The following is a 56,555-nucleotide window of genomic DNA, read 5'->3' as shown; positions in this document are numbered from 1 at the left end:
CGCCCTCGCGACCTCACCGGCCGCCAGCCAGTGCTCGGCGACGAGGCCGGCGTCGGCCTCGCCCTCCAGCGCCGCGGCTATGAGCCCGTTGAGGAGCCGTCGGCGCGCCGGCGCGACGCGCGCGTCGAGCGCCTGCCGCAGGAGGTCGTGGCGGAACTCCCCGTCCCGCAGGAACCCCGACGCCTCGGCCTCGTCGAGGGCCTCGGCCACGGCCGCGGGGGAGAGGCCCGTCACCTCGGCGACGACGGCGGGAGAGAGCGGCGCGTGCGCGAGGGCCATGGCCTCCAGCACGCGGACCGTGGGGGCGCCGAGGAGGTCCAGCCGCCGCGAGATGACGTCGGCGATCCTCGGCGGTACCGTCAGCTCCGAGTAGTCGACGGTCACCTCGTCGACGTCGGTGTGCCAGCCGTGGTCGTCGCGCCGCAGCCGGCCGGACTCGAACAGCGAGCGCAGCGTCTCGAGCAGGAACAGCGGGTTCCCGCCCGTGTGCCGCCACAGGCGCCGGGAGAACGCGAGCGGACCCTCCTCGCGGCCGATGAGGTCGGCGAGCAGCGAGCGCACGGCCTCCTCGTCGATGGGGCCGACGTCGACGAGGGTGAGGAGGCCCGGGCCGCGCAGGGCGGCCAGCGTCCTCTCGAGCTCGGGTCCGGCCTCCCCGTCGCGGTAGGCGCCGTAGGTCCTCAGGCCGCGGCCCGCGAGGTAGACGACCACCTCGAGCGTGGCAGCGTCGGCCCACTGCAGGTCGTCGACGACCAGCACGCCTCCGCCCGCCTCGACGAGCCGCGCGATGGCCTCGGCGACGCGCGACTTGGCGACGTCGCCATCGAGCGGCGTGTGGACGGGGTCGTCAGAGAGCTCGGGGACGAGGCGGGCGAGGTCGTCGCGGTAGGGCCCCAGGCCGGCGGCGAGGTGCGCCGCGCCGCGCACGAGCTGGGCGAGCGGGTGGTAGGGCAGGCGCTCCAGGCCCTCGACGGCCCGCGCCCGCAGGCCGCCGGCGACGGCCTCGTCGAGCAGGGCCGACTTGCCGATCCCGGGCTCGCCCCGCAGCAGCACGACCGGGGTCGACGCGGCGAGCAGCGCGTGCCTGGCGGCGTCGCGCCCGACGAGCCGCGACGGGGAGAGGAGCACCCTCTCCGGCTGCGGCGGCCTGGCCAACGGCAGCTCGAGGGCGTCGCCGCGGCGGACGGCCTCGGCCAGCGCGGCCGTGGCGGGCAGGGGAGAGAGGCCGAGCTCTTCCTGCAGCTCCCGTTCGAAGCGGGCGTAGGCGGCGAGCGCGGCGTCACGGCGGCCGGCCAGGTAGAGCGCTCTCACGTAGGCGGCCAGCACGTCCTCGGCCAAGGGGTCGGCGTCGTGGACCCTGGCCAGCAGGCGGGCCGCCTCCTCGTAGCGGCCGGAGGCGACGAGCTCGGCGGCGCGGCGCACGCCGACGTCGAGGAAGGCCAGACGGAGGCGGTCCCTCTCGCCCTCGAGCCAGGCGTCGAAGCCGCCGACGTCGTGCACTGCGAAGCCGTCGAGCAGCGGTCCCTCGTAGGCGCTCACGGCGGCCGCGGTGTCGCCGTCCCCCAGGGCGCGGCGGAACTCCGCGACGTCTGACGCCACGGGCCAGCGTAGGGCCTCGGGCGCCGCCTCGAGGGGCGGCTCTAGGGGGAGGCGCCTGGCGCGCAGCACGAGCTGGCGCAGGTTGCGCTTGGCCGTCGTCTCGTCCGAGTCTGGCCAGAACAGGAGCGCGAGGCGGTCGCGGCTGACCCAGCCGCCCTCGACGGCCAGGTAGGCGAGCAGGCAGCCCCGGCGGTCGACCGGCAGGCCCCCCTCGGCCCCGAGCGCGGAAGAGCCGAGCAGGCTCAAGCGTGACGTCATGTCACGTCAGTCTAGAGGCACGGCCGGCCGTAACGGCCGCGTAACGCCCGCCGCGCTGAAGTGCGCCATGCGCCCAGGCAGGGTGGTCTCCACCGTCATAGTCCGCGTCGTGGAGTCGGGACGCGGCCAGCGGTCGATAGTCCTCCACGACCTCATCGCCCGGGAGGTGAGGGAGTTCCGCACCTGGGAGGAGGCGGTCGCCCACCTGCGCCGCCGGAGCGAGGCCAGGGGCGTCAGGTGACAGGTGGTCACACATTGACCACAACGTAGTCACGCCGTGACCACATCGGCCCGACGCGGGCTGGAGCTGTGAGAGGGCGAGCCGGCGACTCCCGCTTCGTGCCGCTCGCCCGTCCGCGGCGTGCCGCTCCCTCGCGCCCTGCCCGGGTCGAGCACGTCCGCGCGGCTCGGACCTCCCGGCGTCGTGGCCAGGCAGTGACCACAAGGTGTTCACAGCGCAGACCGCTTGTGACCACAGCTTGTAGCCCGCGCGGGATGCCCTTAGCATCCCGCATGGCACAGAGGAACCCCCTCGACCTGGAGCGAGAGGTCCTGGAGGCCTTCGAGCACGCTATGCGCGTCACCGAGCTGGTCGTCGGCGCGGTCCCCGAGGAGCACTGGCACGCGCCGCCCCCGCAGAAAGGGCGGACGATCGCCGCGATAGTCGCCCACGTCTACGGTCTCAGGCGCACGTTCGCGAAGATGGCCAAGGTGCCCGTGGGCCCCACGCTGCCTACCAAGACCGTGACCAAGGACGAGGCGCTGGCGGCGCTGGCCGAGAACCGCGAGGCCCTGGTCGCGCTCTTCCGGGACGCGGTCGCCGAGAGGCGCGGTCGGGTGCCCGGCATGCCGAAGCGCACGGCGATGATGATGGCCTACCTGATGCAGCACGACGCCCACCATCGCGGACAGATCACGCGGCAGCTGAGCGAGTTCGGCTACCAGCTGCCTGGCGAGGTCACGATGAAGGTGTGGGGCTGGCGCAGGCTGGACCGCTGACCGGCACCCGGCGGCAGCGCGGAGCCGCGCACGGCGGGCGGCGCGCGGCGTCGCGGGACGAGGGGGCGACCGCTAGGGGGCGGCGACGGCCCGCGGTCGCGGTGGACGGCGCGAAGCCACCGCCGCCGCGGGACGAGGGCCGGCGGGGGTCAGAAGTCGCCGTCGGCCACGTGCAGGCAGGTGACGCCGAGCTCGCGCCACATCCTCACGACGCGGTTGCGGTCCTCGAGCACGCACAGCACGTCGGCGTCGCGGTAGTCAGCCTCGTACCAGCGGCGCTTGAGCACGTCGTCGGGGGTGTGGTCGTGGTACCCGCGCATGACCAGCCGGTGGTAGGTCACACCGTGCGCGGCGAGCCACCGCTCGGTGACGGCGCGCGTGTCGTCGCGCCGGCCCGTGGTGATGTGGATCTCGTAGCCGGCCTTGGCGAGGGCGTTCACCACCTCGATCACGGGCCAGATGGGAGCGTCGCCGCCGGCGGCCGCGTAGAACGACTCGTAGTCGGCCGGGTCCTGCTTAACGAAGCGCTCGCGGTGGCTGGTGTCCGAGAGGGTGCCGTCGAGGTCGCAGAGGACGATCTTGGACATGGAGACCGAGTCTAGGACGGCGCCTGTCCCTCGTGGCGGCGGAAAGCCACCGCTCGCACCGGCCGCATGATCAGGGCCTCGAAGGCAGCGCCCATCCGCTCGGGAGGAACGGGCATGCCGGCGCCCAACCACCACTCGATGAGCGCGACGAGCGACCGGACGAGATGGTTCACGGCCGCCTCCGGCGGCAGGAGCGCATCGGGGGCCGGCTCGAACCTACACCCCAGGTTGGCGAACGCGACCTCCCGCGCCCTCGCGACGAGGTCGACGGACCGCTGGCTCGCGACGAGGACGCGGTAGAGGTCGGCGTGCCGGCGCACGTGGTCGAACACGGTCGCGCCGCTGCGCGAGGCGTCCTCGTCGGCCAGCGTCGGCTCGAGCAGGCGCAGCAGGTCGGCCAGAAGGTCCTCGAGGAGGTCGAGCAGCAGCGCGTCCTTCGAGGGGTAGTGCCTGAAGTAGGTGGCGTAGCCCACCGCGGCGCGGTGGGCGAGGTCGCGGATCGTCACGGCCTCGTAGCCCCTCTCGAGCACGAGGGAGACCAGCGCCTCGCGCAGGCGCTGCCTGGTGCGCACCACCCGAGCGTCGACCTTGGCGACCGCTGAGCTCACGAGGACCAGTCTAGCCTCACGTAGTTTATGAAACACCGTGTATCGTAACGGCCATGGACGAGACACTTGCCGGCGACGGCGTCTGCCCCTTCCACGGTGCCGGCCGTCGCAGCCAGCCGCCCGGCGCCAGCCCCAGCCCGGACCCTTACGTCGTGCACCGCGGAGGCGACGAGGTCGAGGTGCGTTCGCTGGCCGCGGCGCGCCAGGTGCTTAGGGCCGGGAGCGTCGCCCGCCAGAACGGCTTCGGGGTCGAGCAGGCGTCGCGTTCGCCGCTCCGCACCAAGCCGCCGGTGCTGTGGCAGGACGGCGAGGAGCACAAGAGGCAGCGCACGGCCATCGCCCGCTTCTTCACGCCCCTGGCCGCGAAGGAGCGTTACCGGCCCCTGATGGAGCGCCTCGCCGACGAGCTCGTCGCCGAGGCGGCCGCCCGTGGGCGGGCGGAGCTCAGTGGGCTGGCCATGCGCATGGCCGTCGGGGTCGCCGCCCAGGTCGTGGGCCTGACCGACAGCCGGCGGCCGGGCATGCACGCGCGCATCGAGGCGTTCATCGCCAACGGCGGTGCGCGCCCGTCGTGGGACCCGCGGCAGCTCGTCCGGTTCGTGAGGCTGCAGCTGGCCGTCACCGACTACTTCATGACCGACGTCAAGCCGGCCATCGACGCGCGCCGCCGCCAGCCCAAGGACGACGTCATCTCCCACCTCATCTCCCAGGGGCGCAGCGACCAGGACGTCCTCATCGAGGCGATCACCTACGGCGCCGCGGGCATGGTCACGACCCGCGAGTTCATCGCCATGGCGGCCTGGCACCTGCTCGACGACGCCGAGCTGAGGCGGCGCTACCTGGCGGCAGACGAGGGGGAGAGGCAGGAGCTGCTGGCCGAGGTGATAAGGCTCGAACCCGTCGTCGGCCGGCTCTTCCGGCGGCTCGAGGGCGAGGTGGCCCTCGCCGAGGGGGAAGCGCTCCCCGCCGGGTCGCGCGTCGTCATCGACGTGCGGTCCGCGAACGCCGACCCCGCCGCCGTCGGCCCGCACCCCCTCTGCCTGGACCCGGACAGGGAGGTAGCGGCCAAGGGCGTCCAGCGCTACGGCCTCTCGTTCGGCGACGGCCACCACCGCTGCCCCGGCAGCTACCTGGCGCTCGAGGAGGCGGACGTCTTCCTCCACAGGCTGCTCTCCCTGCCCGGCCTGCGACTGGTCCGTCCTCCGACCGTGACCTTCAACGACCTGGTGCAGGGCTACGAGCTGCGCGACATGTGGGTGGAGGCCGGTTGAGCCGGGTCGCCCGACCTCCATGTCGCGCGCGGGTTCGCGGCGCGCGTGCGACCGTCGCGCGGGAGAGCTAAGCTCGCTGACCATGGAGCAGGGGCACGCCGAGGTTCACGAGGTCGACTACGTGGCGCCGCTGGGCGAGGGCGCCGGCAAGACGGAGCGCTACCTGGAGCTGCGCCGCTACGTCCTGGCGCTCACCGAGGGCGAGCCCGACTGGCTCGCGAACCTCGCCAACGTGGCGGCGGCGGTCTACGACCACGTGCCACGGGTGAACTGGGCCGGCTTCTACCTGATGAAGGGCGGCGAGCTGGTGCTCGGCCCGTTCCAGGGGCGGCCCGCCTGCGTGCGCATCGCGGTGGGGCGCGGCGTGTGCGGCACGGCCGTCGCCGAGCGACGCACGCAGGTCGTGCCCGACGTCCACGCGTTCCCCGGCCACATCGCCTGCGACGACCGCTCCCGCTCCGAGATCGTCGTGCCCATCGTCGTGGGCGGCGAGGTCGTGGGCGTGCTCGACATCGACTCGCCCGACGTCGGCACCTTCGACATCGAGGACCGGCGCGCGCTGGAGACGATAGTCGCCGACATCGTGCCGCGCGTCGACTGGGCGGCGGCGACCAGGTCGTAGGGCCGCCGCAGCCGACGGCCCGTAGCGCAGGCGCGGCCGCACGAGCGGCCGCGCCTCACGCTTGAAGGGCCTAAGTAGCCCTACGCCGCCTCCACGACGGGCGCCTCGAACTGCGAGCGGTAGAGCTTGGCGTAGGCGCCGCCCGCTGCGAGCAGCTCGTCGTGGGAGCCGCGCTCGACGATGCGGCCGTGCTCCATGACGAGGATCACGTCGGCGCCGGTGATCGTCGAGAGCCGGTGGGCGATCACGAAGCTGGTGCGGTCGCCGCGCAGCGCCTGCATCGCCTGCTGGACGAGGTACTCGGTGCGCGTGTCCACCGAGCTCGTGGCCTCGTCGAGGATCATGATCGGCGGGTCGGCCAGGAGCGCCCTGGCGATCGTTATGAGCTGCTTCTCGCCCACGCTGATCGCGCCGCCCTCGTCGTCGACGACGGTCTCGTAGCCGTCCGGTAGGCTGTGCACGAACCTGTCGACGTACGCCGCCTTGGCCGCGCTGAGGACCTCCTCGCGGCTGGCCCCGGGGCGGCCGTAGGCGATGTTGTCGTAGATCGTGCCCTTGAAGAGCCACGTGTCCTGCAGGACCATCCCGACGTTGCGCCTCAGCTCGGCCCGGGGCATCTTGGCGATGTCCTTGCCGTCGATGAGGATGCGGCCCGAGTCCAGCTCGTAGAACCGCATGATCAGGTTCACCAGCGTCGTCTTGCCCGCGCCCGTGTGCCCGACGATCGCGACGGTCTGGCCCGGCTCCACGACGAGGTTCAGGTCCTCGATCAGCGGGCGGTCGGGCTCGTAGCGGAACGAGACGTCCTCGAACACGACGCGCCCGCGCACGCGGTCGAGGCTCAGCTCCGCCACGTCGGGCTGCTGCTCCTCGGCGTCGAGGAGCTCGAACACCCGCTCGGCCGAGGCCACGCCGGACTGCAGCAGGTTCGCCATGCTGGCGAGCTGCGTGACCGGCTGCGAGAACTGACGCGAGTACTGGATGAACGCCTGGACGTCCCCGAGGCTGATCGTGCCGGAGGCCACGCGCAGGCCGCCCACGACGGCGATGACCGCGTAGCTGAGGTTCCCGATGAACATGCTGATGGGCATGATCAGGCCCGAGTAGAACTGCGCCTTGAAGCTGGACTGATAGAGCTCGTCGTTGTGGCGCTCGAACGCCTCCACGACCTCCCGCTGCCTGCCGAACACCTTGACGACGGCGTGCCCCGTGAAGGCCTCCTCGACGTGGCCGTTGAGGGCCCCGGTGCTCCGCCACTGCGCGATGAACTGCGTGCGGGAGCGGCCCATCACCAGGCCGGCGAGGACCATCGTCGCCGGGATGCTGGCCAGCGCCACCAGCGACAGCACCGGCGAGATCGAGAACATCATCACCAGCACGAACAGCACGGTGAGCAGCGAGCTCACGGCCTGGCTGAGGGTCTGCTGGAGGGTCTGCCCGACGTTGTCGATGTCGTTGGTGACGCGCGAGAGCAGCTCGCCGCGCGGCTGCGAGTCGAAGTAGGAGAGGGGCAGCCGGTGCAGCTTGGCCTCGACCTCGCTCCTGAGCCTGTACATGGTGCGCTGCACGGCCTCGTTGAGGGCAACGCCCTGCACGAACGAGAGCAGCGCCGAGAGGGCGTAGATCCCGAGGGCGATCAGCAGCACCCGCCCCACGGACGCGAAGTCGACGCCCTGGCCGGGCACGAAGTCCATGCTGGCGAGCATGTCGGCGACCCTCTCGCCGGCGGTCAGGCGGGCGCCGGCGACGGCCTGCTCCTTCGTGATGCCGGCGGGCATCTGCGCGCCGATCACGCCGGAGAAGATCAGGTCGGTCGCGCGCCCCAGGACCCGCGGCCCGGCCGCCGAGAGGCCGACCGCCGCGACGCCCATGACGAGGGCCAGGATCACCAGCAGCCTGTGGGGGCGGAGCTGGCCGATGAGCCGCCGCGCCGAGGGGCCGAAGGCCTCGGCCTTGCCGCCGACCATGACGCCGCCGCCGAACGGACCGCCGACGCGGGCGCGCTCGGTCTGCTTGAGCGTCTTCCTGCCCGCCGGTCCGGCCCCGCCCGGGGCGGCGGGCGCGCCGTCGGGGGCGCCGGCCGGAGCGCCGCCGGGCTGGGCGCTATGCTGCGCGCCGCCGGCGACCTCGCCGTTGCGTGAGGCGCCGCCGGGCGCCGCGCCGTCCCTGCCGGGTCCGCGCCGCGCCATCAGGCCGCCTCCGCCTGACGCTGGGACATGACGATCTCCCTGTAGGTGGGCGAGGTGCGCAGGAGCTCCTCGTGGCGGCCGAGCCCCACGACCCTGCCGTCCTCGAGGACGAGGATCTGGTCGGCGTTCTCCACGGTGCTCACGCGCTGGGCGACGATCACGCTGATCGCGTCGGTTAGGTGCGGCCTCAGGGCCGCGCGCAGCCGGGCGTCGGTGGTGACGTCGAGGGCCGAGAACGCGTCGTCGAAGACGTAGACGTACGGACGCTTGATGAGGGCGCGGGCGATGGCCAGGCGCTGGCGTTGGCCGCCCGAGACGTTCGTGCCGCCCTGGGCGATCGGCGCCTCGAGGCCCTCGGGCATCTCGGCGACGAACTCGCGCGCCTGAGCGATCTCGAGCGCGCGCCACATCTCCTCCTCGGTGGCGTCGGGCCGGCCGTAGCGCAGGTTCGACGCGATCGTGCCGGAGAACAGGTAGGCCTTCTGCGGCACGAGGCCGATGCGCGCCCACAGCGCCTCGGGGTCGTAGTCGCGCACGTCTACGCCGTCGAGCTTGACGCTGCCCGCCGTCACGTCGAAGAGGCGGGGGATGAGCCCCACCAGCGTCGACTTGCCGGCCCCCGTCGAGCCGATCACGGCCAGGGTCTGGCCGGGCCTCACGGCGAAGCTCACGCCGGAGAGCACCGGGTGGTCGGCGCCGGGGTAGGCGAACGAAACGTCCTCGAAGACGAGCCCGCGCTCCCTGCCGGCGGGCGCCTCGGTCACGCCGTCCGCGGGCGGCTCCACCGTCGGCTCGGTGTCGAGGACCTCGACGATGCGGTCGGCCGCGACGGCGGCGCGCGGCACGAGCATGAACACGAAGGTCGACATCATGACGGCGATGAGGATCTGCATCAGGTAGCTGAGGAACGCCGTCAGCGAGCCGATCTCCATCGCGCCGTCGGCGACGCGGATGCCGCCGAACCACAGCACCGCCACCGACGAGAGGTTGAGGACGAGCAGGACGACGGGGAAGAGCGCGGCCATGTAGCGGCCGACGCCGATGGCGACGTCCGTGAGCTCGCGGTTCGCCGTCCCGAAGCGGTCGCTCTCGACCTCCTCGCGCACGAACGCGCGCACGACGCGGATGCCCGAGATCTGCGCGCGCATGACCTCGTTGACCCTGTCGATGCGCCTCTGCATCGACCTGAAGCCGGGCACCATGCGCGTCACGATCAGGCCCACCGCGGCGCCGAGCAGCGGCACGGCCACCAGCACGAGCCACGAGAGGCCGACGTCCTCCCGGAGGGCCATGATCACGCCGCCGATCATCATCATCGGCGCCGAGAGGAGCATCGTGAACGACATCATCAGCGACATCTGGACCTGCTGGACGTCGTTGGTGTTCCTCGTGATGAGGGAGGGCGCGCCGAAGTAGCCGACCTCGCGGGCCGAGAAGTCGGCGACGCGCGAGAACACGGCGGAGCGCACGTCGCGCCCGAAGCTCATCGCGGTCCTGGCGCCCAGGAACGTGGCGAGGACCGTGGCGGCGACGTTGAGCAGGGACACGCCCAGCATCACCGCGCCCTGGCGCAGGATGTAGGCTGTGTCGCCGAGCACGACCCCGCGGTCGATGATGTCGGCGTTGATGCTGGGCAGCAGCAGCGCGGCTAGCGTGGCGATCAGCTGCAGGCCGGCCACGACGGCGATCGTCCCGCGGTAGGCCCTGGCGTACCTCGAGATCAGCGTCAGCAGGGCGCGGATGGGCATGGGTCCTCCCTCCTCGGAGGCAAGGAGGGGAGTATACTCCCGCCTCGCCGCGATGCCATAGGAAGCCGTTCCGGCCCTGCGGGCGGGTGGGGGCGGCCCCCGATCTGGTGCCTCGGGTGGACGTCGTGATGCGACATGTCGCAGGATGGTAAGCGCCCATTCATAGATTGTCAATATCGACTTTATAACCACTCGGGTCTCATGCCTTCGGACCATTCAGGCTGCGGAGGGCGCCTGGTGAGGCACGCCGCCCCCGGGTGCGCGGCGGCCGGCCGTGGTCCGTGCGGCGAGGGCGCCCGGCGAGGCCGCGGGCGACGGCGCCCGGCTAAGAAGCCGGGGACGACGGCGCCGCCGCGCCGTGCTCCGGGCGGTGATAGCATCCGCCATGTCCCACGAGGTGCTCGGCCTGCTGCAGGTCGCCTTGAGGGCCGACGACCTGGACGTCGCCGAGGCGTTCTACCGCCGGCTGCTCGGCGCCGAGCCGGCCGGGCGCTTCGAGCCTCCCGGGCTGCTCTTCTTCGTCGTGGGCGGCGTGCGGCTGCTGCTCGAGAGGGGCGCGCCCGCGAGCACGGTCTACCTGCGCGTGGGCGACGCGTCATCCGCGCTGGAGCGCGCCAGGGCTGCCGGAGCCGAGGTCGTCAGCGAGCCGCACACGATCTTCAGCCACGCCGACGACTCGCTGGGGCCCACCGGCCACGACGAGGTGCACGCCTTCGTGAGGGACCCAGGCGGCAACCTCGTCGGCCTCGTGGCGCTGGTGGCGCGGCACGGCTGAGACGCGCGGGCCCGGCCTACCGGCAGGCGCGAAGCGCGCGGGCCCTCGCGATCGCTAGGAGCGCAAGGCCCCGGTCCCCTCGATCGCTAGGAGCGAAGCGCGCGAGGCTCGTCAATCGCCAGGAGCGAAGCGCGCCAGCAGCCTCCGGAACGTGTTCACGTTCCGCGCGGTGGCCGGCACCCCGAGGCGACGCTCCACCAGGGCGTTGGACAGCTTCGAGGCGTGCGACGAGTCCGCGTAGGCCATGTAGGCGGCGCCCGCGACGACGTGGACGGCGTCGGGCGAGTAGTCGCCGGCGGCCAGCGCCTCCAGGCCCTCTTGGTCCGGCTCGTCGTCCCACAGCGACACGTGGACGACCTGCCAGCCGGCCGGCGTGAAGGGGTCGTCCCGCAGCAGCGCGGCGAGCTGGGCCGGCGTGCGGAACACGGCGTCGGTGCGCACCCCGAACCCCGCGGCCACCGCCTCGACCAGCGCCGTCCGCAACGAGGGCGCCGCGTCCGGCGGCGCCTGGACCGCGAGGTTGCCGCTGGCGAGCAGGTAGGCGGTGGGCGGGAACCCCCGCTCCGCCAGCAGCTCCACGAGGGCGGCCATGGGCACCTTGTTCGCGCCGCCGACGTTGACGGCCCTGAGGAAGGCGAAGATGACGTCGCCGCCGGCCGGCGCGGCGCCGGAGCGGCCCCGGCGCCCGCTCATCCGCCCAGCGCGCCGAGGTAGAAGTCGGCGTGCGGCATGCCGGTGCGGGCGACGGCCTCGCGCAGTAGCTCCACGTCGTATGGCACGCGCCTGAGGTGGAGGTTGGGCTCGCCGTCGACGACCTGCAGCAGGGCGTACTCCGCGACGGCGATGCGCTCGCCTCCGTCCGCCGGCCTGTCGTACGCCATGCCGACGCTGCCGGGGTTCGCGACGACCGAGCGACGGTGCTTCCTCACGAACTGGTGGTGCACGTGGGCGCCGAGGTAGAGCTTCGCCTCCGTGCCGGCGAAGTAGCCGTCGAGCACCTCCGCCGGGGTCTCGGGTGTCACGGGGTGGTCGTAGCTCTTGGGCGACCCGTGGTAGGCGAGGACGCGGCAGGCGTTCAGCTCGAGCTCGCGCGTGGGCGGGAACGCGCGCACCCACGACCTGTCCTCGTCCGACAGCCGGCCGGCGCACCACGCCTCGATCTCCAGGATGGTCGGCGTCAGCTCGTCGGGGCTCGCCACGTCGGCGACGGTCCTCGTCTTCAGCAGGTAGTCGTCGGTGTTGCCCATGACGGTGAGGGGCTCGAGCGAGCGCAGGCGCGCGATCGTCGCGGACGGCTCGGGGCCGAAGTTCGCCACGTCGCCGAGGCACAGGACCTCCTCGACGTCGAACCGCAGCATGTCCGCGATCACGGCCTCGAGCGCGGCGAGGTTGCCGTGCACGTCGGCGATGACCGCGATCACCGGTGGTCGATGAGCAGGGGCAACGGGTCTATCGCGTTCCATGCGCAGAGGTCGTCCTCTTCCCCGACGTATACCCCGAAGTGCAGGTGCGTGGGCGTGCCGGCCGCGTTGCCGTCGTTGCCCACGTAGCCGAGGGGCTGGCCGGCCTCCACGAGCTGCCCCTCCCTCAGCTCCTCGTGGACCGCCTCGAGGTGCGTGTAGTAGTAGCGTACGCCGCCGTCGCCGATCACGGTGACGGAGAGGCCGCCCAGGGTCTGGTCGGTGATGCGGTAGACCCAGCCGGGGGCCGCCGCGATCACGGGGGTCCAGCGCGGCGCGAAGATGTCTATGCCCTCGTGGCGGCGGTCCCAGCGCGGCGCCCCGAACGTCTCCGCGATCTGCGCGACGCTCACTCCCTCGACCGGCGTGATCAGCGTCGCGGCCGGCGTGTCGCCGACGCGGGCGAGGTAGGCGGGGAAGTAAGCGCGGTAGCGCGCTCGCGTCTCGAAGCGCAGGCGCTCGGCCTCCGTGAGCGGCTCCCGCGGACCGCTGTCATCGTCGCGGTCGCGCGCGGGGCAGACGTAGTCGCGCAGCTCCGGGCGCCGGTCCGGGTACTCGGGGTCGGGGAAGGCCTGCGCCCAGGCGCAGGCGACGAGGGCGGCGATCGCCGCGACCGCTACGCGTGGGGCGCGCATGTCACGAAGTTAGCGGCGGCCGACGCGGGACGGATGAGCGTGGGGCCGCGCCGGCGTGGGGCGCCGCGCGCGGAAGGGCGAGGCGGAACGGGTGACGCGGCGGCGGGTCAGTCCGCGGCCTCGCGCTGCCTGGCGCGGTGGACCCTGGCCTTGGCCCTGTTGCCGCACGTCTTCATGCTGCACCAGGCGCCGGAGCGGTTCTTCGAGGCGTCGTAGAAGACCCACCGGCACTCGTCGGCGGCGCACACCTTCAGCCGCTCCCAGGTGCCGTCGAGCATCGCCGCGTGCGCCACGGCCAGCAGCTCGCCGAGGGCCGACCATAGGTCGTCGCCGGCCGGCGTCAGCTCGAAGGCGCCGTCGGGCCGCGCCACGACGCGCAGGCGGGCGCGGCGACCCACGTCGTCTAGCACGGCGAGGGCGTCGCGGTCGCGCTCGCTGCCCTCGGTGAGCACCGTCCGCAGCGCCTCGCGGAAGCGCTTGGCGTCGCGCAGGTCGTCCTCCCCCAAGCGCTCGACCTTCCCGCGGCTCCCGTGGGTCCTCAGCCACCGCTCCAGGCCCTCGGGGTCCGCGAACTCGTCGGTCCCGGACTCGTGATCGACCGTGTTGACGAACGCCTGGACGAACCTCAGCTCGCCGGGCGCCGGCTTGCTCTCGTGCGGCAGCAGCTCGGCGGCGCGCATGCCCTCACCCCCTCACGACAACCATCATAGCATCTTGACCGGTTACCGAAACCAGTGTAAGCTCTTGGGAGGTTACGAGGGCCCGCTACAGGGCCCGTCCGCCCCGGAGGGAGGCCGACATGCACGACACGCTCGCTTACTTCGAGTTGGCCATGCGGGACCGTCAGCGGGAGCTCCTCGCGGAGGCGCGGCGCATCGGTCAGGCGCGCTCGGCGCGGAGCGACCTACGCCTGGTCCACGACGGCACGCCCGCCCGCGACCGCACCGTGCTCACCACCGTGGGGCGCCCCGGCGTGACGCTGGCGCTGGCGCCGCGCCGCCCCAAGGAGATCGTCGCCGACTGCGCCGAGATGGTCGCCGACTGCGTGGAGCGCGTGGCCGCCTGGCGGCGCGCGGCGGCGAGCGTCGGCCGCTCGCTGGTCACGGTCGGCCGGCGCCTCGAGCAGGTGGGGAGGTCCGCCTAGCCGGACCTCCCCGGACCCCGGCGGGACCGCGCGGGCCAGGCAGGGCCGCGGCGCGGCACCCGTCGGCCGCCCGACGCCGCGCGACCCGGCGCCCGCTCTAGGGCGCCGTCGTCGTAGCGGGCGTGGGCGACGCCAGCGGTCCCTCGCCCGCGAAGGCCAGCAGCCGCGCGGCCATCTGACGCGCCGCCTCCTCCAGCTCCGGCGGACCCTCGATGCGCACGCGGAAGCGCAGCGCGAGGAGCTGGCGCAGCACCCACTGCAGCCCGTACCTGTCGGTGCGCACCGTGAGCCTGACGCCCTCCTCCGCCGGCTCGAGGAGCATCGTCGCCAGCGACATGTGGCGGCTGGCCGTCTGGATGTCGGTGTACAACAGCGCGCGGCAGACGATGTCGCCGAAGACGGGCGCCATCGCGATGGCGGCGCCCACGTAGCGGAACGCGTCGAAGCCCTCCGGACGCGCGAAACGCTCCGGCGTGGGCCTTATCCACCTGATCCTGTCCACGCGGAACGTGCGCATGTCCTGCCGCAGGTGGCAGTAGGCGACCACGTACCAGGGACCGAGCTTCGCCAGACCGTAGGGGTCGATCTTCCGCTCGGTGATCTCGTCGCCCGACCTGTAGCCGATCTCCACGCGCCCTCCGCGATGGGTCGCCTCGGCGAGGGCGATGACGTGCTGGCTGGGCGCCGGCACGGCCCTGTCGGCGTCGGCCAGGCCGGGCGACAGGGCCTCCTGCAGCGCCCGCACCCGCTCCCTCGTGCTCGGCGACATCACCGTCTCGAGCCGCTGCAGCGCCCGCTCGGCGGCGCGCCCCAGCGTCTCGTCGGCGCCAGCCACCGCGGCCTTGAGCCCGACGACCAGCGCGAGCAGCTCGTCGTCGGTGAAGCGCACGGCGGGCAGGAGCGCGCCCGAGGGGAGGCTGACCCCGCCGCCGCGTCCCTGGTGGGTCTCGACCGGGAGGTCGAGCTCCATGAGCCGGGCGATGTCGCGCCTCACCGTCCGCTCGGAGACTCCGAGCTGGGAGGCCAGCTCCGCGGCGGTCTTCACGCCGCGTCCCTGGAGCGCCTCCACGAGGTCGAACAGCCGCTTCGGCAGGGCGTTGCTCATGACAGCGACGTTAGCGCAGAACCGTCCAACTCTTGTCCTGTTTCGCGCCTAGCCTCTAGCCGAGTCGCGGTCCCGGTGGCGGGCCGAGCGTCCGCGACAGGAAGGACGAGCGAGATGGACGGAAGGCCCTTCACCTACCTCGAGAGGATGGCCCACGACAGGCAGCGGCAGCTCATCGCCGAGGCGGAGAAGCTGGCGCTGGCCAAGAGCGCCCGACGCCGCGCCCGCCGCGGCTGGCGGTCCTTCGCGGCCGCCTTGGGCCATGCGCTCGTCGGCCTCGGCAGCCGGCTCGAGTCGTTGGGCGGCGCCAGCCGAGCGGGACGGGTCCCGGCCCCCACCTGAAGGGAACGCGCGTGAGGGGGGACACGCGCCACCCGGGACCTCGCCCAGGGGCAGGGCCACGCGGACCGACTCTCGACCGCGCCACGGCCACGACCACGCCACGTCGCGACCTAGCCCCTCTGTCCGCAGCCTCCGCCAGGCCCGACCGCGGCGAGGCCCGGTACCTAGGTCCACACCCCCGACGAGCCGCGCCTGTGGCTCCCCACCAGGTGCGTGTCGACGATGCCCACCGCCTCCATGAGGGCGAACATCGTCGTCGGCCCCACGAAGGCGAAGCCGCGGCGCTTCAGCTCGCGGGCGAGCGCCGCCGACTCGGGAGACGACGACGGGATCTCCGCCAGGGTGCGCGGCGCGGGCGTGACGGCGGGCTTGAACGACCAGACCAGGTCGACGAGCCCGCCGTCCGCCCTGAGGGCGACCGTGGCCCTGGCGTTGACGATCGTGGCCTCGACCTTGCTCCTGTTGCGCACGATGCCGGGGTCGTCGAGCAGGCGCGCGACGTCCTCGGGCCCGTAGGCGGCCACGCGGTCGGGGTCGAAGCCGTCGAACGCCTCCCGGAACGCCGGCCGCTTGCGCAGGATCGTCGCCCACGACAGGCCCGACTGGAACACCTCGAGGCTCAGGCGCTCGAAGAGCCCGCGCTCGTCGCGGACCGGCATGCCCCACTCGGTGTCGTAGTACTCGCGCAGGAGCGGGTCGCGGGCGGCCCAGCGGGGGCGAGCGAGGCCGTCCTCGCCGACGACGAGGTCGGGGAGGGGCGCGGGCCGGCTCACGCCTCTGCCGGCGCCGTCTCGAACGTGCGGCGCAGCGGGAGCACCGGGATGAACGTAGTGAGCGCCAGGGCCGCCAGCGCGATGCCCAGAACGTAGGTGTAGACGTTCGTTATCGCCTCGGCGAAGGTCGCCCTGATGCCCGCCGTCACGCCCGCCAGCACGTCGCCGGCGCGTTCGGCGAGCTCGGCGTCGAGCCGGTCGGCCAGCGCCTGCCTCTCGGTGGCGGTGGACGCGTCCACCTGCGCCGCCAGGCTCTCGGCCTCGTCCGCGCTCAGCCCGCCGGCGGTGAGCAGGCCCGCGACCGCCGTCCCGTCGCCGTCCTCCACCGCCTGCCTGAGCCGGGCGCGGGCCGACGCCAGCGCCGCCTCCACCTGCGCCGTCACGTTCCCGGCGGCGCTCACGCCCTCGCCGCTCGTAGCCACCTCCGGCACTACGCCGAAGCCACCGAGGTGCTCGGCGAAGCCCGCCGCCAGGCTCGTCGCCAGGACCGTGCCGAGCACGGCGGTGCCGACGGCGCCGCCGATCTGGCGGAAGAACTGCGTGGCGCTGGTGGCCTGGCCCATGCGCCTCACGTCCACGGCGTTCTGCACGGCCAGGGTGTAGAGCGGCCCTGACGGGCCGATGCCGAGCCCGACGATGACCATGTAGAGGGTCACGCGCCCGATCGTCACGTCGGGCGTCATGCGCGAGAGCAGGAACACCCCGCACACCAGGATCGTCGTGCCCACCAGCATGATCGCGCGGTAGCGGCCGATGCGCGAGACGACCTGGCCGCTTATCAGCGAGCCGAAGACGACCCCCAGCGAGAGCGGTATGAGGGCCAGACCGGAGCGGGTGGCGGAGACGCCCAGGACGTTCACGAGGAACAGCGGCAGGAACGCGGCCATGCTGAGGAACGCCGCGCCGTGGAACAAGACCGCCGAGACCGAGGAGCGGAACACGCGGTTGCGGAACAGTCCCAGGTCGAGGATGGGGTTGTCGCTGCCCAGCGAGCGCCACACGAACAGGGCCAGCAGGGTCACGCCGCCGCCCAGCATGCCGAGCGTCACGGGGGAGCCCCAAGGGTAGTCGCTGCGGTCGAGCTGGAGGGCCGTGACCACGGGCACCAGGCCGCCCACCAGGAGGGCGACAGCGAGCACGTCGAGGCGCCTGCGCTCACCGCGCGGCGGGAGCGGCGGCATGCGCGTGGCGATGAACCAGACGGCCAGCGCCCCGAAAGGCAGGTTCACGTAGAAGACCCAGCGCCAGCCGGCGACGCCGGGGATGAAGCCCGTGGCGTGGTCGGTGAGGAACCCGCCCAGCAGGGGCCCCAACACGCTGGCGATGCCGAACACGGCGCTGACGACGCCCTGGTACCGGCCGCGCTCGGCGGGCGGGAAGAGGTCGGCGATGACGATGAAAGCCATGCTGAACAGCCCCGCCGCGCCCAGGCCCTGCAGCGCGCGGAACACGATGAGCTGGTTCATCCCGTCGCCGAGCAGGGGCAGGCGGCCGAACTCGCCGGCGATCCCGCACAGGAACGAGCCCGTGAGGAACACGCCCACCGCCATGAGCGTGATGACCTTGCGGCTGTACATGTCGGCGAGCTTGCCGTAGATGGGCACGAGGACCGTGGAGGCCACGAGGTAGGCGGTGAAGACCCAGGCGTAGCGCTCGAGTCCACCCAGGTCCTCGACGACGCGGGGCAGGGCCGTCGCGACGATCGTCTGGTCGATGGCGCCGAGGAACAGCGCCAGGAGGATGCCGGCGAAGGTGTAGATGCGGTCTCTGCGGCTCAACGTCATCGAAGGTGGGCTCCCCAGCCGCCCGGGGCGGCGCTAGCGGAGCCTACACCCAAGGCGCGCGCGGCGCGGGACGTGCGCCCTACAGGGTCCTCAGCGGGGGCTGCTAGCGTGGTCGTGGGGGCGGCGGTCCCCCGGGGAGGTGCAAGGTGGCTGACGCCGTAGCGACGACATGCCCCGCGTGCGGCGGGCTCGTCGACATCGACGACCTCGCCGTCGGCGCCACGCTCGAGTGCCCGGACTGCTACGCGCTCCTCGAGGTCGTGTCCGTGGACCCGCTCGTGCTGGCCCAGACCGGCGACCCCGACGTCGTGCCCTTCCCCGACGAGGACGACTACGGCGAGTCCTGAGCGGACCGCCCGGGCGAGAGCACGCCGTCGTATCGTCTCTGACGCCGCGCGCCGCGCGGCGCCGGGGAGGAACCGCCCTGATGAAGGTCCACGAGGTCCGCACGTACCGCTCGGCCGAGCGCCTGCCGCGCGAGGAGCAGCTGGCGTGGAAGCTCGCCGCCGTCGCCACCGACCCCGTGCCCGTCGAGCCCGAGGTGGCCGAGATGATCGGCAACAGGGTGATCGACAACGCCGCCGTGGCCGTCGCCAGCCTCGCCCGCAGGCCGGTGAGGGCCGCGCGGGCCCAGGCCGTCGCGCACCCGCGCGAGCCCGGCGCGGCGGTGTTCGGCCTGCCCAGCTCCCGACGCTTCTCGGCGGAGTGGGCCGCCTGGGCGAACGGCGTGGCGGTGCGCGAGCTCGACTTCCACGACACGTTCCTCGCCGCCGACTACTCGCACCCCGGCGACAACATCCCGCCCGTCCTCGCCGTCGCGCAGGCCAAGGGCCTGGACGGCCGGGCGCTGGTGCGGGGCGTCGCGGCGGCCTACGAGCTGCACGTCGCGCTCGTGAAGGGCATCTGCCTCCACGAGCACAAGATCGACCACATCGCCCACCTGGGGCCGGCCGCCGCCGGGGGCATCGGCGCGCTCCTCGGCCTGCCCACCGAGACCGTCTACCAGGCGATCCAGCAGGCGCTGCACGTCACCACGACCACCCGCCAGTCGCGCAAGGGCGAGATCTCGAGCTGGAAGGCCTTCGCCCCGGCGTTCGCCGGCAAGATGGCCATCGAGTCCGTGGACCGCGCGATGCGCGGTGAGGGCGCCCCGTCGCCGATCTACGAGGGCGAGGACGGCGTGATCGCCTGGCTGCTCTCGGGCCCCGAGGCGCGCTACCGCGTGCCGCTGCCGGAGCCGGGCGAGCCCAAGCGCGCGATCCTCGAGACCTACACGAAGGAGCACTCGGCCGAGTACCAGAGCCAGGCGCTCATCGACCTGGCCCGGCGCATGGGAGCGCGCATCAGCGACTTCGACGCCGTCGAGTCGGTGGTCATCCACACCAGCCACCACACGCACTACGTCATTGGCACCGGCTCGAACGACCCGCAGAAGTTCGACCCCGAGGCCAGCCGCGAGACCCTCGACCACTCGATCATGTACATCTTCGCGGTCGCGCTCCAGGACCGCGCCTGGCACCACGAGAGGAGCTACGCGCCCGAGCGCGCGCGGCGACCCGACACGGTGCGCCTGTGGCGGAAGGTCAGCACGGTCGAGGACCCCGAGTGGACGCGGCGCTACCACTCCCACGACCCGCGGGAGAAGGCGTTCGGCGGGCGCGTGGTCATCACGCTGCGCGACGGCTCGGTCATCGAGGACGAGATCGCCGTGGCCGACGCCCACCCCCTGGGCGCCAGGCCGTTCGGGCGGGCAGAGTACGTGGAGAAGTTCCGGACGCTGGCCGATGGTATCGTCGAGAAGAGCGAGCAGGACAGGTTCCTCGCGCTCACGGAGCGCATAGGCGAGCTCGCGCCCGCCGAGGTCGGCGAGCTCAACGTCGTCGTAGACGCCGACAAGCTCGGGCCCGAGGCGCCCCGGGGCATCTTCTGAGCGCGGGGAGCTCCCGGAGCTAGGCGGGCCGCCCTCCGCGGCCCGGTGGGAGGTAGCAGATGGCGCACGACGCCACGCCTGCGGCGCAGGCGAAGCCCAAGAAGTCGGTCGCCCTATCCGGCGTCCCCGCCGGCGACACGGCCCTCTCCTCCGTGGGGGCCAGCGGCGACGAGCTGCGCTACCGCGGCTACGACGTCCGCGAGCTGGCGCGCGAGTGCGAGTTCGAGGAGGTGGCGCACCTCCTGGTCCACGGCGATCTGCCCGACAGGGCGCAGCTCACCGCCTACAAGGAGAAGCTGCGGCGCCTGCGCGCCCTGCCGGCCGCCGTGCGGACGGTGCTGGAGGCGATCCCCGCCGCGGCCCACCCCATGGACGTGCTGCGCAGCGGGGTCTCGGCGCTGGGCGCCACGCTGCCCGAGGGCCCGGCGCACGACGACGCCGGCGCCAGGGACATCGCCGACCGCCTCATCGCCTCGCTGGGCTCGATGCTCCTGTACTGGCACGCCTGGTCCCACCGGGGCGAGCTCATCGACGTGGAGACGGACGACGACACGGTCGGCGGCCACTTCCTCAGGCTCCTGCACGGCCGCGAGCCGAAGGCGAGCTGGGTGCGGGCGATGCACCTCTCGCTGGTCCTCTACGCCGAGCACGAGTTCAACGCCTCCACCTTCACGTGCCGCATCGTCGCCGGCACCGGGTCCGACGTCTACTCGGCCGTGTGCGGCGGCATCGGCGCGCTGCGCGGTCCGAAGCACGGCGGCGCGAACGAGGCGGCCTACGAGATCCAGCGGCGCTACGCCACGCCGGACGAGGCCGAGGCCGACATCCGCGCGCGCCTGGAGCGACGCGAGGTGATCATCGGCTTCGGCCACCCCGTCTACCGGGTCGTCGACCCCCGCAGCGACGTGATCAAGGAGGCGGCCAGGCAGCTCGCCGAGGAGGCCGGCGACACCCGCACGTTCGAGGTCGCCGAGCGCATCGAGGCCACGATGATGGACGCCAAGCGCATGTTCCCCAACCTGGACTGGTACTCGGCGGTCGCCTACTCGGTGATGGGGATCCCCACGGCGATGTTCACGCCGTTGTTCGTGATCGCGCGCACGGCCGGCTGGGTCGCGCACGTCATCGAGCAGCGCCAGAGCGGCACGATCATCAGGCCGTCGGCGAACTACGTGGGGCCGGAGGACCGGTGGGTCGTGCCCCTGGACAGCCGGTGAGCCGCCAGGTCGCGGCCGGCGGGGAACGATGCCGTACCTGGTAGGCGCCGACCAACCGGCCGAGCGGCCCGGCGCCCGCTTCCGCGCGCTGCTGGCGCGGCCCGGGATCCTGCGGCTGCCCGGCGCGCACAACGGCATCGCCGCGCTGCAGGCCAAGCGCGCCGGCTTCGAGGCGCTCTACCTCTCCGGCGGCGCGATGAGCGCCTCGATGGGCCTGCCCGACCTCGGCATCATCACCGTAGACGACGTCGCCTTCTTCGTCAGGCAGGTCGCGCGCGCGGGCCTGCCCGTGCTCGTGGACGGCGACACCGGCTACGGCGAGGCCCTCAACGTCATGAACATGGTCAGGGTCTTCGAGGCCGCCGGCGCCGCCGCGGTGCACATCGAGGACCAGGTGCTGCCCAAGAAGTGCGGGCACCTCAACGACAAGCGGCTCGTGAGCCCAGAGGACATGGCCCTGAAGGTCGCCGCCGCGCGCAAGGCCAGCACCGACATCGTCGTAGTGGCCCGCACCGACGCCGCGGCCAGCGAGGGCCTCGCGGGCGCGATCGCCCGCGCCGAGCGCTACCTGGAGGCCGGCGCCGAGGTGATCTTCCCCGAGGCGCTCACCTCGCGCGAGACGTTCCGCGAGTTCGCCCGCGCCCTGCCGGGCGTGCCGCTGCTGGCCAACATGACCGAGTTCGGCCGCACGCCGATGATCACCGCCGACGAGTTCGAGGACCTCGGCTTCAAGATCGTGATCTGGCCGGTGTCTTCGCTACGCGTGGCGAACAAGGCCCAGGCCGAGCTCTACGAGGTGCTGGCGCGCGAGGGCACCGCCGAGAGCCTACTGCCGCGCATGCAGACGCGGGCCGAGCTCTACGAGGTCATCGACCTGCACGCCTACGAGGAGCTCGACGACGCCATCGTCAAGACCGTGCTGCCGTGAGCGCGGGCAGCGCCGGTCCCTGGCCGCTACGGGCGCGTGGCCCGCGGCGGGGCGGCGGTCGCCGGGGCGGGCCTCACCGGGCCGCCAGCCGCTCCGCTTGGGCCCTCGTCACCACGCCCAGGACGGGACGCCGGTCACGGTGAGCGTCACCTCGTCGCTCGGCCGCAGGGTCGGGCCGCCCAGGTCGTGCACGTCGGCCAGCCACGGCTCCTCCAGGCCGGGCAACGCCACCGTGTAGCGTCGGTACGCCCCGAAGTAGGCGACGCCCGTGACGCGCCCGCGCAGCGAGAGCGCGCCGCCCCCGCCGGGCAGCGCGGCCTCGCCCCCGCCGCTCGTCGCGGCCAGGGCGACCCGTTCCGGCCTCACGACCGCGACGCCAGCGGTGCCCGGCGCCGGCTCGCGTTCGTCGGGCAGCGCCAGGACGACCTCGCCGCCCTGCCAGCGCGCCCGCACGCGGCCCGCTCCGGCCGGCCCCTGCGACGTGACGGGCAGGAGGTTGGCCTGACCCACGAAGCGGGCGACGAAGCGGTTCGCCGGCAGCGCGTAGACGTCCTCCGGCGCGCCGACCTGCTGGACCCTCCCGGCCTCCATGACGACGACGCGGTCGGACAGCGACAGGGCCTCCTCCTGGTCGTGCGTCACGTAGATCGCCGTGACGCCCAGGCGCCGCTGCAGCTCCTTGAGCTCCGAGCGGAGGCGCACGCGGAGCTGGGCGTCGAGGTTCGAGAGGGGCTCGTCGAGGAGGAGCACCTGCGGCTCCAACGCCATCACGCGCCCGAGGGCGACGCGCTGCTGCTGGCCGCCCGAGAGCTGGTCGGGGTACCGGTCGGCCAGGGGCGTGAGGTCGAGGGCCTCGAGCACGCGGGTGACGCGCGCGAGGCGCTCGGCGCGGGGCAGGCGGCGCATGCGCAGGCCGTACTCCACGTTGCGCCGCACGGTCATGTGGGGGAACAGCGCGTAGTCCTGGAACACCAGGCCGACGCCGCGCTTGTCGGGCGGCAGCGGCGTGACGTCGCGTTCGCCCACGAGCACGCTGCCGGCGTCGGGCTCGACGAAGCCCGCGACCATGCGCAGCACGGTCGTCTTGCCGCAGCCCGAAGGGCCGAGGAGGGTCGTGAAGCTGCCCGGCTCGACCTCGAGGTCGAGGCCGTCCACCACCGTGACGCCCCCGAAGCGCTTGGTCAGCCCGCGCAGGGACACGCGGCCCGCGGCGCTGGGCGGCGCGCCGCTGCGCCCGCCCGCCACCGCGGTCGTTGCGCCCCCTACGGTCATGACCGCACCGGGCCCGCAGCCGCCTCGAGCGGGCGCAGGCGGCCCCCCGTGAGCGCGTAGGCGAGGCCCAGGGCGGCCAGCGTGACGACGAGCAGGGCCGTCGCCAGCGCGCAGGCGCGTCCCCACTTGCCCTGGGCGGCGAGGTTGAGGATGTCCACGGAGGCCAGCGGCGTGTCGAAGGACACGAGGAAGATCACCGTGCTGAGCGTGCCCACGGCCTGCACGAAGGTGTAGGCGAAGGCGGCCGCGACCGCTGGCCAGGTCAGCGGGACGGTCACGGTGAGGAACGCCCTGGCGCGGCTGGCGCCGAGGTTCGCCGCGCTCTCGTCGAGGCTGGCGCGGAGCTGCTGCAGCGCAGCGGCGCAGATGCGGTAGCCCACCGGCAGGTACGACGCGGCCATCGCGATGGCGATGAGCGCCGCGGTGCCGGTGAGCTGCAGCGGGGGGCGGTTGAACACCAGCACGTACGCCACGCCCATCAGCGTGCCGGGCACCGCCGCCGGCAGCAGGGTAGCGAGGTCGAGCCCGCGCCTGAGAGGCACGCGCGTGCGCAGCACCAGGTAGGCGGTCACGGACGACACGGCCGCGCACAGCAGGGCCGCCGTCGCCGCCAGCCTCACCGAGTTCACCAGCGGGCGCGAGCGCGTGAGCACGTACTGGTAGTGCTCGGCGGTGAACGCGTGGTCCACGCCCCACAGGCGCGTCAGCGAGCCGGCCACGACCACGCCCTGGGAGGCGGCGACGAACAGCGCCACGAGCGCGCAGAGGGCGAACAGCGCCCACCTCAGCGCCGCGGGCGGGAGCGGCGTCGGCAGGCCCGAGCCGCGGCCGCCGACCGTCGTGAAGCGTCCGGCGGTGGCGTGCTGCACCCGCTGCTGGGCGACGAAGAGGAGGACGGCGGGGACGAGCAAGACCAGGCCGAGGGCCGCGCTGGTGCCCACGCTGGCCCAGCCGGTGAGCTCGGTGTAGACCTCGGTGGCGAGGACGCGGAAGCGCCCGCCGACGAGCATCGGGTTGCCGAAGTCGCCGAGCACGCCGATCGCGATGAAGAGGCCGGCGGCCAGCAGGCCGGGCGTGGCCAGCGGCAGCGTCACGGTCGAGATCACGCGCCAGCGGCTCGCGCCGAGGCCCCGCGCCGCCTGCTCGAGGGCGGCGTCGTGGGCCAGGAACACGCCGCGCAGCACGAGGTAGGCGACGGGGAAGAACGACAGCGTCTGCGCCAGCCACACGCCGTGCCAGCCGTAGACCGACGTCTCGAGGCCCAGCAGGTGGTAGGTGATGAGCCCGCGGCGGCCGACCAGCAGTATGAAGGCCAGGCCGGACACGAACGAGGGCGTCACCAGCAGCACCAGCGGCGCGACCTCGAAGAGGCGACGCAGCGGCACCCTGGCCCGCGTGACGGCGTAGGCGTAGAGGGTGCCGAGGACCAGCGACGACGTCGTCGAGAGCCCGACGAGCAGCAGGGTGTTGAGACCGGCGTCGCGCCAGCGCGGGGTCGAGGCCACCCGCGCCCAGTCCGCGAGCCCCGGCGCGAACGCCACGGCGACCAGCGGCGCCACGACGAAGCCGAGGAGGAACAGCGCCACGGCCGCGTGGCCGAGCGCCAGTACCGGGTCCTGCCAGGCGCGCCCGAGCCAGCGCTTCGGTCCGCCGCGCCGCAGGTCAGCGGCGCTCGCCGCCGCCGCCTCTGTCAATCCACGACCTGCTGCCAGCGGAGCAGCACCTCGTCGCGCTGCTCCCCGGCCAGCTCGGCGTCGTAGTCGATCATGTCGAAGCTGTTGCGCGGCGGCGCGCCCTCGGCCGCCTCGGCGTCGGGGTTGAGGGGCGTGGTGAACGACTGCGCGGCGAACGCCGTCTGCGCCTCGGCCGAGAGCACGAAGTCGACGAACCGCCTCGCGCCCTCGGGGTTGGGGCTGTTGGCGATGACCGCGAGGGCCCCCACCTCGCCGACCGTGTCGGGCGGCACGATGGCCGTGATCGGGAAGCCGTCGGCGCGGTAGCGCGCCAGGGCGTGGACGTACGCCACCCCGATCGCGTACTCGCCGGCGCCGACGAGCTGCGGCGGCGCGCCGCCGGAGGGCGGGAACTGGCCGACGAGGGGCGCGAGCTCCTCGAGGTAGGCCCAGCCCTCGTCCCAGCCGAGGCGCTGGAGCTGGTTCTGCACGAAGAGGTAGGCGGTGGAGGAGGCCGTCGGGTCGGTGAGCACGATCTCGCCGTCGTACTCGGGGTCGAGCAGGTCGTCCCAAGTCGCCGGCAGGGGCTTGTCGCCGAACAGCTCGCGGTAGCGCTCCTCGTTGACGCCTATCCCCAGGGCCGTCAGGTAGAAGCCCGTCCAGTAGCCCTCGGGGTCGGCCTCCTGCGGCGCGAGGCCCTCGGCCAGCGGCGAGCGGTAGGCCGCCAGCGCGCCGGCCTCGGCCAGCGCGATGTACTGGCTGCTCGGCCCGCCGAGCAGGATGTCGGCCTGCGGGTTGGCGGTCTCGGCCAGCACCCGGCTGACCAGCTCGCCCGTGGAGGCGCGCAGGTACTCGACGCGGATGCCCGTCTCGGCCTCGAACATCTCGGCCAGCAGCCTGGCGTCGTCCTCGTTCACGACGGCGTAGACGCGCACCACGTCCTGCGCCGCGGCCCAGCCGAGCGTCGCGGCGAGGGCTGCGAGCGCAGCGCGCGCGGACATGGCCAACCAGCGACGAAGGTGATGCCTCACGTGCACCTCCAGGCGCGCGGGCGCCCCCGCGCGGGCGGGGTGCGAGCCCCGCACGCGCAGAGTCTACGGCTACCGCCGCCGGACGCGTCGGCGCGTCAGGTCCGGGTCGTCACTTGCCGGCGAAGCTGACGTCGGGCACGGCGATGCTCGGCACGACGACCGCCCCGCCGCCCATCAGCGGCCTCGTCTCGCTGTCGTCCCCGACCTCCTCGACGCGCCTCAGGAGCTCGAAGAGGTTGAACGACACCGCGAAGTCGTCCACCGGGAAGGTCTCGCCGCCGACGGTCTCGAGGCCCATGGCCTGCACGCTGACGTCGCCGGTGATGGGGTTCGCGCCGGCGTGGACGCCCATGAGGTCGGTGACGAGGACGCCGTCGCCCGGCGCGATGCCGGCCCCCGGCTCGAGGATCAGGTTCGTCGGGGCGACGCCCAGGGTGCCCGAGTAGCTCCGGTGCGCGTGCCCCGTCGTCTCCTGCCCCGTGCGGGCGGCCGTGTCCGTGTTGTGGAGGAACGATCGCAGCACCCCGCGCTCCACGAGCACCGTGCGGCGCGAGCGCGTGCCCTCGCTGTCGAACGGCCGGCTGGCCAGGCCGCCGGGCAGCGTGGGGTCGTCGACGATCGTCAGGAGGTCGGCTGCGATCCTCTGGCCGAGCTTGCCGGCCAGCGCGCTCTTGCCCTCGGCCAGCGTCTTGCCCGACAGGGCGTAGACGAGCAGCCTCAGCAGCGTGCCCACGACGCGCGGCTCGAAGACGGCGCGCCGCCGGCCCGTGGTCAGCGGGCGCGCGCCGAGGAGGCGACCGAGGCCCTCGATCGCGCGCAGCGCCGTGCGGCCGGGGTCGAGCTGGTGGAAGTCGTTGGCGGCCTCCTGCTCGAAGCCCTGCTTGACGCTGGCGCCCTCGCGCATCACGACGCTGGAGACCATCATCGCGCCGCCGTCGCGGTACGAGCCGTCGACGCCCCTGGTGGAGCCGATCACGGTCTCGCCCTGCGACTCGGCGTAGAGCGCGTACTGCACGGCCTGGACGCGCTCGTCCCGGCGCAGGCTCGCCTCGAGGCTCAGGGCCATGTCGCGCTTCTCCGCCACCGAGCCGGAGAGGCCCTCGTCGAGGAGGTCGTGCCGGCCCAGCGCCTCGCCCGCGGGGAGCGCCGCGCCGCTCCCCTTCTGCAGCGAGGCGTTCTCGATGGCCTCGGAGAGCGCCCAGGCGAGCGACTCCTCGGCGAGGTCCTCGGTGGACGCGTAGCCGACGCGTCCGCCGGTGACGACGCGCAGCCCCACGCCGCCGCGGGTCGACACCGTCGTCTCGCCGGCCTTGCCGTCCTGGGCGTTGATCCTCAGCTCGCGTTGGAGGCTGCCGAGCACCTCGAGGTCGACGACCAGGCGACGAGCCTCGTCTAGCAGCCAGCGCTTGGCCTCGTCGAACGTCATGCCTCGCCTCCCACGACGATCTCGCTCACGAGGATGTGCGGCTGGCCCACCTCGGTGGGGATGGAGCCGGACTTCGACCCGCACATGCCGGGCTCGTTGGCCTGGTCGTCCGACACCGCGACGACCTTCTTGATCGTGTCGGGACCCTTACCCAGCAGCATCGCGCCTCGCACCGGCTCGGCGACCTGGCCGTCGCGGATCAGGTAGCCCTCCCTGACGGCGAAGTTGTACTCGCCGGAGCCGGGGCGGACCTGCCCGCCGCCCATGACCTTCGCGTAGAGGCCGAACTCGATGCCCTCGAACAGCCTCTCCTTGGGCGTGTCGCCGTTGACGACGAACGTGTTGCGCATGCGCGAGGTGGGGGCGAACGTGTAGTCCTGCCTGCGCCCCGAGCCCGTAGGGCGGTAGCCGGTGACGAGGCCGCCCCAGCGGTCGACCATGTAGCTCCTCAGCACGCCCTTCTCGATGAGCACCGTGCGCTCGGTGGGCGAGCCCTCGTCGTCGATGCGCGTGGAGCCCCAGGCGTGCGGGATCGTGCCGTCGTCGACGTAGGTGACGACGGGGCTGGCCACCTGCTCCCCCAGCAGGCCGGCGAGCACGGAGGCGTTGCGAGCCACCGACGTGGTCTCGAGCAGGTGCCCCAGCGCCTCGTGGAAGATCACGCCGCCGAAGGCGTTGCCCACGACCACGGGCATCGTGCCGGCCGGCGCCTTGCGCGCGCGCAGGTTCGTCAGCGCCATCTCGGCCGCCCGCCGGCCCACGGCGGCGGGGTCGTACATCTCGAGGAGCTCGAGGCCCACGGAGAGCCCGGGCCCGTGGTGGCCGGTCTGGGTCTCCACGCCGTCGGAGGCGATGGCCTGCACGATCAGGCGGGTGCGGGTCCGCTGGTCCTCGGCCAGCACCCCGTCGGTGTTCGCGACGAGGACGTCCTGCTCGACCTCGGCCAGCGTGCCCTCTACCTGCCTGATCGCGGGGTCGATGCGCGCGCCGGCGTCGGCCTCGCGCAGACGCTCGAGGCGCCAGAGCTTGTCGTGGGCGCTCGGCGGCACCCGCGGGCCGGGCAGGTCGGTGCCGCGGCTCGCGCGCCGCAGGTCGAGGCCGCCACGCCCGCCGGCGTCCGGACGACCGACGCCGTCCCCCTTCACGGCGACGAGGCTGTCGAGCACCTCGGTGAGGCCGGCGTCGGAGAGGTCGTTCGTGTAGCCGTAGAGGACGTCGTGGCCGAAGAAGAGGCGCACGCCGGCGCCGCGCTGCACGACGCTGGTGGCCTCCTCGACGTCGCCGTTGACGACCCGCAGCACGCGCCGCCTGGTCCTCTCGGCGTAGACCTCGGCGAAGTCCGCTCCGGCCGCCCTCCCCTTGGCGAGGAGCGCGCTGAGCGTGTTCGTGTCGAGCATGGCCGATGCTAACCCGCTCGTTTCATCGGCGGGAAGCGATGGAGATAGCCAGGGCGGGCGTGCCGCTAGGTGGGTGAGGCGGGCGCCGGGGCCGCCGCGACGGGCGCTGTCTCCGCGACCGAGCGCAGGAGCGCCGGCCAGGCCGCGGTGAGCGTCGCGGCGCGCGCGACGAGCTGGACCGCCAGGGCCAGCCACAGGCCGTGGTTGCCGAGGAGCGCCCCGAGGGCGAAGGAGCAGGCGGCGTACACGGCCGTGGAGGCGATCATCGAGTTCCTCAGCGACCGCGTGCGCACGGCGCCGAAGTAGACGCCGTCCCACAGGAACGCCCACACGGCCACCAGGGGCAGCGCGACCTGCCAGCCCCAGTAGGAGCGGGCCAGCTCGACCAGCGGGGCGTTCGTGGTCATGAGCGGCAGGTAGGCGCCGGGCACGGCGGCGACGAGCGCCGCCACGGCGGCGCCCCACAGCACCGCCATGCGGGCGCCGCGCGACACGACGTGCCGCAGCGCCGCCGGGTCGCGCGCGCCCACGGCGCGTCCGGCGTAGACCTCCACGCCGAGCGACACGCCGTCGATGAGCGTGGCGACGAGCAGGTACGACTGCAGCAGGAGCTGGTTCGCGGCGAGGACCTCGGTGCCCAGGCGGGCGCCGCGCTCGTTGAGGAGCGCCAGGCTGAGGCTGAGGACCACGGTGCGCACGACGAGGTCGGTGTTCGCCGAGAGGAGCCTGCGCCAGGCCGCGGCGTCGAACACGCGCGGCCAACCGGCGCGCCAGCGAGACAGGGGCACGCGCCGCAGCACGACGGCGACGACGAGCGCGACGGTGGCCGCCTCCGCGGCGACGGTGGCCAGCGCGGCGCCGGCCACGCCCTGGCCGCGCACCAGCACCAGGTAGGCGCTCAGGGAGGCGTTCAGAGCCGTCATGAACGCCTGCGACGCCAGCATCGTCCGCGGGCGCCCCGTGCCCATCAGCCAGGCCTGCAGAGCGTAGAGGGAGAGCGTCAGCGGCGCCCCGAGCATCCGCAGCCTGAAGTAGTCGCCGGCGTGCGCGGCCACGTCGGGCTCGGGACCCACGAGCGCCAGGCCCAGCGCCAGGAGCGGCTCGCGCAGGAGCAGCAGGACCGCCCCGCCGACCAGCGCGGCCGTGAGCGGCCGCAGGCCCTCCACGACCACCCCCTCCTCGTCGCCGCGCCCCGCGGCCTGCGACACCAGGCCCGTCGTCGTGAAGCGCAGGAAGCTGAACGACCAGGCGATCGTCGTGAAGATCGTGCCGGCCACGCCCACCGCGGCGATGACGGCGGCGTCGCCGAGCCTGCCGAGCACGGCGACATCGATGAGCCCCATCAGGGGCACCATCATCCCGGCGAGCATCGCCGGCAGGGAGAAGCGCACGAGGCGGAGCGTGGTGGGGTATAGGGCGCTCGGCGTCAAGCGCGCGCATCGTACGCGGCGAGGACGCCGGCGGGCCACGGCGGCCTGCCCGCGGGACCGGGGCGTCGCCCCCCTCAGGTCGGGGCCCGGGCGGCGCGGTCGCCCCCTGGCCGAGGCTAATCGTGAGCTAAGGCCCCGCTGCTACCTTCGCGCCAAGGCACGGGAGGTGCGAGATGTCGGTCGTCAAGGTCATAGAGGTGCTGGCGCAGTCCGAGAAGAGCTTCGAGGACGCGGTACAGGTGGCCCTCAGCGAGGCGTCGCGGACGGTCCGCAACATCAAGACGATCTACATCGAGGGGATGCAGGCGATCGTCGAGGGCGACCGCATCGCCGCCTACCGCGTCGACACGAAGATCTCCTTCGCCGTCGAGAGCGGGTCGGGGGACTCGGGCGGCTCGCTCGAGCCAGCGGGCTGAGCCGCGAGACCTCGGCGCTCGCCGCTCGTCGCCCGGCGCGCGCCCCCTTCGGGCCCGGTGCGGAGCCCGTCGCTCAGCCGAGCCTGAGGCTCATCCACAGCTCGTCGTGCGGCACGCCGTCGACGACGAGGGCCTCGGGCTCGACGCCGTACGCCTCGAAGCCGAGCGCCTCGTAGAGCCGCCGCGCCGCCGCGTTGCCGGCGTTCACCGCCAGGCGCAGCCGGCGCAGGCCGGGGGTGCGCCCAGCCAGGGCGACGAGCTCGCCCATGAGCGCCCTGGCCACGCCCGCGCCGCGCGCCGACGGCGTGACGTAGACCCCGAACACGAACGCCTTGTGCCGCTCCTTGAGGTTCGGCTCCCGCCTCATGCCCGCGGTGCCGACCAGCCTGTCGCCGAGGAACGCGCCGAGGACCGTGACGTCGGGTCCGGCCGCCAGGCGCTCGCGCGTGCGCTCCACGCCCTGCGCCCGCTCCTCCTCGGCGCTCATGCCGAACGCCGTGGGCTCCAGCTCGAGCGCCTCGAGCCGCAGGTCGCGGTACGCCTCGGCGTCGTCGGGCGTGAGCGGGCGAACGGACAGGCCGGCCGCGGGTCCCCCCGGGCGCCGCCCGTCGCCTCGCGCCTCCCCGGCGCCGCCCTCGCCGCTCGCAGACCCGCCTTGGTGCCTCACGCCGCCGCCCTCCGCCACGTCCCCTCCCTGTCGCGCCGCGAGGTTACACCCTGTGGCATGCTGGGCGTCACCGGAGGAGGTGGGACCAGGCATGGACGTGCTGGCGATCTTCAAGGACTCGCCCAACGCCCGCGGGTACGCCGCCGGCGACGTGATCTTCAACGCCGGCGACGCGGCGAGCGAGATGTACGTGCTGCTCGATGGCACCGTCGACATCATGCTGGACGGCAGGACCATCGAGGAGCTGGGCCCCGGCAGCGTCTTCGGCGAGATGGCCATCGTCGACAGCGCGCCCCGCAGCGCCGACGCCGTGGCCCGCACCGACGCCCGGGTCGAGCCCATCGACGAGGAGTGGTTCAAGCACCTCATCCGGCGCTCCCCCACCTTCGGCCTACACGTGATGTCCGTGATGGCGCAGCGCCTGCGCCGCTACATGCGCCCGCCGAACTGACGCGCCACGCCTTTAACCTTCCAGTTACGCGCGTCGCATGTTGCGGGCCGATACTCCCCTCATGGGTCGGGGCGGTGTCGTGCTCGTGGTCTGCGTCATCCTGCTGTTGGGCGCCCTGGTCATGGGTCCCTGGCAGCGGGGGAGGAGAGAGCGCGCGGGGTCCATGGAGGCCGCGAACGTCGTGGCCGGTACACGGGAGCGGGGAGGCGGACCGGTGCCGGCCGGCGGTCGGCCGGCGGGAGCCGGCGACGCGTCGTCGCCGGGCTCGCCCGCGCCCGTGGCCGGTGAGGCCCAGAGCGTGGAGCTGGGCGCCGCGCACGTCGTCATGCCCCTGCCGCAGGGCTACGGCCTGGTCGACGGCGAGGACGGCCCCCCTGACGACGCCGCGTCAGACGCCTGCCCCCAGGTCTTCGACTACTGCCTCTACGCCTCCGCCGTCAACGGGGCGGAGGCGGCGGGCCTCGGCGTGAGGCTGCGGGACGACCTGGAGAGCGAGGCGGACTGCGTGCTCGAGCCGCCGTCCGGGTTCGAGGACAACCTCCCCAGCGTCAGCGGCTCGCGCGACCACGCGGCGGCCCTGTTCGGCACCGTGGCGCGGCCGTCGGGCGACGCGGTCGAGACGCTGAGCCTGCGCCGGCTCGCGTTCCGCGGGGACTGCTTCGAGTTCGTCTCCCGCGTCGTCACCACCGGCGGCGAGCGGGCCGACGCCGCGCGCCGGGAGCTCGACGCCCTCGTCGACCGCGTGTCGCTGCCCGACGGGAGGTCGGCCCTGTGGTCCGGGCGGAGGTGAGCCACTCATCCCAAGGACTGATGTCCGGCCTCACGCCCCGGCCCTAGCCTGTGCTCGACACGGTCGGCCGCGGGCCGGCCAGGGAGGAGCGACATGAGCGACCAGTCCGATCCCATGGGCGCCGACGACCGCCGGAAGCACTACACCGAGGAGTTCCGCGTGTCCGGCGAGCGCGTCCTGGCCAAGGTCAAGGAGCTCGTCCACGAGGGCAACGTCCGCCGCATCACGATCAAGAACGACGAGGGCCGCACCCTCATCGAGATCCCGCTGACGCTCGGCGTCATCGGCACGGTGCTGCTGCCGGTGTGGGCCGCGATCGGCGCGATCGCCGCCCTGGCGGCGAACCTGACGATCGCCGTCGACAGGGTCGACACGGGCCCGGACGCCGGCGGCGCGGAGGTCGGCACCGCCACGACCGGCGGCACGGGGCCGACCGACGAGTCGGCCTGAGGGCACCGACGGGCACGAGCCGGCCCTGAGGCCGCGGCCAGGACGCTCCGGCCGGCGGGTCGGTCTCGCGGCGGCCCGCGCCGGGGCCTAGGCCTCGGCGGCGGAGACGCGGGCGGCCGCCTCGGCCGCCCGCCTCACGTCGGCGACGAGGTCGGCGCGGTCCTCCACGCCCACGGAGATGCGCACCAGCCCGGGCGCGATCCCCGCGCGCGCGAGCTCGTCGGCGGGTACCACCTGGTGGGTGGACGCCGCCGGCACGCAGGCCAGCGAGCAGACGTCGCCGAGCGAGACCGCGTGGTCGATCACCCGCAGCGCCCCGAGGAAGGCCTCGGCCGCGGGCAGGCCGCCGCGCAGCTCGACCGACACCATCCCGCCGAAGTCGCGCATCTGCGCCGCGGCGACGTCGTGGCCCGGGTGGCTGGGCAGTCCCGGGTAGTGCACGCGCGCCACGCCGGGCGCGTCCCGCAGCGCCTCGGCGACGGCCCTGGCGTTGCGGCAGTGCGCCTCCATGCGCAGGTGCAGGGTGCGCATGCCGCGCAGCACGAGGAACGCCGCGTGCGGGTCGAGGGCGGCGCCGAAGTGGCGCAGTCCCTCCAGCCTGACGGGCTCGAGGAGCTCGGCCGACCCGGCGACGAAGCCGCCCAGCACGTCGCCGTGGCCCGAGAGGTACTTGGTGGCCGAGTGCGCCACGAGGTCGATGCCCAGCTCCAGCGGCCGCGTGAGGTAGGGCGTGGAGAAGGTGTTGTCGACCATGCTCAGGAGGCCGTGCCGGCGCGCCACGTCGGCCACGCGGCGCAGGTCGTGGACGGCCAGGGTGGGGTTGGTGGGCGTCTCGGCGTAGACCAGGCGCGTGCGCGGCGTGACCGCCGCCTCCAGCTCGTCCTCGCCGACGGACCTGGCGACGATGCCGAAGCGCGCCAGCAGGTCGTGCAGGAGCGCGTGGGTGCCGCCGTAGAGCGGTCCGAGGTAGAGCACCTCGTCGCCCTGCCTGAGCAGGGACACGAAGGTGGCGGCGATCGCCCCCATGCCGGAGGCGAACGCCACCGCGGCCTCCGCCCCCTCCAGCGCGGCCAGCTTCTCCTCGGCCGCCGTGACCGTGGGGTTGCCGAGCCGGCTGTAGATCTCGCCCTGCTCCTCTCCCGCGAAGAGGCGGGCGCCGCGGGCCACGCTCCCGAGCAGGAACGTGGTCGTCTGGTAGACGGGCGTGCCGTGGGCCCCCGTGGCGGGGTCGGAGCGGTTGCCGGCCTTCACGGCGAGGGTGGCGAAGGCGCTGCCCCCGCCCGGCGTCCCCGCGCCCCGCGCCGGGTCCGTGGCGTCGTTGCGAGACGGCATGCGTCACCATGACACCGACGCGCCCCCGTGATGTGTAAGAGAGGCCCCGCGTGGCTACAAAGGGGGCGCGAGGGGCGGCCCACGCGGGCGGCCTCGCGGCGGGGGCGCGTCGGGCGGTCGCGGCGCGCCCCGGCGGCGCACGGCGCGGTTTGGGGTCGGGCTAGTGGCAGCTCTCTCCTGTGCCCCCGTCGCCGACGACGTGCCCGCCATGGGCTCCGTGGTCGCGGTGCGCGTGGGCGCCGTCGGCGACCGGGGCCCCGCGCGTGTCGAGGCGGCAGAAGCACGAGGTCGCGACCTCGACGTCGGCGCGCGCCCGCGCCAGCGCCAGCCGCTGGCGGAACGGCGCGGCCTCGTCGCCGCGGCCCAGCCGCTCCAGGCACTCGACGAGGCCGGCGAGGGCCCAGACGTTGTCGGGGTGCTGGTGGGCGCGCGGCAGGCGGCCCGAGAGGCCGAGGTCGTCGCGGTACGCCTCCAGGGCCTCCTCGACGCGCCCCTGCTCGAGCAGCAGCGCGCCCAGCGCGTGGCGCACCGGCTGCATCCAGCCCCAGGGCTCGTCGTAGGTGAGGCCGTCCGACAGCTCGGCGGCGCGGCGCAGCTTGGCGAACGCCGCGTCGTGGTCCCCCCTGCGGTAGGTCAGCTCGCCGTCGAGCATCGCCTCGGCCACGCCCAGGATGGCCCGGCAGGTGTTGTTGAACACCGTGCGGCTCTCCGGCACGCGCTCCACGGCCTCCCGGAACGCGCGCTGCTCGGCCTCGGCCGCCTCCACATCGCCCAGCGAGGCGTAGGCGATGCCGCGCCCGTAGCGGGTCATCGCCGTCGTCACGCAGTAGAGCTCCGGGTCTGCGGGCAGCGGCAGCGCGAGGAGGTCCTGCCAGCGGCCGAACCGCACCAGCGCGTGGACGCCCATGCCGAGGAAGCCCTCGGTCCAGTCGGCCATCGGCGGCGTCTCGATCCTCAGCACGCTCTCCGGCAGAGCCTCCCTGAGCTGCCTCGCGCCCTCGAGGGCCGGGCGGAGCTGGCCGAGGAACATCGCCGAGTAGATCTTGAAGTGGATGTCGTGGCAGCGGTAGAGCGTGTAGAAGCCCTTCTCGCCGGTCGCCGCGAAGTACCTGTCGTCGGCCTCTATCGCCCGCTCGTTGGCCACGAGCGAAGCGTGGTAGTGGCCGCACAGGACGTCGATGTGCGAGGCCATGTGGCGCAGGTGGCCGGCGTCGGGCACGAGGTCGCGCAGCGCGTCGGCGGCGCGCAGCGCCCGCTCCGGCGTGGGCGACATCTCCATCGTGTGCAGGTAGGCGTGGAGCTGGCCCGGGTGGGGCGCCTCGCCCGCCGACTCCCGCGCGGCGATGGCCCGCTCGAGCACGGCCTGCGCCTCCAGGGTGTCGGCGCCCTCCCGCGGCGTGCCGGTGGGCAGGTCCCAGAGCTGCCACGGGGTCCTGTTGATGAGGGCCTCGGCGAAGAGCGCCGCCACGTCGGGGTCGTCGGGGAAGCGGGCGTAGACCTGGCGCATCGCGGCCGCGTAGCCGTCGTTCCAGGCCTGGAAGGGCGTGCCCTCCGGCGCCTCGCGCGCCGGGTAGCGCGCCGGCAGCGCCCCGATGAGCGCCCTCTCCGCCGGCCAGGCGTCCTCGCCCGCGCGGTCGACCGCCGCCTGCGCGGCGTGGGCGGCGTCGTACGCCAGGCCGAGCGCCGCGGCGCGCTCGCCCTCGAGGAACGCCTCCCAAGGCTTGTTGTAGTTGCAGCCGGCGGCGTAGGCGATGCCCCAGTGGGCCATGGCGCAGTCCGGGTCGGCGCGGGCGGCGCGCTCGAAGCAGCGGATCGCCTCGTCGTGGTTGAACCCGTAGCACCAGGCCAGGCCGCGGTCGAACCACAGCTGCGCCTCCGGCGAGACGGTGCGCACGGGACGCGAGTAACCCCCCATGTCGAAGACGTATCGGTCGCTGGCGCGTTCCAGGACCTGCTCCATGGACGACCTCCGCACAGGATGTGGGGAGCCATGCTACACGAGCCGCAGGGGCAGCGGCTGAGCGACCTCGGGCCGGCCCGTGGCGCGCGGACGTCCCTCGCCCGCCGCGCGGCCGACGGAGCCGCGCCCGCACCGGCGCCCGGGCGTCGGCGGCCGGCCGGGGCGCGGGCGCCGCTCCGCCTGGCGCCCCGTCCTCGCCCACGGGCTGTGGCTAGCGCGGCGCGACGGGCATAGAATGGCGGAACCCTCAAGCGGTTGCGGCTTCCTGATGGGCAAGCCACAGGGACACCCACACCTGGAGACGGAGCGAGAGGCATGATCGAAGCTCAGGCAGAGGTCCTACTCAACTACGTGGGAGGCAAGTGGACCCCGTCGCAGGCGGGCGCCAAGGCCCCCGTGCGGAACCCGGCCACGGCCGAGACGATCGCGCTGGTGCCCCTCAGCCCGGCCGAGGAGGTGGACGCCGCCGTGAAGGCGGCTGTGAAGGCCTTCCCCGAGTGGCGCGAGACGCCCGTCGTCGACCGCATCAAGCCGCTGTTCAAGCTGCGCGACCTGCTCACCGCGAACCTCGACGAGCTGGCCAAGACGATCACGAACGAGGCGGGGAAGACCTACGCCGAGTCGTACGCCGAGATGCAGCGCGGCATCGAGAACGTCGAGGTCGCCTGCGGGGCGCCGATCCTCCTGCAGGGCCACAACAACGAGGACATCGCCAGGGGCATCGACGAGCACATGCTCAGGCAGCCCCTAGGCGTGGTCGCCGCCATCACCCCGTTCAACTTCCCCGGCATGATCCCGCTCTGGTTCATGCCCTACGCGGTCGCCGCGGGCAACTGCTTCGTGCTCAAGCCGAGCGAGAAGGTCCCCGTCACCACGCAGCTCCTGTTCCGCCTGTTCGAGGAGGCCGGGTTCCCGCCCGGGGTGCTCGGGCTCGTCAACGGCGGCAAGGAGACGGTCGACGCGATCCTCGACCACCCCGACGTCAAGGCGATCTCGTTCGTCGGCTCCACGCCGGTGGCCAAGTACATCTACGCGCGGGCCGCGGCGAGCGGCAAGCGCGCCCAGTGCCAGGGCGGGGCGAAGAACCCGGCCATCGTGCTGCCCGACGCCGACATGGAGATGTCGACGCGCATCCTCGCCGACTCGGCGTTCGGCTGCGCCGGCCAGCGGTGCCTCGCCACCTCGGCCGTCATCACCGTGGGAGAGGCGAGGGGCGAGTTCACCGAGCGCATCTCGCAGGCGGCGGCCTCGCGCAAGGTGGGCTACGGGCTCATGGAGGGCGTCGAGATGGGCCCCGTCATCAGCGCCGAGTCGCGCGACCGCATCAGGTCGCTCATCGACCAGGGGCTGAAGGAGGGCGCCCGCGCCGTCGTGGACGGACGCGAGAAGGAGGTCGACGGCTTCAGGGACGGCTACTTCGTGCACCCCACGGTGCTCGACGAGGTGGACCCCCGCAGCACGATCGCCGCGACCGAGGTCTTCGGGCCCGTCCTCGCCCTGATGCACGCCCGCGACCTCGACGAGGCCATCCAGATCGTCAACGACAGGCGCTTCGGCAACCAGGCCAGCATCTTCACGTCGTCCGGCGCCGCGGCGCGGCACTTCCGACACAACGCCGTCGCCGGCAACATCGGCGTGAACCTGGGCGTCGCGGCCCCCATGGCGTTCTTCCCCTTCAGCGGCTGGGGCGAGAGCTTCTTCGGCGACCTCCACGCCCAGGCGCACCACGGGTTCGAGTTCTACACGCAGACGAAGGTCGTCATCGAGCGCTGGCCCAAGCAGTGGAGCCGGACCTTCTGAGCATGGACCGCTCCCCGCTCCCGCTGGAGCAGCTACAGGCGGCGTTCACCGAGACGTACCCGCGCTTCACCGACAACGAGGCGTACGTCGAGGCGAGCCGCTGCCTCTACTGCTTCGACGCCCCGTGCATCAAGGCGTGCCCGACCGACATCGACGTCCCGACGTTCATCAGGAAGATCGCCACGGGGAACGTCCTGGGGGCGGCGAGGACGATCCTCGAGTCGAACCTCATGGGCCACACCTGCGGGCGCGTCTGCCCCGTCGACGAGCTCTGCGTGGGGGCGTGCGTGCTCGGCGCCGAGCACAGGCCCATCGCCATCGGCAGGCTGCAGCGCTACGCCACCGACCACCTGTTCGAGGCCGGCGCGATGCCGTTCCAGCCCGCGCCGCCCACGGGCCGGCGCGTGGCCGTCGTGGGGTCCGGTCCCGCCGGCCTCACCTGCGCCGGCGAGCTCGCGAAGCTCGGCGTCGAGGCGCACGTGTTCGAGAAGGAGGAGCTCCCGGGCGGCCTCTCGACCTACGGCATCGTCGTCATGCGCGAGCCCGTGGCGGTGTCGCTCGAGGAGGTCGAGTTCGTCAAGCGGCTGGGCGTGCAGGTGCACACCGGAGTGGAGGTCGGGAAGGACGTCGACCCGCAGCGGCTCCTGGCCGAGTACGACGCCGTCGTCATCGCGGCCGGGACAGGCAGGGTCCCGCGGCTGGGCGTGCCGGGCGAGGACCTGCGGGGCGTCGTGGACGCCCTCGACTTCATCGCCGCCACGAAGATGGCCGAGAAGGACGGGCTGGAGCGCCTCTACGAGGTGCCCGTCGGCCGCGAGGTCATCGTCGTCGGGGCGGGGAACACCGCCGTCGACGCCGCCACGATCGCGCGCCGGCTCGGCGCCGAGCGCGTGACGATGGTCTACCGCCGGGGACGCGAGGAGATGCCCGCCTACGACCACGAGGTCGCGTTCGTCCGCAACGAGGGCGTGGACATCAGGCTCCTCACGCAGCCCGTCGAGGTCCTGGGCGAGGGCGGCAGGGTGGTCGGCGTCAGGTGCGTGCGCATGGCGCTGGGCGAGCCCGACGAGGGCGGGAGGCGCCGGCCGGAGCCAGTGCCGGGCAGCGATTTCGTGCTGCCGGCCGACCAGGTGATCCTCGCGATCGGCCAGGAGAAGCACCTCGCCCTGCTGGAGGCGTTCGGCGTGGAGGTGGAGCGCGGCTACGTGAAGACCGACGCCGAGAAGCGCACCAGCAACCCCAAGGTCTTCGCCGCCGGCGACTGCGCGCGCCTCCACGGGCACGCGCTCACCGTGACGGCGGCGCAGGACGGCAAGCTGGCCGCCCTGGCCATCGCGCGCCAGCTGGGCGTAGAGGTGCCCGCCCCGGCGCGCGGGGTGCCCACGGGCCGGCCGATACTCACGCAGCCTCCCGCGCCGGCGGCCGTAGGAGGCGCCAGTGGCTGACCTGACCACCGTCTTCGCGGGCGTGAGGTCGCCCAACCCCTTCTGGCTCGCCTCCGCGCCGCCCACGAACACCGCGTACCAGATCAACAAGGCGTTCGAGTACGGCTGGGGCGGCGCCGTCTGGAAGACGATAGGCGACCCCGTCCTCAACGTCTGCAACCGGTACGGGGCCTTCGAGATGGGCGGGCAGAAGCTCCTGGCGATCAACAACGTCGAGCTGATCTCGGACAGGCCGCTCGCGGTCAACCTCAGGGAGATCGCCGAGGTCAAGAGGCTCTGGCCCGACCGCGCCGTCGTGGTCTCGGCGATGGTCTCCTCGACCCCCGAGGCGTGGCGCGACATCGTCATGAGGATCGAGGACACGGGCGCCGACGCCATCGAGCTGAACTACGGCTGCCCGCACGGCATGTCGGAGCGCGGCATGGGTGCCGCCGTGGGCCAGGTGCCCGAGTACTGCTCGCTGATCACGAGCTGGGTGACCGACGCCGCCAGCATCCCGGTGATCGTGAAGCTCACGCCCAACGTCACCGACATCACCAAGCCGGCACGGGCCGCCGTCGCCGGACGCGCGAACGGCCTGTCGCTCATCAACACGATCAACTCGATCGTCGGCGTGGACCTCGACACGTTCGAGCTGCGGCCGAACATCGGCGGCAAGGGCGGGCACGGCGGCTACGCCGGCCCGGCCGTGAAGCCCATCGCCCTGCACATGCTCTCGCAGGTCGCGATCGACGAGGAGGTGCGGGCGTCCGGCGTCCCCATCTCCGGCATGGGCGGCGTGCAGACCTGGCGCGACGCCGCCGAGTTCCTCCTGCTGGGAGCCACGACCGTGCAGGTGTGCACGGCCGTCATGCACTACGGCTTCAGGATCGTCGAGGAGCTCGTCGACGGCCTCTCGAACTGGCTCGACTCCAGGGGCGTAGCGAGCGTCTCCGAGGTGGTCGGCGCGGCCACGCACCGCGTCTCCGACTTCGGCGACCTCGACCTCTCGTACAAGACGGTCGCCCGCATCGACGAGGACAAGTGCATCCAGTGCAACCTCTGCTACGTCGCCTGCGACGAGGGCGCGCACCAGTGCATCGACCTCACGGTCGACGGCGTGCGCATCGACCCGGCGGCGCTCGCGGGCGACAGGGCGAGCCTCAAGGCCGGCGTCGGCCCGGACGGGCAGCGTCCGCAGCCGCGGGTGCGCGAGGAGGACTGCGTGGGCTGCGACCTGTGCAGCCTGGTGTGCCCCGTCGAGGGCTGCATCACCATGGTCGAGGTGCCGCCCGAGCGTCCCAGCGTGACGTGGAACGACCTGGTGCGCACGCGCCCGGCCGTCACCACCGACTGGGAGGCGATGAACGCCTACCGCGCCGAGGTCGGCATAGACATCCACTGATGGGGCGCCGCGAGAGGCGGGGGCCCGGGAGAGGGTGTTAGGGAGCTCATGAGCCTACTGATCAAGAACGGGGAGGTCGTGACGGCCGGCGGTCGCCAGCGGGCCGACGTCTACTGCGAGGGCGACACGATCGCGGCGATAGGGCGCGACCTGAGCGCGCCGGCCGGCGCCGAGGTGATAGACGCCACGGGCCAGTACGTCTTCCCCGGCTTCATCGACCCGCACGTCCACATCTACCTGCCGTTCATGGGCACGGCCACGAAGGACACGCACGCCACCGGCTCGCAGGCCGCGCTGGTGGGCGGCACGACCACCTACATCGAGATGCTCGCCCCCAACCGGCACGAGGACCTCCGCGAGGGCTACGCCCACTGGCGGCGCCTGGCCGAGGGCAACTCGGCCTGCGACTACACCTTCCACATCGGCGTCACGCGCTTCGACGACGAGACGGAGGGCGTGCTGCGCGACATCGTGGCCGACGGCATGACCTCGTTCAAGGTGTTCCTCGCCTACGCCGGTTTCTTCGGCGTGACCGACGAGGAGCTCTACGCCACGCTGCGGCTGGCCAAGGAGCTCGGCGTGGTCGTCACGGCGCACTGCGAGAACTCGGGCGTGATCGCCGCGATGCAGGAGACGCTGCTGGCGCAGGGGAAGACCGGGCCGGAGTGGCACGAGCCGAGCCGGCCCGACCTGGTGGAGGAGGCCGGCACGGCGAAGTTCGCGACGTTCCTCGAGGTCACCGGTGCGAAGGGCTACGTCGTGCACCTCTCGAACGAGAAGGCGCTGCGCGCGGCCGTGGAGGCCAAGCTGCGCGGCGTCGACCTCAGCGTCGAGGTCGTGATCCCGCACCTGATGCTCGACAAGAGCTACGCCGAGAGGCCGGACTTCGAGGGGGCGAAGTACGTGATGAGCCCGCCGCTGCGCACCAAGGACGACCAGCGGGCGCTGTGGCGCGGCCTGGCGCGCGGGCTCGTCGACACCGTCGGCACCGACCACGCCCCCTTCGACGTCGAGCAGAAGGCGCTGGGCAGGGACGCGTTCACGAAGATCCCCAACGGCATGCCCGCGATCGAGGACCGCGTGAACCTCCTCTACACCTACGGCGTCAGCCGCGGCGAGCTCTCGCTGGAGCGGTTCGTGGAGGTCGCCTCGACGAACGCCGCCAGGCTCTTCGGCCTCTACCCGCGGAAGGGCACGATCGCCGTCGGCGCCGACGCCGACCTCGTCGTCTACGACCCCTCGTACCGCGGGGTGATCAGCGCGCAGACGCACAAGATGAACGTCGACTACAGCGCGTTCGAGGGCATGGAGATCGACGGGCGGCCCAGCGTCGTGACGGTGCGCGGGGAGGTGGCGGTGCGCGACGGCGAGTTCGTCGGCGACCCCGGCCGCGGCAGGCTCCTCAGGCGCAAGCCGCTCCGTGGCTGAGCGCGTCGCCGCGGGGGGCAGGGACGAGCGCCCGACCGTCATAGCGGTCAGGGGCGTGAGCAAGGTCTTCGGCGTCGGCAAGGGCGAGGCCGTCGCGCTGCAGGACGCCGACCTCGAGGTGCGCCACGGCGACTTCGTCTCGCTGATCGGCCCGTCTGGCTGCGGCAAGACGACGCTGATGCGCCTCATCGCCGACCTCACCGAGCCCACGTCGGGCACGATCGACGTGGCCGGCAAGACGCCCAGGCAGGCGCGGGAGGACCGCGAGTACGGCTACGTATTCCAGGCGCCGGTCCTCTACGAGTGGCGCACGGTGCTGGCGAACGTGACGCTGCCCCTCGAGATCATGGGCTTCGAGAGGGCCGAGCGCCGCGAGCGGGCGCGCGAGCTGCTGAGGATGGTGGGCCTCGAGCGCTTCGAGCGCTCCTACCCGTGGCAGCTCTCTGGCGGCATGCAGCAGCGCGTCTCGATCGCCCGCGCGCTGGCCTTCGACCCCAAGCTGCTCCTCATGGACGAGCCGTTCGGCGCCCTCGACGAGATCACGCGCGAGGCCATGAACCTCGAGCTCCTGCGCCTGTGGCAGGAGACGAGGAAGACGGTCCTGTTCGTCACCCACTCGATCGCCGAGGCCGTGTTCCTCTCCACGCGCATCGTCGTCATGACGGCGCGTCCGGGGCGGATCAGGGAGGTCATCGAGGTCGACCTGCCCTACCCGCGCACGCCGGAGACGCGCGAGACGCCGCGGTTCTTCGAGCTCACGACGCAGGTGCGCGAGGCCCTGCGCGGCGTGGAGCACGGCGCGGGCAGCGGACCCAAGCCGCCGCTGGCGCAGAAGACGGTGGGCTTCTGACGATGCCGTCCCTGGCGTCGTGGCTGAGGCGCGCCGGGCCCGTCGTCGGGGTCGTGGCCGTCCTGCTGGCGCTCATGTACCCCGCGGCGCTGCTCCTCGGCCTGCCGCTGGCGCGCGGGCGCATGGCCAACGTCTCGAACTGGGTGCGCGCGACGGTGGCGGCGTTGCCGGTGGCCGACGCCCGCGCCGCGGGGGCGCGCCTGCCGTTCGGCGGCGCGCCGGAGGTCGATGAGCGCCTCGCCGCGCTCGAGCCGGGCACCGCCGTGCTGGTGAGGGACGGCGACGTCCTCGCCGCCGGCGTGACGCTGGAGGGCGGCGCGGCGGTGCTGACGTCGCCGCTGGACGGACCGGCCGTCCGCCTGGGCCCGCGGCTGGAGCCTGTCGGGTCCGCGGGCTCGCCCGGGCTCGAGGGTCGCGTCCACGCGCTGCCGGGTGGCGCCTCGGCGGGCGCCCCGCTCTACCTCGACGGCGCCCTGCTCCGCCGCGGCTCCGCGCCGGCCGTCGAGCGCGCCGACGGCGTCCGCCGCGACTTCACGGTGCCCGGCGCCGGCAGGCTGGTCGGCGAGGGTCCCGCCGTGGCGATCGTGGCCGGCGCGCCCCTCGTCGAGGGCGCGGGCTTCGCGCTGGAGGGCGACTCGCTGGTCTTCGACGCCCCGCCGTCCTTCAACGCGCCCGTGAGCGTCGTCACCGGCGACTACGAGTACCTCGACGCCGCGGCGGGCACGCTGGTGCTGCGGGAGCCGGCGCCGGCGGGCGCCGAGCTGCGCGCGGCCGCGTCGTACGTGGCCGTGGCGGAGGGTCTCGTGGGCGCCGTCGACGGCGAGAACCGCACGTTCCGGCTGCAGTCGGCGCCGGTCGTCGAGTCCGACCAGGCCAGGGCCATCTACCTCGGCGACAGGCTGCTCTCCGGCGACGCCGAGCGCCCGCAGGAGCGGGTCGACGGGTCGAGGACCACGTTCACGTTCCCCTCGGAGCGGGGCATCGTCACGCTGGAGGGGCGCGAGCTGGCGGAGGGCGTCGACTACGAGCGGGACGGCGCCGCCGTGACCTTCGGCTCGCCGCCGCCGCGCAACGCGGCGCTGCGTCAGTTCCCCGACTACCGCGTCAGCGACCCCGCCACCGGCACGGTCACGCTGGCCGCGGCGCCGCGGCCCGGCGAGGTGCCGTGGGCGGCCTCGTACACCTACTACGCGCGCCCGGCCTGCGGCGAGACCGCCTTCGAGTGCTTCCTCGGCCTGCCGCAGCATCCGGTGCCGTTCCCGCACTGGATCGCCGAGAGGCTCGTCCCGTTCTTCACCGCCTACCCGCTCTCCGACCCGCGCAACGTCGTGCGCGCCACCCTCTACACGGCGGCCGGCACGCTGGTGTCGCTGGCGGTGGGCACGGTCATCGGCGTGCTCCTGGCCGTGGCGTTCGTGCGCGTCAGGCCGTTCGAGCAGGCGCTGCTGCCCTGGGTGATCGCCTCGCAGACGATCCCCGTGATCGCCCTCGTGCCCGTGCTCGTCGCCGTGCTGGGCAACCTCGGCGTGACCGTGCAGACGAGCCTGGTGCCGGCGGCGATCGTCGGCGCCTACATCGCCTTCTTCCCGATCACGGTCGGCACGGTCACCGGCCTGCGCTCGGTCGACCCGCTGGCCCTCGACCTCATGAAGGCGTACGCGGCCACGCCGCTGCAGGCGTTCGTCAAGCTGCGCTTCCCCGCGGCGGTGCCCTACCTGTTCACGAGCCTGAAGCTGGGCGCCGCGGCGGCGCTGGTGGGCGCGCTGGTCGCCGAGGTCGAGTCGAACAACCGCCTGGGCTTGGGCTACGCGATCATCGGCCAGGTGCAGGCCGGCGACGTGGCCGACGTCTGGATCCTGCTCGGCATCTCCGCGCTGCTCGGCATAGGCCTCGTGTCGCTCGTCGGGCTGGTGCAGCGCCTCGTGGCGCCGTGGCAGAGGACGGGCCTCGCGGCCGCCGCGGGGGATGGCTGATGGCGGCACGCGGAGCGCTCGCCGGCGGCGCGGCGGGCAGCCTCGGGGGCGCCGCCGGCCGGGCGCTGGGGCTCGTCGCGCTCACGGCCCTGGGCGTGGCGGCGGCGTTCGCGCCCGTGGCGCTGCAGCGCGCGCGGACGGGCCCCGCGGGGCCCCTCTACTGGTCGGCGCTGCTCGGCGGCCTGCTCCTGGCGGTGCTGGCCAGCGCGCGCCTCAGCCTCATGAGCGCCGACGAGGCCGAGGACCGCGCCGGCGCCGCGCTGATCTCCCGCCTCCAGCGCGTACTGCCCGTCGCCACCGTGCCGTTCGTGCTGCTCCTCACGTGGGAGGGCCTGGTCCTGGGCTTCAGGGTGCCGCCCGGCATCTTCCCGTCCGTGGTCAGCATCGGCCAGGCCCTGGTGAGCGCGTGGCCGGTGCTCGTCGCGGACGCCTACCTGACGTTCGTGCGCGAGGTGCTGCTCGGCTTCGGGCTCGGCCTGCTGCTCGGCTTCGTCGCCGGCGCGCTCATCGCTTTCAGCGCCTTCCTCCGCCGCGGCTTCCTGCCGCTGGCGACGGCCTTCGGCGCCGTGCCGATCGTCGGCCTGGCGCCGGTGCTCGGCCGCGCGCTGGGCGTCGACTGGGAGTCGAAGGCCGCCGTGGGCGTGATCGTCACGTTCTTCCCGGTCGTGCTCAACACGGTGCAGGGGCTCACGTCGGTGGAGCCGCTCAAGCTCGAGCTGCTGCGCTCCTACGCCGCGCGGCCGCTGCAGGGCTTCCTCACCCTGCGCCTGCCGCACGCGCTGCCCTACGTGTTCACGTCGCTGAAGGTCGCCATCGTGCTCGCGGTGGTCAGCGTGATCGTCGCCGAGTTCCTCATCCCCGGACCGCCCAACGGGCTGGGCCAGCGCATCAGCCTCTCGGCCCACCGCGGCCAGTTCGACGTCGTCTTCGCCGCGATCCTCGTCTCGAGCGTGCTGTCGATGGTCCTCTACTGGACCGTCCAGCTCCTCGAGCGCTGGCTGCTGGCGTGGCACCCGTCGGCGCGGGGCGGGTGAGGGCGCGGGCCGGCGAGGGGCGTCCGCGGCGGGCTGGCGGGCGGCCGCGGCGGGGCGTTCGTGGGGCCGACGCGGCGTTCGGGGGGCGGCGGCCTTCACCCACGGCACGGCGCCGGCGCAGGCGTGCCAGAATGGCGGCCTAGGTCGACAACGAGGAGGTAGCAGATGCTGCGTCGGTTCGGTACGGCACTGACGGTGTTGACGCTCCTAGCGGGCGGCGGCGCGTTCGCCCAGGAGCTCATCCCCATCAACTTCCAGTCCAAGTGGTTCCCGCAGGCGCAGTTCGCGGGCTACTTCGTGGCGCAGGACAAGGGCTTCTACGCCGAGGAGGGCCTCGACGTCACGATCCTCGACGGCGGCAACGTCAACCCGACGGTGCAGGTGGGCTCCGGCAACGCCGACTTCGGCACCGACTGGGTCGCCAACATGCTGGCCCAGCGCGAGCAGGGCCTCGACGTCGTCACGATCGCGCAGGTCTTCCAGGACTCCGGCTACCGCCTCGTGGCGCTCGCCGACTCCGGCATCGAGGAGATCGCCGACCTGGCCGGCCGCAACGTGGGCGTGTGGGGCTTCGGCAACGAGTTCGCGGCCGAGGCCGTGTTCGCCGCCGCCGGCTTCACCTCGAACCTCGACCCCACGGTCCAGGGCCCCGACATCAACGCGGTCGTCTACGCCTTCGACCCCTCGCTCGTGTTCCCGCACGAGGTCGACGTGGCCAGCGCGATGACCTACAACGAGCTCGACCAGATCGTGGGCCTGGGCTACCCGCTGGACCAGCTCGTGGTCCTCGATCCCGCCGACATCGGCGCCGACCTGCTCGAGGACAACATCTTCACCACGCCCGAGCTGCTGGCCACCGAGGACTTCAAGGGCTCCGGCCTGTCGGGCCGCGAGGTCGCCGAGCGCTTCGTGCGCGCCTCGATCCGCGGCTGGGAGTACGCGGTCGAGAACCAGGAGGAGGCGGTGCAGATCGTCCTCAAGTACTGCGGCGACACCTGCGCCGGCTCCGGCTCGACCCAGAGCCCGCTCATCCACCAGACCTGGCAGATGGCGGAGACGGCCAAGCTCGTGAAGCCGACGCCGGACACCGTCGTCGGGTCGCTGAACCGGGAGGCGTTCGAGCGTTCGGTCGACCTGCTCGTCGAGGTCGGCCTCCTGAGCGAGCCCGTCTCGTTCGAGGACGCCGTCGACCCGTCGATCCTCGAGGCGATCGGGGGTCAGTAGCTCCCGCGCCGGGCGTCGCCCACGTCGCAACGCTCACATCGTTCTCTCACGTTTGGAGTACGATCGTCTTGCGAGCCACCTGCTTCGTCCCCTTCGCCATCGCCTCCCAGGCCATGGGCTCGGCGGCGGGCAGGCCTCTTCGGCGCCCGCCCTGGCGCTCGGCACACGGCCGAGCGGGAGAGGTTGGGGCATGGAAACCTGGCTACCGATAGTCATCCAGATCGTCGCAGGAGCGTTGGGCGGCAACCTGGTGGGTCGCCGCGGCGAGGGCGCGCCCATGGGCGCCACCGGGAACACGCTGGCCGGCGCCGTGGGCGGCCTGGGCCTCGCCCAGCTCCTGCAGCTCCTGGGCCTCGGCGCGGGCGGCAGCGCGCTCGACCTCGTGTCGCTGCTGACGTCGGTGCTCGGCGGCGCCGTGGGCGGCGGTGTGCTCGCCGCGATCGCCGGCGCGGTGATGGGCGGCACGCGCAAGGCCACCTGACCGTAGCCCCGTGAGGCATGGGCGCCCGGGGCCGCAAGGCCCCGGGCGCTTCCTTGCCCGCACCAGGCGAGCGCCCGGACGACGAGCCGCTCGAGAGCCCTCAACGGCCCTCATCGGTCTACCGGAGGAACGGCTTCTACGTGGACCTGTGGACGGGCGTGCCTCCGCAGAGCGGCACCTACACGATCACGGCGACCGTGGACGGGGAAGAGTACGAGGCCACGGCGGTGCTGGAGGACGACGGGTTCGCGCTCCCGGCCTCTAGCGACCACGAGGTGGTGGCGGTGACGAGCACGAGCCTCACCGCGGAGCGGACGCCGTCGCCGGCCGCGGTCACGGGGCTCACCCGGCTCCGCCGCGTCGGCTTCCGCGCCACGCCGCTCGAGGACACCTCGCCCATCGAGCACATGACGTGGCTCGAGCAGCTCGAGCTGAGCGTCACGAAGGTCACGGACGTGGGCTTCCTCAGGGGCTTCACCGACCTGGAGACGCTCCGGCTCGACGTCAGCTACGACGGGCTCGACCTCGACGACCCGGACGTGATGGCGGACATACGGGCCTTGCTGGACAGCGGTGTGCACGTGCGTTACGAGCCGCAGCGGCGGTGAGCCCTCCGCGGCGACGATCGCCGCCCCCTCAACCAGGGACCGGGCTGTCGAGTGCCATGAGCTCCTCCACGCGCGGCCTGGCGGCCTCCGCCGCCGCGGCGTCGAGGAACGAGAGGCGCAGGCGCCGGGCCAGCACGTCGTCGGCGGTGCAGGCCAGCTCGCAGTCGCGGGCGTAGACGACCTCGGCGGCGACGTACGGGTGCCCCGGCACCAGCCGCTCGCCCAGGCCGCCCCGCGCCAGGCGGGCCACGGCCTCGGCCCTGTCGCCGTAGGCGCGGTTCAGGTGCAGGGCGACGTCACCGGGCAGCCCGTAGAGCGAGCGCAGGCGCGCGTGCCCGTCGGGCGAGAACCGCGCCGCCCCGACGAGCGGCAGGTCGCGCGTGGCGCAGCCCCGCCGCGGACGCAGGCCGCCCACCGCTACCGCCGCGTCGACGGCGTCCTCGGCCATGCTCCTGTAGGTCGTCCACTTGCCGCCCGTGACCGTCACGAGGCCCGACGGTGACGTGACGATCACGTGGTCGCGCGACAGGCGGGCGGTGGCGGCGGACTCGCTGTCCTCGACCAGGGGCCGCAGGCCGCTCCAGGACGCGAGGACGTCGCGCCGGTCCACGGGCAGCTCGCAGTGCTGGCGCACGTGCCTCAGCACGTACTCCACGTCCTCCTCGCGCGGCCGCGGGTCGTCCTCGAGCGGTGCGGGGTTGTCGGTCGTGCCCGCCAGCGTGCGGCCCTGCCAGGGCAGGACGAAGAGCACCCGGCCGTCCTCCGTCTTGGGTACCAGCAGTCCGGTGTCCGGCGGGGTGAACCGGCCGGGCAGGACGACGTGGACGCCCGAGCTCACCCTGAGCAGCGGGGGAGAGGCCGGGTCGTCGAGGCGCCTGACGGCGTCGGCGTACGGCCCGGCGGCGTTCACGACGACTCGCGTCGCGAAGGCGTGGCGCGCGCCGGTGAGCCTGTCCTCCACCTCGCCGCCGACGAGGCGCCCGCCCGACCTCTCGAACGCCGTGACCTCGGCGTGGTTGAGGACCAGGGCGCCGTGCTCCGCGGCCGTGAGCGCCAGCGCGACGTTCGTGCGCGCGTCGTCGAACTGGCCGTCGTGGTACTCGACCGCTCCCCGCAGGCCGTCCCGCCTGAGCATGGGGTAGCGGCGCAGGGCGTCGTCGCGCCCGAGGCGGCGGCTGGGGCGCAGGTTCGCCCGCCCGGCCAGCATGTCGTAGAGCTTCAGGCCCGTGTAGTAGTAGGGGAGGTCGAGCGGCGAGTACGCCGGGGTGAGCAGGGCCAGCGGCCGAGCGAGGTGCCTGGCGTTGCGCAGCAGCACGGCCCGCTCGCGCAGCGCCTCGCGCACGAGGTGGAACTGCGACCTGTCTGCCTGCTTGACGGCCCGCTCGAGGTAGCGGACGCCGCCGTGCACCAGCTTCGTGCTGCGGCTGCTCGTCCCGGACGCCAGGTCGCCGCGCTCCAGCAGCGCCACCCGCAGGCCGCGCGCGGCCGCGTCGAGCGCCACCCCGGCGCCGGTGGCGCCGCCCCCCACGACCACCACGTCGAAGCGTGCGGCGCCGAGCTGCTCGAACCTCTGGGGACGTGACGGGTCCACGGCGGGGTCGCGCCATGCTAGCAGAGGCCGGGGGAAGGCTCGCCGGGCCCCCACCCTCGCCGGCGCGGGAGCGTCCCGGGTCCGCCGCGCGCGCCCGCGTGCCGATGAGGGGGCGCGCGGAGGCGCCGCGTGCTCCCGACGTGGCGCCTCGTGCCCGCCACGACCCACGCCGGGCGGTTCCTGCTCTAGCTTGGCTCCAAGGCCACGGGAGGTGCTGCATGATCACGATGATGATGGTCGTCGGGGGAGCGGCGCTCCTCCTCGGTATCGCGCGCACGGTCGTGTTCATCAACGTCACTTCCGGCCGTGCCGAGACGGCCAGCTCGCGCCGCATGGAGGGGATGCTCCTCAACATGGTGCTGATGGTCTTCGGCCTGCTCGTCTTCGGCCTCGGCCTGCTCTGGTCCATCGCCGGCGTGAGCTCGTGAGGTCGCGGGCCCGAGCGGCGGCGCGGCCCGGCTCCCCGGACGCCGCTCGCGCGCCCGCCGCTCGCGGCCTCGACGGTCCTCCCGGCAGGTCGCCCCCGCTCGCGGGAGGGGCGGCCGGACCTTGTAACCTCGTCTCATAGGCGCCGCAGCCGCGCCGTGCGGCGGCGGCGCGAGAGGGAGGGGAATGTACCTACTCTTCATCGTCCTGCTGCTGGTCACCCTGCTGGTGCAGAACTACCTGCGCAGCACGTACGCCAAGTGGGGTCGCGTGCCCGCCGCCTCGGGCATCACCGGGGCCCAGACGGCCCGCGCGATACTCGACGCCAACGGCCTGCACGACGTCCGCGTCGTGGAGGTCCCCGGGCAGCTCACCGACCACTACGACCCGAGCAAGAAGGTCGTCTCGCTGTCGGCGGCCAACTTCCGCGGCGCCAGCGTCGCGGCCCACGCCGTGGCGGCCCACGAGGTGGGCCACGCCCTCCAGCACGCCAGCCGCTACGCGCCGCTCCAGGTGCGCACCGCGCTCGTGCCAGTCGCCACGCTGGGCGCGAACTTCGCGCCGTGGCTGGTCATCCTCGGCGCGGTCCTCGGGCTGTTCGGGCTCGTGCAGATCGGCGTGATCCTCTTCGGGGCGGCCGTGCTCTTCCAGCTCGTCACCCTGCCGGTCGAGTACAACGCCAGCAGCCGGGCCGCGCAGCAGCTCGCCACGCTGGGCATCGCCACGGGCCGGGAGGTGGACGGCACGCGTCAGGTGCTCAACGCCGCCGCGCTCACCTACGTAGCCGCCGCCGCCGGCTCGATCATGTACCTGCTCTACTACCTGTCGCTCTTCATGGGCAGCCGCGACTGAGCTGGAGGGGCCGCCGGCGCAGGGCCCCGGCGGGGCCGGCGACCGCAGGCGCCCGGGTCGCCGTCGCCCCTCAGGCGTCCGCCAGCGCGGCGCGCGCGGCGTCCACCAGCTCGGCGGGGGTGGTCGCGCGCGCCTTGGCCTCCACGGACGCGCGGGTGTAGCCGTCGAGGCGCCCCTCGAGCATGCGGCCCAGCCTGAGCTGGCGCTCCCGCACGACGGGCGCCACCGGCACCTTCAGCCGCCGGCGCCACTCGTCGGCGCCGGCGAGGAGCCGGTAGGCCTGCTCGTGCCTGCCGAGGAGCGCCAGGTAGCTGGCGGCGCCCTCGACGTAGAGCACCTCGATCACCGGCGCCCCCTGGCGCGCCGCCAGCTCGAGGCCGCGGGCCAGCCGCTCGCGCGCCCGCGGCAGGTCGCGCCGCATGAGCGAGACGCGCGCCAGGTCGTAGAGCACGAACGACGCGCCGCGGTCCTCACCCTGGCGCTCGCGCACCGCCAGCGCGCGCAGCCCCTCGGCCTCGGCGGTCTCGAGCTGCCCGCGCTCGATGGCGACGAGGCAGCGCCGGTGCCAGACGTTCGCGCGTCCGCCGGCCAGGTCAAGCTCCTCGTACAGCTCCATGACCTCGTCCGCCAGGCGCTCGGCCCCGTCGAGGTCGCCGCGGTGCCAGGCGCTGACGCTGAGGTTGTCGAGCGCGTAGGCGTAGCCGAGGGTGTCGGAGACCGCGGCCGAGAGGTCGCGGCTGCGGCGGTAGTGGGCCTCGGCCTCCTCGTGCCGGCCGAGGTCGAGCGCGACGTTCCCCAGGCTCAGGTAGGTGTTGGCCACGGCCTCGGCGTTGCCTAGCCTCTCGGCGAGGGCGATGCTCTCGCCCATCAGGCGCCGCGCGGACTCGTAGTCGGCCGCGTTCTGCGCCAGCGCTCCCAGGCTCCTCAGGGCCGTGATCGCGCTGACGTCGTCGCCCAGCTCGCGGGCGACCGCGAGCGCCGCCTCGAGCTGCGGCCGGGCGCCCTTGAGGTCGCCCTGGCGCCAGGCGAGCACGCCGTCGGCGAGCATCGCGGCGGCGCGCAGGGCCTTGGGGGCGCCCTCGCCGGCCTCGAGGGCGCGCTTGAGCCAGCGCCGGCCCTCGCTGAGCGCGCCGACGCGGTGCCAGTACGGCCTCAGGTCGGCGGCGAGGCGCAGCGCCTCCTCGGTCGCGCCCGTGCGCAGCAGCCACGTCAGCGCGGACCTGAGGTTGCCGTCGGAGGCCCGCATGCGCCGCAGCCAGTGCTGCTGCTCCGGTCCGCGCAGGGCCTCGCCGCCGAGCCCGGCGTAGACGACGAAGAACCGCGCGTGGCGCCGCCGCAGCTCCGCGGCCTCCGGGTCGACCTCCAGGACCTCCGAGGCGAACTCGCGCAGCGTCTCTAGCAACACGTACGCCTCCTCGTCGGGGTCGGCGCGCATGAGCAGGCTCGCGTCCACGAGGGCGGCGATGCCGTCGAGCACCTCGCCGCCCCCGCCCAGCACGCTCTCGATGGCGTCGAGGTAGGTGACGCCGTCGAAGACCGCGAGGCGCGCGAAGAGGCGCCTGTCGCGCTCGCTGAGCTGGTCGTAGCTCCACGAGATCGTCGCGCGCAGGGTCTGCTGCCGCTCGGGCGCGTCGCGCGGCCCGCCGGTGAGCACCGGCAGGCGCCGCGTCATCCGCTCGAGGAGCGCCGCCGGCGGCACCGTGCGCACGCGCGCGGCGGCGAGCTCGATCGACAGGGGCAGGCCGTCTACGCGCCGGCAGATCTCCACGACGGCCTCGACGTTGTCCTCGTCGAGCACGAAGCCGGGGCTGACGTCGTCGGCCCTGTCGACGAACAGGCGCACGGCGTCGTAGCCCATGGCCTCCTCTGGCGTGAGCGGCGTGCCCCGCGCCGGCAGCTCCATGGGCGGCACCGAGAACGCGACCTCGCCCCGCGCCCGCAGCATGTGCCGCGACGTGACGACGAGCTTCACGCCGCGCGCCGCCGCCAGCAGGCGCGACACGAACGGCACCCCGGCGAGCAGGCCCTCGAAGTTGTCGAGGATCAGCAGCATCGCGCGGTTCCGCAGCAGCTCGAACAGCCTCTCCTCGGGCCCGCCCGTCTCGGTCTCGCGCTGGCCGAGGGCGGCGAGCACCTCGGAGGGCAGGAGCTCCGGGTCGCGTACGGCGTCGAGTGACACGAACGCGACGCCGTCCGGGAACGACTCGGCCACGACGGCCCCCACCTCGAGCGCCAGCCGGCTCTTGCCGATGCCGCCGGGCCCGTGGACCGTGACGAGGCGCACCGCCTCGTCGCGGATGACGGCGGCCAGCTCCTCGAGCAGGGCGGCACGGCCGACGAACGAGGTGGGCGCGCGCGGCATCGGCGGCAGCGCCGGCCGGCCGACGCGCTGGTCGTGCTCGGCCAGCGCCGGCCACGCCGCGCCCGTCACCCGTCGCCGGCGCGCCAGGCCGGAGCCGCGCCCCGGCTGGGGCGCCGCGGGCTCGGGACCGGAGGACCGGGCGGGCGCCGGCTGCTCGGGCCGCGCCGCCGGGGGCGTCCGGGCCCCGTGGAAGCGCTCGGTCACCAGCACGGCGAGGTCGTTGGCGAGCAGCTCGGTGAGCTCCTCGGGCGTCTGGTACTGCCGGTACGAGGCCCTGCCCTCCGACCTGATGAGGTCAAGCAGGTCCTCGAGCTTGGGCTCGCGGGCGGGCGCGGGCTGCTTGACGTAGAGGAGCGCCGGCATGCCGCTCGAGAGCAGGTACTCCTCCTCCAGGCCGGACAGCGGCGACCCGGGCGCGACCCAGCCGTAGGACTCGCCGTAGATGCCCACGAATACGTCGCTCTGGCGCAGGTAGGAGCGGTAGACCTCGGCCGGCGGGTGCGGCCTGGCGCCCTCCTCGAACATCACGGGCGTGAGCTTGAGCCGCTCGATCGCGGCTCGCGCGGCGCGGCGCTCGGCGGCTAGCTCGTTCAGCGTCGAGGAGACGAAGACGCGGATGCGCCTGTCGGGCGTGACGATGGGCGGCAGGGCGGCGCCCGTCGTCGGCACCGCCGGCGACGCCGCGACGCCGCCGGCCGCCGGAGCGGCGCCTGCCGGCACCAAGCCGAGACGAAGGGCCCTCTTCTCCCGCCGCTCGGCGAGGAAGCGCGCGATGTTGGTGAGGTTGGCGAGGATCGTCACGAGCACGCCAACCGCGGTGAGCAACGCTATCGCCTCGGTCATACGCCGGGACCCGGGTGCCTCGTGACGACGCTGCGGGGGTGGGTCGTGGACAGAGTCTACGACCGCGGGGCCGCGGGCGCGAGGGCGGTTACGCGCGTGCTCTGGCTCTGTCGCTCAGGCGGCGTCTTCCAGGGCCGCCTCCATGATCTGGGCGGCCCTGTCGACCTCCTCGGCGGTCACGATCAGCGGCGGCGCGATGCGGATGACGTTGCCGCGCAGGCCGCCCTTGCCCAGCAGCAGGCCGCGCCGGCGCGCGGCGGACACGAACGCGCTGGCCCGCGCCGGGTCTGGGCGCTTCCCCGGCCCGGGCTCCACCATCTCCAGGGCCTGCATGAGCCCCATGCCGCGCACGTCGCCGACGAAGTCGAACCGCTCCCCGAGCCTGTCGAGGTGCGCGCGCAGGCGGGCGCCCTGGCGCTCGGCGTTGCCGGCCAGGTCGTGTCGCTCGATGTACTCGACGGTCGCCAGCGCCGTGGCCATGGCCACGGGGTTGCCGCCGTAGGTCGAGAGCGTGAGGTGGTCGATCGACGACGCGATCTCGGGCGTCGTGATCGTCACGCCCACCGGGTAGCCGTTCGCGACGCCCTTGGCGAACGTCATGATGTCGGGCTTCACGCCCCAGTGCTCGATCGCGCACAGGTGCCTGCCGGTGCGGCCCCAGCCGGTCTGGACCTCGTCGATGATCAGCAGGCCGCCGGCCTCCTTGACGATCGGCTGCACGCGCTCGAAGTACTCCCGGGGCGCGACGACGAACCCGCCGACGCCCTGGATGGGCTCGGCGATGAAAGCGGCGATGCGCCCCTCGGTGGAGGAGGCGATGACCTCCTCGAGGTCGGCGACGCACAGGTCGAGGTACGCCTCCTCGGTCATGCCCTCGGGGCGCCGGTACATGTTCGGGTTGCGCACGTGCTTGACGTAACCGTCGTAGACGTGCCCGCCCTTCCACGGCGCCTGGCCGGTGAGGCTCATCGCCGTCTGCGTGCGGCCGCTGTAGCCGTGGCGCAGCGCGATGACGTCGGTGTGGCCCGTGTAGGTGCGGGCCGTCTGGATCGCGGTCTCGTTCGCCTCGGTGCCCGAGCAGGTGAAGAACGAGACCGAGAGGTCGCCGGGCGTGACGTCGCGCATCTTCTCGGCGAAGGCGACCGTCACCTCGTTGATGAACAGGGTCGACGTGTGCTGGACCTTGCGGAGCTGGCGCACCGTCGCCTCGGTGACCTCGTCGTTGCAGTGGCCCACCGACACGGTGAGGATGCCGCCGAAGAAGTCGAGGTACTCGTTGCCCTCGACGTCCCAGACGTACATGCCCTTGGCGCGGTCGACGGCGAGCGGCTCGTCGCCGTAGAGCTGCAACCTGTTCATCACCGGGTAGAGGACCCGCTCCTGCCTCGCCCTCAGCTCCCTCGTCCTCTCGCCTGCGCCCCGGAGGCGCTCGGCTGCCGCTGCACGCTGACTCACGCCCTGCCCCTTTCACGACGGCGTCGCGGCGGCGCGCCCCGCGCCGGTGGGTCCGCCCGCCTACGCATACGCCAAGAACCTATCAGATGCCCAGGTAGGCCCGCTTGATGAGCGGGTGGCCGAGCAGCTCGCTCGAGGGGCCCTCGAGCACCAGGCGCCCGTTCTCGAGCACGTAGGTGCGGTCGGAGATCTTGAGGACCTGCCGCACGTTCTGCTCGACGAGGAGGATGGGGAGTCCCGTGGCGGAGACCCGCCTTATCACGCCCATGACCTCGCGCACCAGGAGCGGGGCGAGGCCGAGGCTGGGCTCGTCCATGATCAGCACGCGCGGGTGCAGCATCAGCGCCCGGCCGATGGCGACCATCTGCTGCTGGCCGCCGGAGAGCGCCCCGGCCGGGACCCGGCGCTTGTCGTAGAGGTCGGGGAAGAGCTCGTAGACGGCCGCGAACCCCTCCTTGCGCCTGGCGCGCGCCGGCCTCAGGTAGGCGCCGAGGCCCAGGTTCTCCTCGACCGTCATGTCGGGGAAGAGC

At 73.5% G+C, this 56,555-nt stretch carries 52 protein-coding genes (1 of these 52 running past the window's edge); 27 read left to right on the top strand and 25 right to left on the bottom strand.

From position 1 onward, the window contains the following. A protein-coding gene (locus VF202_11210; protein ID HEX7040677.1) for a BTAD domain-containing putative transcriptional regulator crosses the window boundary here: on the bottom strand, window positions 1-1,857 show its 5' portion. It extends 1,143 nt beyond the left edge of the window; 1,857 of the gene's 3,000 nt are visible here — the first part of the coding sequence; it begins with the start codon at window positions 1,855-1,857; its stop codon lies beyond the left edge, outside the window. Between the two features lie 67 nt (window positions 1,858-1,924). Between VF202_11210 and VF202_11205 the strand changes: the two genes are divergently transcribed. Both VF202_11205 and VF202_11200 read left to right on the top strand, forming a co-directional pair. Next, window positions 1,925-2,098 carry a hypothetical protein gene (locus tag VF202_11205; protein ID HEX7040676.1) on the top strand — a complete coding sequence of 58 codons (174 nt, stop codon included), beginning with the start codon at window positions 1,925-1,927 and terminating at the stop codon, window positions 2,096-2,098. A 272-nt stretch (window positions 2,099-2,370) separates the two neighbouring features. Continuing rightward, complete coding sequence (locus VF202_11200) at window positions 2,371-2,856, top strand: DinB family protein (protein HEX7040675.1); 486 nt, start codon at window positions 2,371-2,373, stop codon at window positions 2,854-2,856. A gap of 149 nt (window positions 2,857-3,005) precedes the next feature. Here VF202_11200 and VF202_11195 read toward each other — a convergent pair whose 3' ends face one another. Continuing rightward, complete coding sequence (locus tag VF202_11195) at window positions 3,006-3,443, bottom strand: HAD family acid phosphatase (protein HEX7040674.1); 438 nt, start codon at window positions 3,441-3,443, stop codon at window positions 3,006-3,008. Window positions 3,444-3,454: 11 nt separating this feature from the next. Continuing rightward, window positions 3,455-4,051 carry a TetR/AcrR family transcriptional regulator gene (locus VF202_11190; GenBank protein ID HEX7040673.1) on the bottom strand — a complete coding sequence of 199 codons (597 nt, stop codon included), beginning with the start codon at window positions 4,049-4,051 and terminating at the stop codon, window positions 3,455-3,457. A gap of 53 nt (window positions 4,052-4,104) precedes the next feature. On the opposite strand from VF202_11190, the gene VF202_11185 reads away from it, so the two are divergent. Then, a complete protein-coding gene (locus VF202_11185) occupies window positions 4,105-5,322 on the top strand; it encodes a cytochrome P450 (GenBank protein HEX7040672.1) in 1,218 nt (405 codons plus the stop codon). An 82-nt stretch (window positions 5,323-5,404) separates the two neighbouring features. Beyond that, window positions 5,405-5,944, top strand: coding sequence for a GAF domain-containing protein (locus VF202_11180; GenBank protein HEX7040671.1), 540 nt, complete (start codon window positions 5,405-5,407; stop codon window positions 5,942-5,944). An 80-nt stretch (window positions 5,945-6,024) separates the two neighbouring features. Here the strand turns inward: VF202_11180 and VF202_11175 are convergent, their stop codons facing one another. Together VF202_11175 and VF202_11170 are read right to left on the bottom strand one after the other, a co-directional pair. Then, complete coding sequence (locus VF202_11175; GenBank protein ID HEX7040670.1) at window positions 6,025-8,133, bottom strand: ABC transporter ATP-binding protein; 2,109 nt, start codon at window positions 8,131-8,133, stop codon at window positions 6,025-6,027. After that, window positions 8,133-9,881, bottom strand: coding sequence for an ABC transporter ATP-binding protein (locus tag VF202_11170; protein HEX7040669.1), 1,749 nt, complete (start codon window positions 9,879-9,881; stop codon window positions 8,133-8,135). Before VF202_11170 ends, VF202_11175 begins: the two co-directional genes overlap by 1 nt. Before the next feature lie 385 nt (window positions 9,882-10,266). Here VF202_11170 and VF202_11165 point away from each other — a divergent pair, with 385 nt between their 5' ends. After that, window positions 10,267-10,656, top strand: coding sequence for a VOC family protein (locus VF202_11165; GenBank protein HEX7040668.1), 390 nt, complete (start codon window positions 10,267-10,269; stop codon window positions 10,654-10,656). Between the two features lie 111 nt (window positions 10,657-10,767). On the opposite strand, the gene VF202_11160 is transcribed toward VF202_11165, so the two are convergent. The 4 genes from VF202_11160 to VF202_11145 form a co-directional block, all read right to left on the bottom strand. Beyond that, entirely contained in the window at window positions 10,768-11,349 is a 582-nt protein-coding gene (locus VF202_11160) for a DUF1697 domain-containing protein (GenBank protein HEX7040667.1), read from the bottom strand. After that, window positions 11,346-12,077, bottom strand: a complete 732-nt coding sequence (locus tag VF202_11155) for a metallophosphoesterase family protein (protein HEX7040666.1) — start codon at window positions 12,075-12,077, stop codon at window positions 11,346-11,348. Before VF202_11155 ends, VF202_11160 begins: the two co-directional genes overlap by 4 nt. Further along, window positions 12,074-12,751 carry a M23 family metallopeptidase gene (locus tag VF202_11150; GenBank protein ID HEX7040665.1) on the bottom strand — a complete coding sequence of 226 codons (678 nt, stop codon included), beginning with the start codon at window positions 12,749-12,751 and terminating at the stop codon, window positions 12,074-12,076. The genes VF202_11155 and VF202_11150 overlap by 4 nt, the downstream gene beginning before the upstream one ends. Before the next feature lie 107 nt (window positions 12,752-12,858). Next, window positions 12,859-13,431: a CGNR zinc finger domain-containing protein gene (locus tag VF202_11145; protein ID HEX7040664.1), complete on the bottom strand. Its 573-nt coding sequence runs from the start codon at window positions 13,429-13,431 to the stop codon at window positions 12,859-12,861. Between the two features lie 119 nt (window positions 13,432-13,550). On the opposite strand from VF202_11145, the gene VF202_11140 reads away from it, so the two are divergent. Then, window positions 13,551-13,895, top strand: coding sequence for a hypothetical protein (locus VF202_11140; protein HEX7040663.1), 345 nt, complete (start codon window positions 13,551-13,553; stop codon window positions 13,893-13,895). A 97-nt stretch (window positions 13,896-13,992) separates the two neighbouring features. Here VF202_11140 and VF202_11135 read toward each other — a convergent pair whose 3' ends face one another. Next, a complete protein-coding gene (locus VF202_11135; GenBank protein ID HEX7040662.1) occupies window positions 13,993-15,000 on the bottom strand; it encodes a YafY family protein in 1,008 nt (335 codons plus the stop codon). A 114-nt stretch (window positions 15,001-15,114) separates the two neighbouring features. Here VF202_11135 and VF202_11130 point away from each other — a divergent pair, with 114 nt between their 5' ends. Then, window positions 15,115-15,342: a hypothetical protein gene (locus VF202_11130; protein HEX7040661.1), complete on the top strand. Its 228-nt coding sequence runs from the start codon at window positions 15,115-15,117 to the stop codon at window positions 15,340-15,342. 164 nt (window positions 15,343-15,506) lie between these two features. Here the strand turns inward: VF202_11130 and VF202_11125 are convergent, their stop codons facing one another. After that, the gene (locus tag VF202_11125; GenBank protein HEX7040660.1) at window positions 15,507-16,115 is read right to left on the bottom strand and encodes a DNA-3-methyladenine glycosylase I; all 609 of its coding nucleotides are present in this window, start codon (window positions 16,113-16,115) and stop codon (window positions 15,507-15,509) included. Next, the gene (locus tag VF202_11120) at window positions 16,112-17,893 is read right to left on the bottom strand and encodes an MDR family MFS transporter (protein HEX7040659.1); all 1,782 of its coding nucleotides are present in this window, start codon (window positions 17,891-17,893) and stop codon (window positions 16,112-16,114) included. The genes VF202_11125 and VF202_11120 overlap by 4 nt, the downstream gene beginning before the upstream one ends. 152 nt (window positions 17,894-18,045) lie before the next feature. On the opposite strand from VF202_11120, the gene VF202_11115 reads away from it, so the two are divergent. The 4 genes from VF202_11115 (at window position 18,046) to prpB (ending at window position 21,974) form a co-directional block, all read left to right on the top strand. Then, window positions 18,046-18,246: a hypothetical protein gene (locus tag VF202_11115; GenBank protein ID HEX7040658.1), complete on the top strand. Its 201-nt coding sequence runs from the start codon at window positions 18,046-18,048 to the stop codon at window positions 18,244-18,246. Window positions 18,247-18,326: 80 nt separating this feature from the next. Beyond that, entirely contained in the window at window positions 18,327-19,829 is a 1,503-nt protein-coding gene (locus tag VF202_11110) for an MmgE/PrpD family protein (GenBank protein HEX7040657.1), read from the top strand. Between the two features lie 59 nt (window positions 19,830-19,888). Further along, window positions 19,889-21,046: a 2-methylcitrate synthase gene (gene prpC / locus VF202_11105; GenBank protein ID HEX7040656.1), complete on the top strand. Its 1,158-nt coding sequence runs from the start codon at window positions 19,889-19,891 to the stop codon at window positions 21,044-21,046. Window positions 21,047-21,074: 28 nt separating this feature from the next. Further along, the gene (prpB, locus tag VF202_11100; protein HEX7040655.1) at window positions 21,075-21,974 is read left to right on the top strand and encodes a methylisocitrate lyase; all 900 of its coding nucleotides are present in this window, start codon (window positions 21,075-21,077) and stop codon (window positions 21,972-21,974) included. 108 nt (window positions 21,975-22,082) lie between these two features. On the opposite strand, the gene VF202_11095 is transcribed toward prpB, so the two are convergent. From VF202_11095 to VF202_11070, 6 genes are all read right to left on the bottom strand, one after another. Next, entirely contained in the window at window positions 22,083-23,246 is a 1,164-nt protein-coding gene (locus tag VF202_11095; GenBank protein ID HEX7040654.1) for an ABC transporter ATP-binding protein, read from the bottom strand. Then, window positions 23,243-24,940 (bottom strand): iron ABC transporter permease, encoded by a 1,698-nt coding sequence (locus VF202_11090; protein ID HEX7040653.1) that lies wholly within the window; start codon window positions 24,938-24,940, stop codon window positions 23,243-23,245. The genes VF202_11095 and VF202_11090 overlap by 4 nt, the downstream gene beginning before the upstream one ends. Beyond that, complete coding sequence (locus tag VF202_11085) at window positions 24,937-26,004, bottom strand: ABC transporter substrate-binding protein (GenBank protein HEX7040652.1); 1,068 nt, start codon at window positions 26,002-26,004, stop codon at window positions 24,937-24,939. The genes VF202_11090 and VF202_11085 overlap by 4 nt, the downstream gene beginning before the upstream one ends. Window positions 26,005-26,059: 55 nt before the next feature. Further along, complete coding sequence (locus VF202_11080; GenBank protein ID HEX7040651.1) at window positions 26,060-27,376, bottom strand: TldD/PmbA family protein; 1,317 nt, start codon at window positions 27,374-27,376, stop codon at window positions 26,060-26,062. Then, window positions 27,373-28,773 (bottom strand): TldD/PmbA family protein, encoded by a 1,401-nt coding sequence (locus tag VF202_11075; protein ID HEX7040650.1) that lies wholly within the window; start codon window positions 28,771-28,773, stop codon window positions 27,373-27,375. The genes VF202_11080 and VF202_11075 overlap by 4 nt, the downstream gene beginning before the upstream one ends. A gap of 65 nt (window positions 28,774-28,838) precedes the next feature. Next, complete coding sequence (locus VF202_11070; GenBank protein HEX7040649.1) at window positions 28,839-30,203, bottom strand: MATE family efflux transporter; 1,365 nt, start codon at window positions 30,201-30,203, stop codon at window positions 28,839-28,841. A 173-nt stretch (window positions 30,204-30,376) separates the two neighbouring features. On the opposite strand from VF202_11070, the gene VF202_11065 reads away from it, so the two are divergent. Continuing rightward, window positions 30,377-30,619 (top strand): dodecin family protein, encoded by a 243-nt coding sequence (locus VF202_11065; GenBank protein ID HEX7040648.1) that lies wholly within the window; start codon window positions 30,377-30,379, stop codon window positions 30,617-30,619. A 73-nt stretch (window positions 30,620-30,692) separates the two neighbouring features. Here the strand turns inward: VF202_11065 and VF202_11060 are convergent, their stop codons facing one another. Further along, complete coding sequence (locus VF202_11060) at window positions 30,693-31,286, bottom strand: GNAT family protein (protein ID HEX7040647.1); 594 nt, start codon at window positions 31,284-31,286, stop codon at window positions 30,693-30,695. A gap of 91 nt (window positions 31,287-31,377) precedes the next feature. On the opposite strand from VF202_11060, the gene VF202_11055 reads away from it, so the two are divergent. The 3 genes from VF202_11055 (at window position 31,378) to VF202_11045 (ending at window position 32,977) form a co-directional block, all read left to right on the top strand. Then, window positions 31,378-31,737 carry a cyclic nucleotide-binding domain-containing protein gene (locus VF202_11055; GenBank protein HEX7040646.1) on the top strand — a complete coding sequence of 120 codons (360 nt, stop codon included), beginning with the start codon at window positions 31,378-31,380 and terminating at the stop codon, window positions 31,735-31,737. Window positions 31,738-31,798: 61 nt separating this feature from the next. Further along, window positions 31,799-32,527: a hypothetical protein gene (locus VF202_11050; protein HEX7040645.1), complete on the top strand. Its 729-nt coding sequence runs from the start codon at window positions 31,799-31,801 to the stop codon at window positions 32,525-32,527. A gap of 93 nt (window positions 32,528-32,620) precedes the next feature. Next, window positions 32,621-32,977 (top strand): DUF4342 domain-containing protein, encoded by a 357-nt coding sequence (locus tag VF202_11045; GenBank protein HEX7040644.1) that lies wholly within the window; start codon window positions 32,621-32,623, stop codon window positions 32,975-32,977. An 87-nt stretch (window positions 32,978-33,064) separates the two neighbouring features. Here VF202_11045 and VF202_11040 read toward each other — a convergent pair whose 3' ends face one another. Both VF202_11040 and VF202_11035 read right to left on the bottom strand, forming a co-directional pair. Next, the gene (locus tag VF202_11040; protein ID HEX7040643.1) at window positions 33,065-34,309 is read right to left on the bottom strand and encodes a PLP-dependent aspartate aminotransferase family protein; all 1,245 of its coding nucleotides are present in this window, start codon (window positions 34,307-34,309) and stop codon (window positions 33,065-33,067) included. A gap of 160 nt (window positions 34,310-34,469) precedes the next feature. Further along, the gene (locus VF202_11035) at window positions 34,470-36,269 is read right to left on the bottom strand and encodes a tetratricopeptide repeat protein (protein HEX7040642.1); all 1,800 of its coding nucleotides are present in this window, start codon (window positions 36,267-36,269) and stop codon (window positions 34,470-34,472) included. A gap of 315 nt (window positions 36,270-36,584) precedes the next feature. On the opposite strand from VF202_11035, the gene VF202_11030 reads away from it, so the two are divergent. The 10 genes from VF202_11030 to VF202_10985 all read left to right on the top strand — a co-directional run bounded on the left by VF202_11030 (window position 36,585) and on the right by VF202_10985 (window position 48,496). Continuing rightward, window positions 36,585-38,069, top strand: coding sequence for a CoA-acylating methylmalonate-semialdehyde dehydrogenase (locus VF202_11030; GenBank protein HEX7040641.1), 1,485 nt, complete (start codon window positions 36,585-36,587; stop codon window positions 38,067-38,069). 2 nt (window positions 38,070-38,071) lie between these two features. Further along, window positions 38,072-39,514, top strand: a complete 1,443-nt coding sequence (locus VF202_11025; GenBank protein ID HEX7040640.1) for an NAD(P)-dependent oxidoreductase — start codon at window positions 38,072-38,074, stop codon at window positions 39,512-39,514. Further along, window positions 39,507-40,898: an NAD-dependent dihydropyrimidine dehydrogenase subunit PreA gene (gene preA, locus VF202_11020; GenBank protein ID HEX7040639.1), complete on the top strand. Its 1,392-nt coding sequence runs from the start codon at window positions 39,507-39,509 to the stop codon at window positions 40,896-40,898. The genes VF202_11025 and preA overlap by 8 nt, the downstream gene beginning before the upstream one ends. A 48-nt stretch (window positions 40,899-40,946) precedes the next feature. Next, entirely contained in the window at window positions 40,947-42,326 is a 1,380-nt protein-coding gene (gene hydA, locus VF202_11015) for a dihydropyrimidinase (GenBank protein HEX7040638.1), read from the top strand. Beyond that, window positions 42,319-43,176 carry an ABC transporter ATP-binding protein gene (locus tag VF202_11010; protein HEX7040637.1) on the top strand — a complete coding sequence of 286 codons (858 nt, stop codon included), beginning with the start codon at window positions 42,319-42,321 and terminating at the stop codon, window positions 43,174-43,176. The genes hydA and VF202_11010 overlap by 8 nt, the downstream gene beginning before the upstream one ends. 2 nt (window positions 43,177-43,178) lie before the next feature. Then, window positions 43,179-45,149 (top strand): ABC transporter permease subunit, encoded by a 1,971-nt coding sequence (locus tag VF202_11005; GenBank protein HEX7040636.1) that lies wholly within the window; start codon window positions 43,179-43,181, stop codon window positions 45,147-45,149. Beyond that, window positions 45,149-46,183, top strand: coding sequence for an ABC transporter permease (locus VF202_11000; GenBank protein ID HEX7040635.1), 1,035 nt, complete (start codon window positions 45,149-45,151; stop codon window positions 46,181-46,183). The genes VF202_11005 and VF202_11000 overlap by 1 nt, the downstream gene beginning before the upstream one ends. A gap of 165 nt (window positions 46,184-46,348) precedes the next feature. Further along, window positions 46,349-47,407, top strand: a complete 1,059-nt coding sequence (locus VF202_10995) for an ABC transporter substrate-binding protein (GenBank protein HEX7040634.1) — start codon at window positions 46,349-46,351, stop codon at window positions 47,405-47,407. 190 nt (window positions 47,408-47,597) lie between these two features. Further along, a complete protein-coding gene (locus VF202_10990; protein HEX7040633.1) occupies window positions 47,598-47,888 on the top strand; it encodes a hypothetical protein in 291 nt (96 codons plus the stop codon). Between the two features lie 53 nt (window positions 47,889-47,941). After that, a complete protein-coding gene (locus VF202_10985; protein ID HEX7040632.1) occupies window positions 47,942-48,496 on the top strand; it encodes a hypothetical protein in 555 nt (184 codons plus the stop codon). A 28-nt stretch (window positions 48,497-48,524) separates the two neighbouring features. Here the strand turns inward: VF202_10985 and VF202_10980 are convergent, their stop codons facing one another. Continuing rightward, window positions 48,525-50,087, bottom strand: coding sequence for an FAD-dependent oxidoreductase (locus VF202_10980; GenBank protein ID HEX7040631.1), 1,563 nt, complete (start codon window positions 50,085-50,087; stop codon window positions 48,525-48,527). Between the two features lie 218 nt (window positions 50,088-50,305). Between VF202_10980 and VF202_10975 the strand changes: the two genes are divergently transcribed. Both VF202_10975 and VF202_10970 read left to right on the top strand, forming a co-directional pair. After that, window positions 50,306-50,515: a hypothetical protein gene (locus tag VF202_10975; protein ID HEX7040630.1), complete on the top strand. Its 210-nt coding sequence runs from the start codon at window positions 50,306-50,308 to the stop codon at window positions 50,513-50,515. 184 nt (window positions 50,516-50,699) lie between these two features. Further along, complete coding sequence (locus VF202_10970; protein HEX7040629.1) at window positions 50,700-51,365, top strand: zinc metallopeptidase; 666 nt, start codon at window positions 50,700-50,702, stop codon at window positions 51,363-51,365. Between the two features lie 70 nt (window positions 51,366-51,435). Here VF202_10970 and VF202_10965 read toward each other — a convergent pair whose 3' ends face one another. The 3 genes from VF202_10965 to VF202_10955 form a co-directional block, all read right to left on the bottom strand. Next, complete coding sequence (locus VF202_10965) at window positions 51,436-54,552, bottom strand: tetratricopeptide repeat protein (protein ID HEX7040628.1); 3,117 nt, start codon at window positions 54,550-54,552, stop codon at window positions 51,436-51,438. 132 nt (window positions 54,553-54,684) lie between these two features. Next, a complete protein-coding gene (locus tag VF202_10960) occupies window positions 54,685-56,025 on the bottom strand; it encodes an aspartate aminotransferase family protein (protein HEX7040627.1) in 1,341 nt (446 codons plus the stop codon). 82 nt (window positions 56,026-56,107) lie between these two features. Then, on the bottom strand, window positions 56,108-56,555 hold a 448-nt coding region (locus VF202_10955; protein HEX7040626.1), incomplete at its 5' end, for an ATP-binding cassette domain-containing protein.

The organism is Trueperaceae bacterium (genome assembly GCA_036381035.1).
Taxonomy (GTDB): Bacteria; Deinococcota; Deinococci; order Deinococcales; family Trueperaceae; genus DASRWD01.
Note: the sequence above shows the minus strand (reverse complement) of the source record. Positions and strands in the feature narration are given on the sequence as shown.

Excerpts from the sequence above, each read along its gene's own strand:
- VF202_11065 (HEX7040648.1), top strand. The coding sequence starts at position 30,377 with ATGTCGGTCGTCAAGGTCATAGAGGTGCTGGCGCAGTCCGAGAAGAGC.
- VF202_11180 (HEX7040671.1), top strand. The coding sequence starts at position 5,405 with ATGGAGCAGGGGCACGCCGAGGTTCACGAGGTCGACTACGTGGCGCCG.
- VF202_11030 (HEX7040641.1), top strand. The coding sequence starts at position 36,585 with ATGATCGAAGCTCAGGCAGAGGTCCTACTCAACTACGTGGGAGGCAAG.
- VF202_11185 (HEX7040672.1), top strand. The coding sequence starts at position 4,105 with ATGGACGAGACACTTGCCGGCGACGGCGTCTGCCCCTTCCACGGTGCC.
- VF202_11160 (HEX7040667.1), bottom strand. The coding sequence starts at position 11,349 with ATGAGCGGGCGCCGGGGCCGCTCCGGCGCCGCGCCGGCCGGCGGCGAC.
- VF202_11005 (HEX7040636.1), top strand. The coding sequence starts at position 43,179 with ATGCCGTCCCTGGCGTCGTGGCTGAGGCGCGCCGGGCCCGTCGTCGGG.
- VF202_11000 (HEX7040635.1), top strand. The coding sequence starts at position 45,149 with ATGGCGGCACGCGGAGCGCTCGCCGGCGGCGCGGCGGGCAGCCTCGGG.
- VF202_11045 (HEX7040644.1), top strand. The coding sequence starts at position 32,621 with ATGAGCGACCAGTCCGATCCCATGGGCGCCGACGACCGCCGGAAGCAC.
- VF202_10995 (HEX7040634.1), top strand. The coding sequence starts at position 46,349 with ATGCTGCGTCGGTTCGGTACGGCACTGACGGTGTTGACGCTCCTAGCG.
- prpC (HEX7040656.1), top strand. The coding sequence starts at position 19,889 with ATGGCGCACGACGCCACGCCTGCGGCGCAGGCGAAGCCCAAGAAGTCG.
- VF202_11110 (HEX7040657.1), top strand. The coding sequence starts at position 18,327 with ATGAAGGTCCACGAGGTCCGCACGTACCGCTCGGCCGAGCGCCTGCCG.
- VF202_10975 (HEX7040630.1), top strand. The coding sequence starts at position 50,306 with ATGATCACGATGATGATGGTCGTCGGGGGAGCGGCGCTCCTCCTCGGT.
- VF202_11165 (HEX7040668.1), top strand. The coding sequence starts at position 10,267 with ATGTCCCACGAGGTGCTCGGCCTGCTGCAGGTCGCCTTGAGGGCCGAC.
- VF202_11135 (HEX7040662.1), bottom strand. The coding sequence starts at position 15,000 with ATGAGCAACGCCCTGCCGAAGCGGCTGTTCGACCTCGTGGAGGCGCTC.
- VF202_11025 (HEX7040640.1), top strand. The coding sequence starts at position 38,072 with ATGGACCGCTCCCCGCTCCCGCTGGAGCAGCTACAGGCGGCGTTCACC.
- VF202_11040 (HEX7040643.1), bottom strand. The coding sequence starts at position 34,309 with ATGCCGTCTCGCAACGACGCCACGGACCCGGCGCGGGGCGCGGGGACG.
- VF202_11145 (HEX7040664.1), bottom strand. The coding sequence starts at position 13,431 with ATGCGCGCCGCCGAGCTGCTGCCGCACGAGAGCAAGCCGGCGCCCGGC.
- VF202_11140 (HEX7040663.1), top strand. The coding sequence starts at position 13,551 with ATGCACGACACGCTCGCTTACTTCGAGTTGGCCATGCGGGACCGTCAG.
- VF202_10970 (HEX7040629.1), top strand. The coding sequence starts at position 50,700 with ATGTACCTACTCTTCATCGTCCTGCTGCTGGTCACCCTGCTGGTGCAG.
- VF202_11130 (HEX7040661.1), top strand. The coding sequence starts at position 15,115 with ATGGACGGAAGGCCCTTCACCTACCTCGAGAGGATGGCCCACGACAGG.
- VF202_11095 (HEX7040654.1), bottom strand. The coding sequence starts at position 23,246 with ATGACCGTAGGGGGCGCAACGACCGCGGTGGCGGGCGGGCGCAGCGGC.
- VF202_11035 (HEX7040642.1), bottom strand. The coding sequence starts at position 36,269 with ATGGAGCAGGTCCTGGAACGCGCCAGCGACCGATACGTCTTCGACATG.
- hydA (HEX7040638.1), top strand. The coding sequence starts at position 40,947 with ATGAGCCTACTGATCAAGAACGGGGAGGTCGTGACGGCCGGCGGTCGC.
- VF202_11200 (HEX7040675.1), top strand. The coding sequence starts at position 2,371 with ATGGCACAGAGGAACCCCCTCGACCTGGAGCGAGAGGTCCTGGAGGCC.
- VF202_11075 (HEX7040650.1), bottom strand. The coding sequence starts at position 28,773 with ATGCTCGACACGAACACGCTCAGCGCGCTCCTCGCCAAGGGGAGGGCG.
- prpB (HEX7040655.1), top strand. The coding sequence starts at position 21,075 with ATGCCGTACCTGGTAGGCGCCGACCAACCGGCCGAGCGGCCCGGCGCC.
- VF202_11205 (HEX7040676.1), top strand. The coding sequence starts at position 1,925 with ATGCGCCCAGGCAGGGTGGTCTCCACCGTCATAGTCCGCGTCGTGGAG.
- VF202_11150 (HEX7040665.1), bottom strand. The coding sequence starts at position 12,751 with ATGCGCGCCCCACGCGTAGCGGTCGCGGCGATCGCCGCCCTCGTCGCC.
- VF202_10990 (HEX7040633.1), top strand. The coding sequence starts at position 47,598 with ATGGAAACCTGGCTACCGATAGTCATCCAGATCGTCGCAGGAGCGTTG.
- VF202_11195 (HEX7040674.1), bottom strand. The coding sequence starts at position 3,443 with ATGTCCAAGATCGTCCTCTGCGACCTCGACGGCACCCTCTCGGACACC.
- VF202_11050 (HEX7040645.1), top strand. The coding sequence starts at position 31,799 with ATGGGTCGGGGCGGTGTCGTGCTCGTGGTCTGCGTCATCCTGCTGTTG.
- VF202_11055 (HEX7040646.1), top strand. The coding sequence starts at position 31,378 with ATGGACGTGCTGGCGATCTTCAAGGACTCGCCCAACGCCCGCGGGTAC.
- VF202_11175 (HEX7040670.1), bottom strand. The coding sequence starts at position 8,133 with ATGGCGCGGCGCGGACCCGGCAGGGACGGCGCGGCGCCCGGCGGCGCC.
- VF202_11170 (HEX7040669.1), bottom strand. The coding sequence starts at position 9,881 with ATGCCCATCCGCGCCCTGCTGACGCTGATCTCGAGGTACGCCAGGGCC.
- VF202_11080 (HEX7040651.1), bottom strand. The coding sequence starts at position 27,376 with ATGACGTTCGACGAGGCCAAGCGCTGGCTGCTAGACGAGGCTCGTCGC.